We start from the raw sequence: 56,440 nt of genomic DNA, 5'->3' as shown, positions 1-56,440 counted from the left end.
GCCACGCGGTCGCCCATCCGGGTCTGGAAGGTGCGCCGTTTCTCTTCGTCCTCGCGCGTCCCGCCGCTTTCCAGCTCGGCAAAAACGTCCCATTTGCCGTGCTTCTGTGCCCAAGACACGCCCTGCGAATGGGCGAACCCCTTGAACGAGTTCCGGTCGTCCAAGGTGCTGCGCAGCGTGTCGGCGGCAAAGCTGGTGGTCACGCGGATGGGCTCGTCCCGCTCGGTCTTGGCCTCGAGGAACACCAGCTCGTTGCCCTTGCGGTAGACCATCGTGCGCGCGGCCTTCAGGTTGCCGTAGCCGGCCGCGCTGAAGCCGCCGATCATCTTGGTCGAGTCCTTCATCGCCGACATGACCTCGGGGTCGAAGTCGGTGACGCGGTCCTCGCCCATCAGCGCGCTCTGCAACTCGGGCGTCCATTCGCTGCGCACCCAGCCCTCGGGCGCGTCGGGCATGAAGCTAGTGATCGGCCGGGCCAGGAATTCCTTGCGGTCCTTGGCCTGGCGTTCCTCTTCGGCGCGGGCACCGAAGCTGGCCAGGTATTCCCTGGGGCCAAAGGCGCCCTCGGCATCCTTCCACTCCATGAAGAAGTCCGAGGCGACGGCCATCAGCCCCATCAGGGCGACGAAGCCCGCGATTATGAATTTCTGCATGCTGCCCGGTTCCTGACTCGATCCGTTTGCGCGGCAGAAGACCATCGTTTTCAGGCGACAATGGGGCGGGAATGGTGGGAAAGCGGGGTAATCCGGCCCGCCCGCCGGTCGGGAATTCCGGACTGGACGGGTGCAACCACACCGTGTTCCCATGACACGTCAGGATGGGAGAGAGCACATGACCAAGCTGGATCTGATGGAAGCCGCCGAGATGATCCGCGCCAGCTACGCGGGCACCAATGCCGCCGAGGTCGACGTGTCGATCGACATCCGCGGCGTGCAGGCGCACTACCTGAAAAGCGGCGTGCTGGTGATCCCCGGCACCAACGAATTCGCCGACTGGTTCGATTTCAACCTCAACGTCACCAGCGACGGCGCCGAAACTCACGGGTTCGAGGTGGTGCCCGGCGACAGCGGCACGCTGTGGCACGCGGGCTTCCTGGAACACGCGCAGATCGTCTACACCTTTGCCAAGGGGCTGCGGCCCAAGTTCATCGTCGGCCACAGCCTGGGCGCCGCTTCGGCCCAGATCGTCGGCTGTTCGCTGCAGGTGCCGACCGTGGCCTTTGCCTCGCCGCAGGTCTGCCGGTCGCGCAACCGTCTTCCGGGCGAGGGCTGGGTCATGAACCTCTGCCGCGCAGACGACACGGTCTGCCACGTCCCGCCCCGTTTCCTTGGCTTTCGCACCATCGGCAGCCGTTACTGGCTCAGCCCGGACGAGGTGAACGTCGGCGGCGATCACAAGGTCGAGAATTACATGGACATGCTCAAGCTCAAGAAGGTCAAGGACCGCGTTCCGATGGCCTGGCCGGCCTGATCGACCGCCCGTCGGGGCGCGAAACTCCGCTCCGGGCGGCACTGGGCGGTTTCGCGCTGATTTGTCCTGCCACCACCCTTTCGCACGCGCAGCGCACTTCGTATAAGTCGCGCGGCCCGCCTCGACAGAGTCGCGGGCCTTCTGACTTTTGTGGCAGCAAATCGGGGCGGGCGACGTATGTTTGGACTTGGAAACCTCACCGGTCTCTTTTCGGCCGACATGGCCATCGACCTGGGGACGGCGAATACGCTGGTCTACGTGAAGGGTCGCGGCATCGTGCTGAGCGAACCTTCGGTGGTCGCCTACCACATCAAGGACGGCGTCAAGAAGGTGCTGGCCGTGGGCGAGGATGCCAAGCTCATGCTTGGCCGCACCCCCGGCAGCATCGAGGCGATTCGCCCGATGCGCGAAGGCGTGATCGCCGACTTCGACACCGCCGAAGAGATGATCAAGCACTTCATCCGCAAGGTGCACAAGCGTTCGACATTCTCGAAGCCCAAGATCATCGTCTGCGTCCCGCACGGGGCGACCCCCGTCGAAAAACGCGCCATCCGCCAGTCGGTGCTGAGCGCGGGCGCGCGCAAGGCGGGCCTGATCGCCGAGCCGATCGCGGCCGCCATCGGCGCCGGCATGCCGATCACCGACCCGACCGGCAACATGGTCGTCGACATCGGCGGCGGCACCACCGAGGTGGCCGTGCTGTCGCTGGGAGATATTGTCTATGCCCGTTCGATCCGCGTCGGCGGCGACCGGATGGACGAGGCGATCATTTCCTACCTGCGCCGCCAGCAGAACCTGCTGATCGGCGAATCGACGGCCGAGCGGATCAAGACCAGCATCGGCACGGCGCGGATGCCCGACGACGGGCGCGGCTCTTCCATGCAGATCCGGGGCCGGGACCTTCTGAACGGCATCCCCAAGGAAACCGAAGTCAGCCAGGCCCAGGTGGCCGAGGCGCTGTCCGAGCCGGTGCAGGCGATCTGCGAGGCCGTCATGACCGCGCTGGAATCGACGCCGCCGGATCTGGCGGCCGACATCGTGGACCGCGGCGTCATGCTCACGGGGGGCGGTGCGCTGCTGGGCGACCTGGACCTCGCGCTGCGCGAACAGACCGGGCTGGCCGTTTCCATCGCGGATGAAAGCCTGAACTGCGTGGCCCTCGGCACCGGCAAGGCGCTCGAGTTCGAAAAGCAGCTGCGCCACGCGATCGACTACGACAGCTGACGCTTTTTTCATTGGCCCGAAGGGCCTATCTTGGCGTAAGCGAGGCGGAACCGCAGGGGCGGCGACCGGAGGCACATGGCCAGGGATCGGAACCAGTCGGAGGAATACACCGGCCCGCTCAAGCGGTTGCTTGTGGCGGTGGTTGTGCTGTGCCTGCTGGCGCTGTTCCTGGTCTGGCGCATCGACAGCCCGCGCGTCGAACGCTTCCGCGCCGCCGTCATCGACCGGGTCGTGCCGCAGTTCGACTGGGCCATGGCACCGGTCACGGGCGCCATCAGCCTGCTGCGGGATTTCCAGTCGTATCAAAGCCTTGCCCAGCAGAACCAGGAACTGCGCCGCGAGTTGCAGCAGATGAAGTCCTGGAAGGAAGCCGCCGTCCAGCTGGAACAGGAGAACGCCCGGCTGCGCGATCTGAACAACGTGCAGCTCGACCCCAAGCTGACCTACATCACGGGCGTGGTGTTGGCCGACAGCGGGTCGCCCTTCCGCCAGTCCGTGCTGCTGAACATCGGCGCCCATGACGGAATCGTCGACGGCTGGGCCGCGATGGACGGGCTGGGCGTGGTCGGGCGCGTCTCGGGTGTGGGCGAGAACACCTCGCGCGTGCTGCTGCTGACCGACACATCAAGCCGCATTCCCGCCGTCATCCAGCCCTCGGGGCAGCGGGTGCTGATCGTCGGCGACAACACCGCCGCGCCGCCCATCGACTTCATCGAGGACCAGGACCTGGTGCGGCCCGGCGACCAGGTGCTGACCTCGGGCGATGGCGGGGTGTTCCCGCCAGGGCTTGTGATCGGCCAGGTCGCGATGGACCCGGGCGGGCGGTTCCGCGTGCGCATGGCCGCCGATTACGAGCGGCTGGAATTCCTGCGCGTGCTCAGGAACTACGAGCTGCGGGGCATCGGTGGCACCGGCTCGCTGATCGCGCCGATGGCCCTGCCCGCGCTGCCCGAAGCGGCGCCGCTGCAACAGGCGGAGGGGCAGGCCGATGGCTGAACAGACCGCCGCCCGTCTCTGGGCCACCCGGGGCCTTTACGTCGCCATCTCGCTGGTGATCTTGTTCTTTTCCATCCTGCCACTGCACACGCTGCCGCGCTACTGGGCCGGGCCTGATCTCTTGCTGGCGCTGACGCTGACCTGGTCGCTGCGCAAGCGCCGGGCGGTGCCGATCCTGGTGGTCGCCGCCGTCGCCCTGCTGGCCGACCTGATGCTGGGGCGCCCGCCTGGGCTTTGGGCCGCGATCCTGGTGATCGGCAGCGAATGGCTGAAAAGCCACGCCCGCCAGCTGCGTGATCAGTCCTTCGCGACCGAGTGGCTGACCGTCGCGACGCTGATCGTGCTGATGGCGCTGGCCTACCGGATCACCCTGGCGATGACCGTGACGCAGATGCCGCCGATGGGCCTCTACGTCATGCAGGTCGTCGCGACCATCGCGATCTATCCGCTGGTCGTCGGCGTGTCGCATGTCGTCTTCGGCATCCGCAAGGCGCAGCCCGGGGACCTTGAAAGCATGGGGAGGCAACGCGCATGAGACGATCGCCCCGCGAAAGCCAGCAGGCCGCGCGCCTGATCGGCCGCCGCGCCCTGCTGGTCGGCGGCCTTCAGGCCGGCATGATCGGCGTACTTGGCCTGCGGATGCGCTACATGCAGGTCGACCAGGCGCAGGAATACCGCCTGCTGGCCGAGGACAACCGCATCCGGCTTGACCTGATCGCCCCGGCGCGCGGGCGGATCTTCGACCGCAACGGCGTGGTGGTGGCCGAGAACGAGCCGACCTACCGCATCATGATCAAGCGCGAGGACGTGGAGGACATGGACGCCGTCCTCGCCGCGCTGTCGCAACTGACCACGCTGGACGAGACCGCACTGGCCGACGCGATCGAAGAGATGCGCCGCACCCCGGCCCACCGCAACGTGATCCTCGCCGACCGCGTCAGCTGGGAAGAGATCAGCCGCGTCGCCGTCAACGCCCCCGCCCTGCCCGGCGTCACACCCGAGGTCGGCCTTGCCCGCGCCTACCCGCTGCGAGAGGATTATTCCCATGTCATCGGCTATGTCGGCCCGGTCAGCCAGCGCGACCTCGACCGGATCGAGGACCCGGACCCGCTGCTGATGCAGCCGCGGTTCCAGATCGGCAAGGTCGGGATCGAACGCAACCTCGAGGACAGCCTGCGCGGCAAGGCCGGCGTGCAGCGGGTCGAGGTCAACGCCGCCGGCCGCGTCATGCGCGAACTGGGCCGGACCGAGGGCACATCGGGCAAGGACGTGCAGCTGACCATCGACTCGCGCCTGCAGAACTACGTGCAGGCGCGGCTGGGGTCCGAAAGCGCCTCGGTCGTGGTGATGGATTGCGACACCGGCGACCTCCGCGCCATCGTCTCGGCCCCCAGCTATGACCCGAACAAGTTCGTGCGCGGGATCTCGAGCGCGGATTACTCGGTGCTGCGCGAAAACGACCACCGGCCGCTGGCCTCGAAGACGGTGCAGGACGCCTATCCGCCCGGCTCGACCTTCAAGATGGTGACGGCGCTGGCCGCGCTGGATGCCGGGCTGATGGGCCCCGAGGAAACCGTCTGGTGCCCCGGCCATCTCGAGGTCGGGGGGCGGCGCTTTCATTGCTGGAAGCGGTCGGGCCACGGCCATGTCGGCCTGGAACAGGCGATCCGCGAAAGCTGCGACGTCTATTTCTACGACCTGGCCCTGAAGACCGGGATCGAGAACATCGCCGGCATGGCCCGCAAGATGGGGCTGGGCGAGGCGCATGACATCCCGATGAGCGCGGTGACCTCGGGCCTTGTGCCCGACAAGGAATGGAAGCGCGCCAACCGCGGCGCCGACTGGGTGATCGGCGATTCGGTCAACGCCTCGATCGGGCAGGGTTTCGTGCTGACCTCGCCACTGCAACTGGCGGTCATGACGGCGCGCATCGCCACCGGCCGGGCCGTTCTGCCGCGCCTGGTCAAGTCCATCGACGGGGTCGAGCAGCCCCTGCGCGAAGGCGTGCCCATGGGGTTGAACGAGAACCACCTGCGCTGGATCCGCAAGGCGATGTACGCGGTCATGAATTCGAACCGGGGCACCGCCTACCGCTCGCGCATCCTGCCCGAAGAGATGCGCATGGCCGGCAAGACCGGCACCAGCCAGGTGCGCAACATCACCGCGGCCGAACGGGCGCGCGGCGTCACCTCGAACAACGACCTGCCGTGGAACCGGCGCGACCACGCGCTGTTCGTCAACTTTGCCCCCTATGACAAGCCGCGCTTTGCGGTGGCGACGGTGGTGGAGCACGGCGGGGGCGGATCGACCGCCGCCGCGCCCATCGCGCGGGACGTGACGCTGCAGGCGCTTTACGACGGCGATCCCCCGCTCGAGGCCTACCCGAGCGAGGTGCGCGGCCGCATCAAGTCGCAGCAGGAAGAGCTGCGCGCCCTGCGTGTCGATTTCGACGCCAAGGACAGCGAACGCGCATGAGTTACCTCGAGTACAACGTCAAGCATGTCCCCGCGGGCTTTCGCAAGGTGATGTACCTGCACTGGCCGCTGGCGCTGCTGCTGGCGGCGGTGGCGGGTGTCGGGTTCCTGATGCTCTACTCGGTCGCGGGCGGGGACGTGTCCCGCTGGGCCGAGCCGCAGATCAAGCGCTTTGCCGTGGGCTTCGTGCTGATGATGGCCGTGGCCATGGTCCCGGCCTGGTTCTGGCGCAACATCTCGGGCGTGGCCTATGGCGTGACGATCCTGCTGCTGCTGGCGGTGGAGTTCTTCGGCGCCATCGGCATGGGGGCGCAGCGCTGGATCGACCTTGGCTTCATGCGGCTGCAGCCGTCCGAGCTGGCCAAGATCACCACGGTGATGATGCTGGCCGCCTATTACGACTGGCTGCCCATGGCGCGGGTGTCGCGCCCGCTTTGGGTCGCGGTGCCAGTGGGGATCATCCTGCTGCCCACCTACCTGACCCTGCGCCAGCCCGACCTTGGCACCGCGCTGCTGCTCATGCTGGGCGGAGCCATCGTGTTGTTCATGGCCGGGGTCCACTGGCTTTATTTTGCCGTCGTGATCGCCGCCGCCGTGGGCACGGTCTGGGCGGTGTTCGAAAGCCGCGGGACCGATTGGCAGCTGCTCAAGGATTACCAGTTCCGCCGCATCGACACCTTCCTCGACCCCAGCCAGGACCCGCTGGGGGCCGGGTATCACATCACCCAGTCCAAGATCGCGCTGGGGTCCGGCGGCTGGACCGGGCGCGGTTTCATGCAAGGCACGCAGAGCCGGCTGAACTTCCTGCCGGAAAAGCACACCGACTTCATCTTCACCACCCTGGCCGAGGAATTCGGCTTTGTCGGCGCGGTCTCGCTCCTGGGCCTCTACGCGCTGATCATCGTGTTCTGCGTGGTGACGGCGGTGCAGAACCGCGACCGGTTCTCGTCGCTGATGACGCTGGGGATCGCCTCGGCCTTCTTCCTCTATTTCGCGATCAACATGTCGATGGTGATGGGCCTTGCGCCCGTGGTGGGCGTGCCGCTGCCGCTGGTCAGCTACGGCGGGTCGGCCATGCTGGTCTTGATGGTGGCCTTCGGGCTGGTACAGTCCGCCCATGTCCATAGACCCCGCTGATCCGCGCCCGCTTCGCGTCCTTTTCGCCGGCCAGTCCGAGCGTTGGGAAGAATATGAGACCCCGCTGAGCGCGGCCTTCGCCAGGCACGGGCTGGAAGTCGAACTGGACACGGAGTTTCCGCCCGAAACTGTCGATTACATCATCACCGCGCCCAATGGCACGGTGCAGGATTTCACGCCCTACACAAAGGCGAAGGCGGTGCTGAACCTCTGGGCCGGGGTCGAGGGAATCATTGGCAACGAGACCCTGACGCAGCCGCTGTGCCGCATGATCGAGACGGGGCTGACCCAGGGCATGGTCGAATGGGTGACGGGCCATGTGCTGCGCCATCACCTCGGTCTGGACCGCGACATCACGCGGGACCAGCCGGTGTGGGATTTCCGCGTGCCCCCGCTGGCGACCGACCGCAAGGTGACCATCCTGGGGATGGGAGAGCTGGGGCAGGCCTGCGCCCTGGCCCTTGCCGGGCTCGGCTTCGACGTGGCGGGCTGGAGCCGGTCGGAAAAGCGCGTGCCGGGGGTGGAATGCCTGTCAGGCGAGGCGGGTCTGACAGCCGCGATGAACCGCGCCGAGATCCTGGTGCTGCTGTTGCCGCTGACCCCGGCGACGCGGCACCTGATCGACGTCGCAACGCTGGCGCGGTTGCCGAAGGGCGCGGTGATCCTGAACCCCGGGCGGGGACTTCTGATCGACGACGACGCGCTGCTGGCGGCGCTGGATGCCGGGCACATCGCCCATGCCACGCTCGACGTCTTCGCGGTCGAACCGCTGCCCGAGGGGCATCCTTACTGGGCGCACCCGTCGGTCACCGTGACGCCGCACATCGCCTCGTCCACGCGGCCCGGGACTTCGTCCGAGAGCATCGCCGAGAACATCCGGCGCTGCGAGGCCGGCGAGCCGCTGATTGGGCTGGTGGATCGCGGGCGGGGGTATTGAGGGGCCCTGTTGGACCCAGCTGGCATTGTCGTTGCTCTCGCTAAAGCACCTGCCCCCTGCTCGCCTCCGACTTCCCCGCCGGTGCCGCGAGGCGCTAAGGGCGGCCCCCGGCCGCGGGTGGGGGTCGGGGGCTGCCCGGACTGCATCCGGGCGGCACACAAAATTCGACGGAGCGAATAGCCTTGGGATGAAATCCATCGCCGGCTTCGATCCGGGCCCGGGATCGCGCAGCCAGCCCCTAACGCAACCACACCTCGACCCGCCGGTTGGTCTGCCGCCCCCAGCTGGTGTCGTCGCAGGCCATGGGCATCGCCTCGCCGAAGGCGTCCGATGACATCTCGAGCCGGCTGAAATCGGCCGTCTCGGCGGCGGTCCGCACCGCCTCCATTACCGCCGCCGCGCGGCGTTCGGCGATGGCCTGGTTGGCCTCGTGCGGCCCCTGCCCGTCGGAAAAGCCGACGAAGACCAGCGTGCGGTTGTCATAGGTCCCCGCCTCGATCTCGCGCGCCAGCTGCTGCACGTTGGACCGGCTCTGCGCATCCAGCCGCGTCGCCCCGCTTTCGAACCGGTACGAGATCGACAGCCGCGCCATGGGGCGCAGCGTGCGCACCAGCCGGTAAAGCTCGGCCTCGGGCGATCCGGCGCCGGCCACCGTGACGGCATTGGCCAGCCGGTCGCCCTGCATGTCCAGCGGGATCTCTTCCGGCGCCTGGTCGACGAAACCGGCGCGGCGGATCACGATCTGCGCCGGATCCGACCGGGTAAAGCGCAGGAATTCCCGCGCCAGCTTGGGCAGGCGCCGCGCCGGCAAGTAAAGGAACATCGGCGCGGTCAACGGGTAGTCTTCCGTCTTGATGGTCCGCCGCTCGGCCCTGAGCGAGAAATCGCAGGCCCCGCCGATGGTCAGCGCCCGGGCATTGCCGATGTCGGAATAGCTCGCCACGCCGAGGGACAGCAGGTCGCCGGCCACCGCCTCGGCCAGCGAGAGGTTGTCGGGATGCCGCTCCACGTCCACCCGCAGCGGCAGGCGCGCGGGCGCCAGCACGCGGTCCTCGACCGCCTGCGCGAGGCCCGAGGCGCTGTCCCGCAGCCGCACCGTGATCGGCGCATCCGGACCGCCCAGCTTTTCCCAGTTGTCGATGCGGCCGGCCAGCACCTGCGCCAGCTGCAACACGGTGATTTCGTGCACCGGGTTCGTGGGCGACACGATCGGCACCATGGCATCCAGCGCCACCACCCGGCTGCGGTTCGCGGATTCGAGATCGCCCAAGCCCGCCTCTGACGCCAGACGCGCCTCGTCCCGGCGGATCTCGCGCAGGGACATGACGATGTCGGCCTCGTCGGCCAGCAGGTCGGCAAAGCCTTCGTCGGTGTTGGTCACGTGAAAATGGAACCGCGCGACATCCTCGCCGCTGCGCCGGTCGGACAGGGAATAGAGCACGTAGCTCTCCTCGACCTGTTCGCGGCGGATGTCGTAGCCCTCGCGCGCGGCGAAGGCCTCGAGCAGGGCGGGCATCAGCACCCGGCCCATGGTGGCCGAGCCCGAGATGCCGACCTCGGCCACGAAGGTGTCGAGGTTCGGGCAGCCCACGCCCTCGCACAGCACGCCCGAGCCGTCCACGGTGATTTCGCCGTAGATCGTCTCGACCCGGTAGAACTCGCCGTCATAGCCCAGAAGCGTGCCGCCGATCTCGATCGTCCCGTCGCGGGAATACAGCGTCACGTCCTGTGCGGCGGCCGGAACTGGCCCGCAGCCCGGCCCGCAGACAAGGAAAAGTGCGGCGCAAAGCGCCGCACGAAAGGCGTTCATGAAACCCCCGGGGGTAGCGGTCAGTTGGCCGCGATCTTCAGGCTTTCCAGCACGTCGTTCAAGACCAGAAAGTCGCCCACGGCGTCGCAGCCGGGCACGAAGAGCTGCAGGTCCTTGACCGCCGGGCTCGTTGCGCGCGCGACCGAGAGCGACTGCGCCGAAAGCTGGGTGCCGCAGGTCGCCTCGGTGACCTCGATCTCGACCGACAGGTCGATCTCGCCCGTGACCTGCGACTGGCCGGCCGGGAAGGTGTAGACCTCGGCCAGGCGCGGCTTGGGCCCGCCCGTGGCGCCAAGCCAGGTCATCGCACCGCCGGTGCCCTGGACCGCGTCCGCAAGGCTGCCGGGTTGCTCCATCCAGACATGGCCCGCCTCACCGAAGCCGGCGCCGAATTCCATGGCGTGCAGTTCCACGCCCGGCGCTCCGGCCCATTGCAGCACGACCCGGTCGTATTGCGCCAGGTCCGGCACCTCGGCGATGGCCACGCCGCCCTCACCGTTCTCGAAGGCCGAGATGAAGACGGACTGCGTGGAGAGCGCCGGCACGCCGATGTCGAGCACGCCGTTTTCGTCTGTCACCTCGGTGAACATGAGGCCGTTGTGATGGATGGTCACCCATTGGTTCGGCGCACAATCGGCGCTGACGCGCAGCTGCACCATGGCGGCCGCCATGGGCGTCGCGCTCATCTCGACCGGGCAGTCGAAGGCGGCGGCGGCCGGCGTCTCGCCGGTGCCGTCCAGCGCGGCCAGCACCGGGCCACCCGTCTCGCCGTCCAGGCGTGGCGCGGCGGGCGCGGTCGGCGCGGCGGTGCGGCGCACGTCGCGGATGTCGACCGTGGTGGTCGCCGGGGCGCCGCCGTCGGGCACGGCCGCCGGCTTGGCCGGCGTCCCGGTGCCCATCGAATTCTGCTGGACCGGGGCGACGGACGGGCCGGCGCCCGGTCCGCCGGATTTCTGCATGACAAAGCCGATGGCGAGCGCCAGCGTCAGCGATGCGCCGATCATCACGTATCGATTCGTTTGAAGCTGCATCACAGCCCTCCTTACCCATTGGCAGGAAGAACTATGGCAGGCGAAAGGGCCGTGGGTTTGGCGCGGCAAGGGAGTCCTTGCGGCCGAAATAAGGCAGCAATGGAACAGGCTGTTTCCGAAACGTTAACGCCGCGGGTGCAGCGTTCGGGTGCCGGACGGGGCCTTAGCGGCCAGGAAAGCGCGCCACCCGGGCCGGACCCGGGCGGCGCGCGTCAGGTCAGGACAGGCGGCCGTGGCAATGCTTGAACTTGTTGCCCGACCCGCAGGGGCAGGGATCGTTCCGGCCGGGGCTGCCCCAGGTTTCCGGGTCGTTCTCGTCAAACCCCGGCGCGGGCGCGACGGCGGCCTCGGGCTCTGCCTCGCCCTCGTAGGGCGCACCGGGATGCGCGGCCGGGGCCGTATCGGCGGCGCGGTTCTGCTGGGCCTGCTGCGCGGCGAACTGCTTCATCAGCGCCTGCTGCTCTTCCTGCGTCATCGGCCGGATCTGCGCCAGCTTCTGCGTCACCTCGAGGCGAAGGCCGTCAAGCATGTTCTCGAACAGCTGGAACGCCTCGTTCTTGTATTCGTTCAGCGGGTCGCGCTGCGCGTAGCCGCGGAAGCCCACGACCGAACGCAGGTGCTCCAGCGTCAGCAGGTGTTCGCGCCACTTGCCGTCGATGGTCTGCAGCAGCATCTGCTTTTCGATCTGGCGCATGGTCTCGGCGCCGAAGGCCTCGGCCTTTTCGGCCATGAACGTGTCGCTCGCCTCGGTCAGGCGTTCCTTGACCACCTCGCCGTCGACGCCATCCTCGTCGCCCCAGGCGATGACCGGCTCGTTCACGCCGAGATAGGTCAGCACGTCGGCATAGAGCCCTTCCATGTTCCACTGGTCGGCATAAGCCTTGGGCGGCATGTGCTGGTCGACAAGGTCGTCGATCACCTGCTCGCGCATGTCCGAGGTGATCTCGGACAGATCCTCGGCCTCCATGATCTCGCGGCGCTGGGAGAAGATCACCTTGCGCTGGTCGTTCATCACGTCGTCGAACTTGAGCAACTGCTTGCGGATGTCGAAGTTGCGCCCCTCGACCTTGGCCTGCGCGCGTTCGAGCGACTTGTTCACCCAAGGGTGTACGATCGCCTCGCCGTCCTTCAGGCCCAGCGTCGACAGCACCTTGTCCAGCCGTTCGGACCCGAAGATCCGCATCAGGTCATCCTCGAGCGACAGGAAGAACGTGGTCCGGCCCGGGTCGCCCTGGCGGCCCGAGCGACCACGCAGCTGGTTGTCGATGCGGCGACTCTCGTGACGCTCCGACGCCAGGACGAAGAGCCCGCCGGCGTCCTTGACCGCCTGCTCCGCGCTCTCATGCTCGGCCTCGATGCGGGCGCGGATCGCGTCGGGATCGCCCTCGGGGTCGGCGGCCAGCGCTTCCATCACCTTGAACTCGACGTTGCCGCCCAGCTTGATGTCGGTACCGCGCCCGGCCATGTTCGTGGCGATTGTGATCGCGCCCAGCTTGCCGGCATCGGCGACGATCTGCGCCTCTTGCTCGTGCTGGCGGGCGTTCAGCACATTGTGCGGCAGGCCGGCCTTGGTCAGCAGCTGGCTCAGCAGCTCGGACTTCTCGATCGAGGTGGTGCCGACCAGCACGGGCTGCTGTTTCTCATGCGCCTCGCGGATCGCATCCGCGATGGCGTCGTATTTCTCCTGCGCGGTGCGGTAGACGCGGTCGTCCTCGTCCACGCGGGCGATGGGGCGGTTGGTCGGCACTTCGACCACGCCAAGACCGTAGATCTCGGCAAATTCCTCGGCCTCGGTCGCAGCGGTGCCGGTCATGCCCGACAGCTTGTCGTAGAGGCGGAAGTAGTTCTGGAAGGTGACCGAGGCCAGCGTCACGTTCTCGGGCTGGATCTGGCAGCCTTCCTTGGCCTCGATCGCCTGGTGAAGGCCATCCGACAGGCGCCGCCCGGCCATCATACGGCCGGTGAATTCGTCGATCAGCACCACCTGGCCGTCGCGGACGATGTAATCCTTGTCACGCTGGAACAGCTTGTAGGCGCGCAGGCCTTGGTTGACGTGGTGCACGATGGTCGTGCTTTCCGGATCATAGAGCGATTGGTCCTCGGGCAGGATGCCTCGCGCCCGGAGGTGCTGCTCGAGCCAGTCGTTGCCTTCGTCGGTAAAGGTGACCTGGCGCGACTTTTCCTCGATCGTGTAATGGCGTTCGTCGAGATCGGGGATCAGGCTGTTGATCGCCACGTAAAGCTCGGACCGGTCCTGCGACGGGCCCGAGATGATCAGCGGCGTCCGCGCCTCGTCGATCAGGATGCTGTCCACCTCGTCCACGATGGCGAAGTAGTGATCGCGCTGGTGGATCTGGCTCAGCTCGGACTTCATGTTGTCACGCAGGTAGTCGAAGCCGAGCTCGTTGTTGGTCGCATAGGTGATGTCGCACTTGTAGGCGGCATCCTTTTCGGCGTCGGGCTGGCGGGGATAGACCACGCCGGTGCTCATGCCCAGGGCGCCGTAGACCTTGCTCATCCAGTCGGCGTCGCGGCGGGCGAGGTAATCGTTCACCGTCACGACATGCACGCCGCGCCCGGTCAGCGCGTTGAGATAGGCGGGGAAGGTGGCGACCAGCGTCTTGCCCTCGCCCGTCTTCATTTCCGAGATGTTGCCCTGGTGCAGGAAGATCCCGCCCATCAGCTGCACGTCGAAGGCGCGCAGACCCAGCGCCCGGCGGGCGGCCTCGCGGCAGTTGGCGAAGGCCTCGGGCAGCAGGTCGTCAAGGCTTTCGCCGCCCTGCACCCGCTTCATGAATTCGGCCGTCTTCTCCATCAGGCCCAGGTCGGTCAGCTTCTCGAACTCGGGCTCGAGCGCGTTGATCTTTTCGACGAGGGGCCAGGTCTGCTTGACCTTGCGGTCGTTGGGCGTGCCAAAGACCTTCTTTGCGAGCGAACCGAGACCGAGCATGTCTTCTCCAGACGATAATGACGCTTTCGTGCGGGCCGCGACGCTTGCCCGCGGGACATGATGCCCATAGGTAGGGCGGCATCAGCGCCTTTTCGGCCCTTGGCGGATGTAAGCGGCGTGTCTGGAAGTGTCAACGCCACGCGGAGACGCGGGCAGGAAAGGAAAGGTTTTCCCATGAATAGTCGCACCAAGAGCCTGCTGGCCGGGGCCGTCATGGCCACCCTCGTCACGCCCGCATGGTCCGAGAACCACGGCGGCGCCAGTGCCGACATGGTGGTCGCGACGGTGAACGGGGCCGAGATCACGCTGGGCCACATGATCCTTGTGCGGGAAACCCTGCCCGACCAGTACCGCAACCTGCCCGACAATGTGCTGTGGGACGGCATCCTGGACCAGCTGGTGCAACAGCAGCTGCTGGCCCAGACCCAGAAGACCGAAAGCCGCCGCGTCGAGGTCGCGCTCGAGAACGAACACCGCGGGCTGCTGGCCGCCCAGGCGGTCGAGGGCGTCGCCAATGCCGCCGTGAACGAAGAGGCGGTGCGCGCTGCCTACGAAGAAATGTATGCCGCCGAGCAGGGGCAGGAATTCAACGCGTCGCATATCCTGGTCGAGACCGAGGAAGAGGCGGCCGCCCTGTTGGCCGAGCTGGACGGCGGCGCCGATTTCGCGGCGCTGGCGCGAGACAAGTCGACCGGCCCCTCGGGCCCCAACGGCGGTGAGCTGGGCTGGTTCGGCGAAGGCATGATGGTCGCCCCCTTCGAGACGGCCGTGCTGCAGATGTCGGTGGGCGAGGTCGCGGGCCCGGTCCAGACCCAGTTCGGCTGGCACGTGATCAAGCTGAACGACAAACGCGAGAAGGCCGCGCCCGAGCTCGACCAGGTGCGCGCCGAGGTCGAAAGCCAGGTGCAGCAGAATGCGATACAGGCTAAACTGGCCGAGCTGACGCAGGCGGCGCAGATCGAGAAGACCGAGGTCGAGGAAGTCGATCCTTCGCTGCTGCGCCGGATCGAGCTCCTGGAGGACTGAGGCTTGGCCAAGAACATTCCCGTCTCGCCGCTCGCACCCGAGCGGTTTCCCGACCTGCCGGTGATCGCCGGGGTCGAATTTGCCACCGTCGCGGCCGGGGTGCGCTACCCGGGCCGCACGGACGTGATGCTGACCCGGCTGGCGCCGGGGTCGGTGGTGGCGGGGGTGTTCACCCGCTCGGCCACGCGGTCGGCCAACGTGCTGGACTGCCAGGCCAAGATCGGCGGCGATGGCGACGCGGGCGCGGCGATCATCGTGAACTCGGGCAATTCCAATGCCTTCACCGGCAAGGCTGGCGAAGAATCGGTGGCGGCGATCTGCGCCGAAGTGGCCAAGCGGCTGGACCTGCCGGCGACCCGCGTCTTCACCAGCTCGACCGGGGTGATCGGCGAACGCCTGCCCCATGACCGCATCACCGCCAAGGTGGACGAACTGGCGGGCGCCCTGTCGGACGGCGGGGCCGAGGCGGCGGCGCGGGCGATCATGACCACCGACACCTTCCCCAAGGGCTGCGCCCGCGAGATCGAGCTCGGCGGCCAGACGGTCAAGGTGATGGGCTTTGCCAAGGGTTCGGGCATGATCGCGCCCGACATGGCGACGATGCTTGTCTACATGTTCACCGACGTGAAGATTTCCCGAAGCGCGTTGCAGGCCATCACGTCTGAGGCGAGCGACGCGACCTTCAACCGGATCACGGTGGACAGCGACACCTCGACCAGCGACACGCTGCTCTTCGGCGCGACGGGCGCTTCGGGTGTGGAGTACGATGCCCTCGACCCAGTCGGCCGGGCGGCTTTCGGGAAAGCCGTGCATGAGGTCATGCAGGACCTCGCATTCCAGGTGGTGCGTGACGGCGAAGGGGCGACCAAGTTCGTCGCCGTCTCCGTGACCGGGGCCAAGACGGATGCCGACGCGGACCTCGTGGCCAAGGCGATCGCCAACTCTCCGCTGATCAAGACCGCCATCGCGGGCGAGGATCCGAACTGGGGCCGCGTCGTCATGGCGGTGGGCAAGTCGGGCGCCGTGGCCGACCGCGACACCCTGTCGATCCGCTTCGGGGATATCCTCGTGGCGGAAAACGGCTGGGTCGCGCCGAGTTACAAGGAAGACGACGGCGCCGCCTACATGAAACGCGAAGAGATCGAGATCAACGTCGACCTCGGTATCGGGACCGGCGCGGGCCAGATGTGGACCTGCGACCTGACCCATGGCTACATCTCGATCAACGCGGATTACCGGTCGTGAAATCGGTCCTCGTTTCGGCCGTCGCGCTCATTGATCGCGACGGCCGCGTGCTGCTGGCGCAGCGCCCGGAAGGCAAGTCGATGGCCGGGCTGTGGGAGTTTCCCGGCGGCAAGGTCGAGCCGGGCGAGACGCCCGAAGAGGCGCTGGTGCGCGAGCTGCAGGAAGAACTGGGGATCGACACCTGGGAAAGCTGCCTCGCGCCGCTGACCTTTGCCTCGCATCGCTACGAGGATTTCCACCTGCTGATGCCGCTCTTCGCCTGCCGAAAGTGGAACGGCATCGTCGCGCCGCAGGAAGGGCAGCGAATCGCCTGGGTGAAACCGGCGAATCTGCGCGATTACCCGATGCCGGCCGCTGATCTGCCCCTGATCCCCATTCTGCGCGATTGGCTATAGCTTGGGCATGCCGCATTGCGGCGTTCCAAGAAACGGGCGAATCATCCCGATTCGGGCGGGGTAATCAACATATTTGTGTGGTTCACACAAGTATACCTCAGGCATTTGTCATCAAAATGATAAGTTTTCCGCTTCGCGTTAACACTTTTTAAGCTATATTGAGAATACACTCATACGGGCCGCGCATTCCGGGGATGCATCCAAGCGGTCTACACTCAATCGTCGGCTTTTTTGGGGAGGTCGAAGAAATGCTCAGGACTATCAACGTCGGTAACTACATCTCAATCCAGGGTCAGTTCGTGCAGACGCTGTCGGACGGGCGCGTCTCGGTGCGCGTCGGCAACCAAGTCTACACCGGCAAGCCCGTCGGAAGCACCAAGGCCGCCTGACCCTTGGGGCGGGTCCGCACAACCGGATCCGCCGATTCAGGACACGTAAACTCCAGACTGATGGGGTCGCTTCATGCGACCCCTTTTTTGCATCCGGGCGAAGGTTTTTGCCAAGACCCGCCCGGACCTTGGTCGGAGGGGACGCCAGGAACACTGAGTGGCGGTAATTTCCACTGAACCCGGTCCGGGTACCGAACCGGGTCCTCCCCGACGCCGCCCCCTTTCAATGACCTGAGATCAGCCTAGGAAAGATGCGGCCCGCGTTCAGGGGGAAAGCCGCGCCGACCTTCCCCGCCAGGCACAGCCTTGGCGCGAAACGACACGGGCCCGGCTTGCGCCGGGACCGTGTTTCGTTCGAAATCAGACGTGATCAGAGCGACCGCTCGACCTCTTCCCGCTCGAAAATCTCGATGACATCGCCGGGGCGGACGTCGTCGTAATTCTCGAAGGCCATGCCGCATTCCTGGCCCGACTGGACCTCGGCGACCTCGTCCTTGAAGCGCTTGAGCGTCTTCAGCGTGCCCTCGTGGATCACCACGTCGTCGCGCAGCAGGCGCACGCCGGCCGACCGGCGGGCGACGCCCTCGGTGACCAGGCAGCCCGCGACCTTGCCCACGTTGGAGACCTTGAAGACCTCCTTGATGTTGGCATAGCCGATGAAGTTCTCGCGGATCTCGTTCGACAACAGGCCCGACGCCGCCGCCTTCACGTCGTCCACGAGGTCGTAGATCACGCTGTAATAGCGGATCTCGACGCCCTTCTGGTTGGCGCTGTTCCGGGCCGGTGCGTTGGCACGGACGTTGAAGCCCATGATCGGCGCGCCGGACGCTTCGGCCAGGCCGACGTCGGTTTCCGTGATCGCGCCGACACCGTAGTGCAGCACGCGCACGCGCACCTCGTCGTTGCCGATCTTTTCCATCGCCTGGACGATGGCTTCGGCAGACCCCTGCACGTCGGCTTTCACGATGATCGGCATCTCGGAGACGTTCTTGTCGTCCTTGGCCTTCTGCATCAGCTGCTCGAGGGTCGTTGCCGCCCCTGCCGCCGCGCGCTTTTCCTTGGCCGCCTGCTGGCGATACTCGGCGATCTCGCGGGCCTGCGCCTCGGTCTCGACGACGTTCAGAACGTCGCCCGCCTCGGGCGTGCCGTTAAGGCCAAGCACCTCGACCGGAACCGACGGGCCGGCTTCCTTGACGCGTTCACCCTGGTCGTTCTCCATCGCGCGGACCTTGCCCCACTGCTCGCCGACGACAAAGATGTCGCCCTGCTTGAGCGTGCCGTTCTGCACCAGGACGGTGGCGACGGGGCCGCGGCCCACGTCCAGCTGCGCCTCGATCACGGCGCCCTCGGCGGCCCGGTTCGGGTTCGCCCTGAGTTCCAGGATCTCGGCCTGCAGCGCAATGGCCTCGAGCAGTTCGTCCAGGCCCTGGCGGGTATGGGCCGAGACCTCGACGTCCTGCACTTCGCCCGACATCGCCTCGACGACGACCTCGTGCTGCAGCAGGTCCGTGCGCACCTTGGTCGGGTTCGCGGCCGGCTTGTCGATCTTGTTGATCGCGACGATCATCGGCACGCCCGCCGCCTTGGCGTGGGCAATGGCCTCGACCGTCTGCGGCATGACCGCGTCATCCGCGGCCACCACGAGCACGACGATATCCGTCACCTGCGCACCGCGCGAGCGCATCGAGGTGAAGGCCGCGTGACCGGGCGTGTCGAGGAACGACAGCACGGCCCCGTCCTTGGTCGTGACCTGGTAGGCGCCGATGTGCTGCGTGATGCCGCCCGCTTCGCCCCCGGTGACATTGGTCTCGCGGATGGCGTCCAGCAGCGAGGTCTTGCCGTGGTCGACGTGGCCCATGATCGTGATGACGGGAGGACGCGGCTGGAGATCTTCCTCCTTGTCCTCCACGCTGTGGATCACGTCCTCGACGTCGGCATCCGAGACGCGGACGATCTTGTGGCCGAATTCCTCGATGATGAGCTCGGCGGTGTCGGCGTCGATGGTCTGGTTCTGCGTGACCATCATGCCGTTGTTCATCAGCGCCTTGACGACTTCGCCCACGCGCTCGGCCATGCGGTTGGCCAGTTCCGACACCACGATGGTCTCGGGCACCTGGACGTCGCGCACGATTTTCTCGCGGCTCTCGGCACCGCCCATCGCCTTCTGGCGCAGACGCTCCTGCTTGCGCTTCATCGCGGCCATGGACTTCTGACGGCCACCTTCGCCCGACAGGGCCTGGTTCAGCGTCAGCTTGCCCGAGCGGCGACCGGAATCGTCGCGGGTGCGGCGTCCGCCGCGATCCTCTTCGCGTTCCTTCTTGCGCGACGGCGTGGCCGCGGGCGCGGCTGCAGCCGGACCGCGCGCGGGTGCCTGGCGCTGCGCGCGCTGCTCGGCATCGGGTGCCGGAGGCGCGGCCTGGGCGGCGGCCGCACGGACGGCGGCCTCTTCCTCTTCGCGCTTCTTGCGCTCTTCTTCCTCGGCCTTGGCCTTGAGCGCGGCTTCGCGTTCCCGCTCCTCGCGCTCCTTGGCTTCCTGTTCCGCCCGACGACGCTCGCGCTCTTCCTCGCGCGCCTTTTCATCGGCGGCGCGCTGCGCGGTTTCCTCGGCTTCACGCGCTTTCGCGGCCTGCAGCGCCTTCAGCCGACGCTCCATCTCGGAATCCGAGATGCCGGCCGGGCGCTTGCTGCCATCGGTGCGCACGTTGCCACCGGCCGCAGTGCCACCGGCACCGGCCTTGGGGACCACGACGCGCTTGCGCTTGGTTTCCACGACGACGTTCTTGGTCCGTCCATGACTGAAGCTCTGCTTCACGTTCCCGCTCCGGGGACCGCCACGTACGCCCAAGGGTTTTTTTCCGTCGGTATCGCTCATCAACTATCTTTTCCTTTCGGGCGGCCCCTGCCACCGTCGCGTTCGCGGGTCTGCTGGTCCGGATTGACGCGCAGCCCCTTCAGCCTTGCGGCTTCCTCTACAACCTTTCCCCTGAGTCCACCAGAGCCAAGCGCGGCATGGACCACGGATTGTCGCCCGAAGGCCATCCCCAGCTCATCCTGCGTCAGCCAGCCGACCCAGCGGGCCCCTGTCGGGGTCCATAGTTTTCCCTTGCCCCGGTCGGATCCGTCCGACGCCTGGAGCAACACGCGGGCGCGGCCCCGGTCCAGCCATTCCTTGACCTTCTCGAAGCCCGCGATCGCGTCGCCGGATTTCCGCGCCAGGCTGATCAGGTCGATCAGCCGCCGCGCCATCAGCCGGTCGACCTGGGCCACCAGGTCTTCCGGCACCCGGACCTGTGTCTTGGCCGCGCGGGGAAAGAGATTCTTGTTCACCGCCTTCTCAAGCGCCGCACGATCGGCCGAAACCCAGATGCCCCGGCCGGGAAGCTTGCCGCCGATGTCCGGAACGATGCTGTCGTCCGGACTCACGACAAAACGGATCAATTCAGATATAGGGCGCACCTCGCCCGTTGCAATGCACTTGCGCTCGGGGCCCGTCGCCTGATCCGTCATGTCGTCTTGCTTCGCCATCGCGGCTCCTTCGCACCGAAGGCCTGGGATCAGGCCTCCGCCTCCTCGATCTCGTCACCCTCGTCCGGGGTCAGTTCCTCGGGGTCGACCCAGCCCAGCATGACGCGGGCGGTCATGATCAGGTCCTGCGCTTCCTCGAGGCTCATGTCGAAGGGTTCGAGGATACCGTCGTCCTTCACGCGCTCGCCGTTCTGGGTCGTCCAGCCACCGGCCAGTTCCCAGTCCGCGCAGGTCGCGAAATCTTCCAGCGTCTTGACGTCGTCCTTGGCCAGCGCCTCGACCATCTGCGCGGTCAGGCCCTCGAACTGGATCAGGCTGTCTTCGGCCCCCAGTTCGCGTGCCTTTTCCAGCGCCTTGCGGGCCTGTTCCTCGAGATGCTCGCGCGCCCGGGCCTGCAGCTCGTTCGCGGTGTCCTCGTCGACGCCGTCGATGACCAGCAGCTCGTCCAGTTCGACATAGGCCACCTCTTCGAGGTTGGTGAAGCCTTCCGAGACCAGCAGCTGGGCGAAGAATTCGTCAAGGTCCAGCGTGTCCATGAACAGCTTGGTGCGCTCTTCGAATTCCTTCTGACGGCGTGCCGATTCCTCGGCCTCGGTCATGATGTCGATGTCGAGCCCGGTCAGCTGCGAGGCGAGGCGCACGTTCTGACCACGGCGGCCAATGGCCAGGCTCAGCTGCTCCTCGGGCACCACGACCTCGATCCGCTCGGCTTCCTCGTCAAGAACCACCTTGCTGACCTCGGCCGGCTGCAGCGCGTTCACGAGGAAAGTCGGGACGTCCTCGTTCCAGGGGATGATGTCGATCTTCTCGCCCTGCAGCTCGTTCACGACGGCCTGCACGCGGCTGCCGCGCATACCGACGCAGGCGCCGACCGGGTCGATGGACCCGTCATAGGACACCACGGCGATCTTGGCGCGCGAACCGGGGTCGCGGGCCACGGCCTTGATCTCGATGATGCCGTCGTAGATCTCGGGCACTTCCATCTTGAAGAGCTCGGACATGAACTCGGGCGCGGTGCGGCTGAGGAAGATCTGCGGGCCCCGCGTCTCGCGGCGCACATCCTTGATGTAGCAGCGGATGCGGTCGTTCGGGCGATAGGCCTCGCGGCCGATCTTCTCGTTCCGGCGCAGGATGCCTTCGCCCCGACCGATGTCGACGATGACGTTGCCGTATTCCTCGCGCTTGACGACACCGTTGATGATGGTGCCGGCGCGGTCCTTGAATTCCTCGTACTGGCGGTCGCGCTCGGCCTCGCGCACTTTCTGCAGGATCACCTGCTTGGCGCTCTGCGCGGCGATGCGGCCCAGCTCGACGGGCGGAACCTCGTCCACCAGCTCATCGCCGTCCTGCGGGAAGACGCCCTGGTCGACGGTCGGGCTGCCCTTGCCTGTGGTCTTCAGCAAAAAGCGGCGGAAGGTGCGCTTGGTCGGGGTATCCTCGCCTTCCAGCTGCACGGTCTGGCGGGCCTCGACCACGCTGACCGCGGGGCGTTCGCCCTGGACGATCTCCATCGCCTGGCGGGCGGTCAGCTCGGCCTGGAAGTTCTCGATGTCATCCTCGTCCACCACGGTGCGGACGCGGGTAAAGGTCGCCCGGCCGGTCTTGCGGTCGATGCTGACGCGGATGTCCATCTCGGCGCCGTAGCGCGACTTGGCCGCACGGGCGAGCGATTCTTCCATCGCCTCGACCACGAGACCGGGGTCGATCATCTTCTCGCGCGCCACCGCCTCGGCGGTCTGCAACAGTTCCAGCTGGTTGGCAGAGGTGATAGCCATCTTCACTCCTCCTCGTCCGAGGTCTCGGCCTCGATGTCATCAAACTTGGACTCGTCGAAACCCGCGTCCTTGCGGGCCCTGAGCATTTCCGCGATCAGCTCGTCCGTCAGGACCAGCTTGGCATCCGATAGCCAGTCGAACTGCAACCCCACGGTCACGGTCTCGCCGGCTTCCTCGATATTGATCAGCACTTCGCCGTCCTCGACGCCGGCCAGCTCGCCCTTGAAGCGCTTGCGCCCGCCCTGCATCTCGGCGGTCTCGAGCCGGGCCTCGTAGCCCTCGAAGGTCTCGAAATCCTTGAGCCGGGTCAGCGGCCGGTCGATGCCGGGGCTCGACACCTCGAGCGTGTAGGGGTCGGTAATCGGATCCTCGACGTCCAGCACGGCGCTGACGGCGGTCGAGATCCGGGCGCATTCGTCCACCTCGATGCCGCCGGTCGGGCGCTCGGCCATGATCTGCAGCGTCTTGGTCTTGCCGCCCATCAGCCGGATGCGGACCAGCTCGAAGCCCATGTCCTCGATGACAGGGCCCACGATCTCGGCCAACCGGCGGTCGATGGCAGCCTTGGCGATCAGGTCGTTGGACATGGGATCCTTTCGCTCTTCGGTCGGGGTGCGTTCAAGCACAAAAAAACGGGCGCGCGGCCCGTCACAACTGTCCGGTGGAGCTTCGGGGGTGGAGGCCGAAGCGCCGCTGTTGAGGCGCGTATACGCCCCCCGCCTCGAATCTGCAAGGACAATCGCGAGAGGTGCGTTGGGCGCGCCGGTCCCCCTTCATCTTGCCAATAAACTCCCGCCGGAGGCATCCGCCAGACACCACAAGAGGCGACGCCCGCATGTGGCGTCGCCTCTCTGTTTGATGAATGAAAGCGCGCGGAAGCGCTCATTTTGATCGGGTCCGCGGAACGGCAGGCCCCTGGGGTTCCGCCAATGGTCTGAGACCGGGGCACCGCCCGTGATCTGACCGAAAGGTCCACTGGCCCTTTCGCCCGCGCCGCAGGCGGCACGGGTTCGTCAGATCACCCCTTCATCGAATCCCAGAAGGTCTTCACCGAGGAGAAGAAGCTCTTGCTCTCGGGGTTGTTCTCCTCCGACAGCTCGGCAAATTCCCGCAGCAGCTCCTTCTGGCGCGAGGTCAGGTTGACCGGGGTCTCGACCGCCAGCTCGATGAACATGTCGCCATGCAACCCGCCGCGCAGGGCCGGCATGCCCTTGCCGCGCAGGCGCATCTGGCGCCCCGACTGGCTGCCCGCCGGGATCTTCACCCGGCTGCGGCCGCCGTCGATGGTCGGCACCTCGATGTCGCCGCCCAGCGCAGCCGTGGCCATGGCCACCGGCACCCGGCAGTGCAGGTCATTGGCATCGCGCTCGAACAGGTCGTGGGTCCGCACCTCGATAAAGATGTACAGATCCCCCGACGGCCCGCCGCGCATCCCCGCCTCGCCCTCTCCGGCAAGTCGGATGCGCGTGCCCGTCTCCACCCCCGCGGGGATGTTGACCGACAGCGACCGATCCTTCTGCACCCGGCCCTGGCCGTGACAGGTCTTGCAGGGGTTCTTGATGATCTGGCCCAGGCCCGAACAGGTCGGGCAGGTCCGCTCAACGGTAAAGAATCCCTGCTGCGCCCGCACCTTGCCCATGCCCGAACAGGTCGGACAGGTGGTCGGCTCGGCCCCGCCCTCGGCGCCCGAGCCCTCGCAGGACCCGCAGGCGACCGAAGTCGGCACGTTGATCGTCTTTTGCAGGCCAGAATAGGCCTCTTCCAGCGTCACGCGCAGGTTGTAGCGCAGGTCGGCGCCGCGGGCCGCGCGCTGCCGGCCACCCGGCCCGCCGCGCCCGCCCATGAAATCGCCGAACAGGTCGTCGAACACGTCCGAAAAGGCCGAGGCGAAATCGCCCTGCCCACCGGCGCCACCGGGCCGACGACCACCGCCGCCGCCCATGCCACCTTCAAAGGCCGCATGGCCGAACCGGTCATAGGCCGCCTTCTTGTCGGCGTCCTTCAGGACCTCGTAGGCCTCGTTGATTTCCTTGAACTGCGCCTCCGCGTTCGGGTTGTCCGAGTTGCGGTCCGGGTGCAGTTCCTTGGCCTTCTTGCGATAGGCCTTCTTCAGCTCTTCGGCCGAGGCGCCCTTGGCGACGCCCAGCGTCTCGTAATAATCTCTTTTCGCCATGGATTATCCCCTTCAGGGAACAAGAAGGGCCGGCCCGGTGATCGGACCGGCCCTCCGGGTTCCATCGCGCCGCTTACGAGCGCTTGTTGTCGCCGAGGTCCTCGAAGTCCGCATCGACGATGTCATCGTCATCCGCCGGCCCCGAAGCCGTACCCGAATCCGGCGCATCCGACTGGCCACCCTCGTCCTGGCTGGCCTTGTAGATCGCCTCGCCCAGGCGCATCGCCGCCTCGGTCACGTTCTGGATGCCCGACTTGATCTTGTCGGCATTCTCGTTCTCGAGCTCGTCCTTGAGCGCGGCCACGGCCAGTTCGATCGCCTCGATGGTCGACGGGTCGACCTTGTCGCCATGCTCCTCGATCGATTTCTCGGTCGAGTGGATCAGGCTCTCGGCCTGGTTCTTGGCCTCGACCAGCTCGCGACGGGCCTTGTCCGCATCGGCGTTGGCCTCTGCATCCGCGACCATCTTCTCGATGTCCTCGTCCGACAGGCCACCCGACGCCTGGATGGTGATCTTCTGCTCCTTGCCGGTGCCCTTGTCCTTGGCCTGGACCGACACGATGCCGTTGGCGTCGATGTCGAAGGTCACCTCGATCTGCGGCATGCCGCGCGGTGCCGGCGGGATGTTTTCCAGGTTGAACTGGCCAAGCATCTTGTTGTCGGCAGCCATCTCGCGTTCGCCCTGGAACACCCGGATCGTCACGGCGTTCTGGTTGTCCTCGGCGGTCGAGAAGATCTGGCTCTTCTTCGTCGGGATGGTCGTGTTGCGGTCGATCAGGCGGGTGAACACACCGCCCAGCGTCTCGATGCCAAGGCTCAGCGGGGTCACGTCCAGCAGGACCACGTCTTTCACGTCACCCTGCAGCACGCCGGCCTGGATCGCGGCGCCCATGGCCACGACTTCATCCGGGTTCACGCCCTTGTGCGGCTCTTTGCCGAAGAACTTGGTCACCTCTTCGATGACCTTCGGCATCCGGGTCATGCCGCCGACCAACACGACTTCGTCGATGTCCGAGGTCGAGAGGCCCGCATCCTTCAGCGCGGCCTGGCAGGGCTTCAGCGAGCCCTTGATCAGGTCGCCGACCAGGCTTTCCAGCTTGGCGCGGGTCAGCTTCATGACCATGTGCAGCGGCTGACCGTTCGAGCCCATCGAGATGAACGGCTGGTTGATCTCGGTCTGGCTCGAGCTCGACAGCTCGATCTTGGCCTTCTCGGCCGCTTCCTTGAGACGTTGCAGCGCCATCTTGTCGGCCCGCAGGTCGACCGAGTGCTCTTTCTTGAACTCGTCCGCCAGGTAGTTGACGATCCGCATGTCGAAGTCTTCACCGCCGAGGAACGTGTCCCCGTTGGTCGATTTCACCTCGAACAGGCCATCGTCGATCTCGAGGATCGTGACGTCGAAGGTACCGCCGCCAAGGTCATAGACCGCGATGGTGCGGGTCTCTTTCTTGTCAAGGCCATAGGCCAGCGCGGCGGCCGTCGGTTCGTTGATGATCCGCAGCACCTCGAGACCGGCGATCTTGCCGGCGTCCTTGGTGGCCTGACGCTGGGCGTCGTTGAAATACGCGGGCACGGTGATGACGGCCTGCGTGACTTCCTCGCCCAGGTAGGATTCCGCGGTTTCCTTCATCTTCTGCAGGATGAAGGCCGAGATCTGGCTGGGGCTGTACTTTTCACCGCGGGCTTCGACCCATGCGTCGCCGTTGCCGCCGTCGATGACGTTGAACGGCATGTTCTTCTTGTCCTTGGCAAGATCCGCGTCGTCGTTGCGACGGCCGATCAGGCGTTTGACGCCAAAGACGGTGTTTTCCGGGTTGGTGACGGCCTGGCGCTTGGCGCTTTGGCCGACGAGGCGTTCGTCTTCGGCGAACGCGACGATCGAGGGGGTGGTGCGTGCCCCTTCGGCGTTTTCGATCACGCGGGGTTGCGACCCGTCCATGATGGCAACGCAGGAGTTGGTGGTGCCGAGGTCGATACCGATCACTTTGGCCATGTTTCGATCCCTTCTGTCTTAAAGGCGATGTCCCGAGACGCGGACCCGTTATGGCATCCCCGCCCCGATTGTGAGGTGACCGGGTCACACCCGATCACGGTTCGGAGGGTATATAAGGAGGCGAATTTGAGCCTGCAACCACCGGCATGATGGTTCTGGCGGGATTCTGGTGCAATTTGACACACGGACCACAAGCTGTGCACGAAAGCGAAACATGCGGCATGAAACACCTTTGACGGTAAGAGGTTGCACGCTCCATCCGGGGCTGCTCGAGCCGGCCGAACAGGCCGCGCTGGTCGAAGCCGTGCGCGAGGTGGTGCGCGCGGCGCCGCTGTTCCATCCCGAGACGCGGCGCGGCCAGCAGATGAGCGTGCGCATGACCTCGGCCGGGTCGGTCGGCTGGATCAGCGACCGGCGCGGCTATCGCTACGATGCGCGGCACCCCGGCGGCATGGCCTGGCCGCCGATCCCGCCCGAGGTGCTGGCGGTCTGGGACGCGGTCGCGGGGGTGGACCGGCAGCCCGACAGCTGCCTCGTCAACTTCTACGGGCCCGAGGCCAGGATGGGGATGCACCAGGACCGGGACGAGGCGGATTTTTCGATGCCGGTGGTGTCGATCTCGCTGGGCGACGACGCGCTGTTCCGCGTCGGCAATGTCGAACGGGGCGGCAAGACCGAATCCGTCTGGCTGCAGTCCGGCGACGTGGTGGTGATCGGCGGCGATGCGCGGCTGGCCCACCATGGGGTGGACCGCATCCGCCCCGGCACCAGCACGCTGTTGCGCGAAGGCGGGCGGCTAAACCTGACGCTGCGGGTGGCGCTCTAGTCGGCCTGCAACGAACAACAGCCCATGTAGTGGCCCGAGTTGTCGCCCGCCCCCTCGACCAGGAGGCCCAGCGAGATTCCGTAGACCCGGTCGGACATGCCGTCGGAACAGTCCCGCGCCTCGATCATGCCGGTCATCCGGGCGGCGCCTGACGTGGCGGTGAAGGCCATGCCGATCGGCGTGCCATAGGCGCGTTGCAGCCCGCTGGCCGCATGGACCGGCCCCTTGTCGCCGAAGAGGTCGAACTGCGCCGTCTCGCCGGGCACGAGGTCGAGATCCCAGAACGGTTCGGTCCCGCCGCAGCTCAGGCGCGGCGCCAGCAGCGCGGGGCCTATGTCATGCAGGGCGAGATAGCGCAGGGATGTCCAGCCCGCGCCCTCGCCCGTGTTGACAAGGCCCCAGCCGTTTTCTTCCGCGATCACCTCGACCCCGCGCGCATCCGGGGCCAGCGTGCCGAGGATCGGCGCCCCTGCGTCCGGCTCGGCCCGGATGTTCAACACGTCGTCCGCGGCGACCCCGGTCACGTCGTAAAGCTGCGGCCAGACCTCGGCCGCAGCCGGTGCGGCGCACAGCAGCAGAAGGGCCAGCACCCGGATCATCGCTTGGCCGCCCAGGAGGCGCTGGCATGTTTGCGGGTGTAGAATTCGCCCATCAAGCCGATCATCAGGAAGGCAATGCCGAACCAGATCGGGTAGGTCAGGTTGGAATTGTGCGGAAAGTAGTTCTTGAACGCATAGCCGCGCGACTGGTCGATGGTGTGGAACAGCGGGTTCCAGTTGAACATGGCGATCATGTAGCCGGGCAGCTGGTTGGCCACGAACATCTTGCCCGAGGCGATCATGTTGGCCCGCTGGTAGACGGTCGAGAAGATCGACACGAAGGTCGGCGCCCAGGGTTTGACCGCCAGCAGCACCAGCCCGATGGCCCCGCCGGTGAACCAGGCCAGCAGGATCATGCCCATGCAGCCGATGGGATCGTAGATCTCGATCGGGCCCCAGCCCACGTCGTAGGCAAACAGGATCACGAAGACCGACAGCACCTGGATGTATAGCGTCGACAGCATGGCCGCGCAGACCGAGATGATCGGGTTCATCGGCGCATGCTGCATCATCGGAGAGGTCGGCCCATCGGCCCCCGACACGGCCCCCATCGCCTTGATGTGGGTCATGTAGAGGAAGATCCCGGTCATGATGTAGACCATGAAATCGCCCCGGATGGCCGAGCCGCGCAGGCCCAGCATGACGAACATCACGTAGAAGGCGAGCACGAAGATCACCGCCTGCAGCATGTTCACGGCCAGAGCGACAAGCGCATTGCCATGGGTCTTTCGGACCTGCCGGACCGCGACGTGATACGTCACCTCGGCCATCGCCAGGGCGGACGAGAGACGCGACCGGGGGCGCGTTTGCTGGAACATCGTGCGGTCTGCCTCGCGCATCTGTGCCGCTGACGGGCTTTTTGGCACGGAATTCTTGCCGATCCGTTGCCATCCCATCATAAGGACTTCGGCCCCGAAATCAACAATTCCGCCGCCCCGGCCCGGCGGGCACGTCTGGAGAAGCAATTTGGATTACGCGAAACTGACCGAAGTCATTCGTCGCCTCGCGCTGGAAGCCGGCGACAAGATCATGGACATCTACGACGCCGACGATTTCGACGTGAAGGTGAAATCGGACGAAAGCCCGGTGACCGAGGCCGACGAGGCCGCCGATGCGCTGATCAGCGCCGGCCTGCGCGCCGCCTTCCCCGACGTGGCCCTGGTGACCGAAGAGCAATCGGCCAGCCATTCCGAGACCGCGAACACCTTTCTCATCGTCGACCCGCTGGACGGCACCAAGGAATTCATCAAGCGCCGCGGCGATTTCACCGTGAACATCGCCTATGTCGTCGACGGCAAGCCGCAGCGCGGCGTGGTCTACGCGCCCGCCAAGGGCCGCCTGTTCTACACCCAGGCCGATGGCACCACGGTCGAAGAGACCGGCGATTTCGCCAAGGACAGTGTGGGCGCCACCACCCCGCTCAAGGTCCGCACCCCGGACAATGACGCGCTTTATGTCGTGGCGTCGAAGTCGCACCGCGACCAGGCGACCGACGATTACATCGCCAAGTACAAGACCGCCGACATGAAAAGCGCGGGCTCGAGCCTCAAGTTCTGCCTTGTCGCCACGGGCGAGGCCGACATCTACCCCCGCGTCGGACGCACGATGGAATGGGACACCGCCGCCGGCCATGCCGTGCTGCTGGGCGCCGGGGGCGACGTGATCCGCTTTGACGATCACACGCCGCTCACCTATGGGAAGGAGGATTTCGCAAACCCCTTCTTCATCGCCTATGCCCCGGGCGTGGAGCTCAAGAAAGCCTGACGCCATGTCCACGCTGATCGTCATCCCCGCCCGCTACGCCTCGACCCGCTACCCGGGCAAGCCGCTCGCGACCCTCACCGGCGCCGGCGGCGAGGCACGCACCCTGATCGAACGGTCCTGGCGCGCCGCGACCGAGGTCAAGGGCGCCGACCGCGTGGTCGTGGCGACGGATGACGATCGCATCCGCAAGGCCGCCGAAGGGTTCGGCGCCGAGGTCGTGATGACCTCGGAGGCCTGCGAGAACGGGACCGAGCGCTGCGCCGAGGCCCATGCCAACCTCGGGAGCGGCTACGACATCGTCGTCAACCTGCAGGGCGACGCGCCGCTGACCCCCGCCTGGTTCGTCGAGGACCTGGTCACCGCGCTGCAACGTGACGACAGCGCCGATATGGCCACCCCGGTGCTGCGCTGCGACGGCGCGGCGCTGGCCGGTTTCCTCGAGGATCGCAAGGCGGGCCGCGTCGGCGGCACCACGGCGGTCTTCGACCGGAACCGGCACGCGCTCTATTTCTCCAAGGAGGTCATCCCCTACACCGGCCGCACCGACTGGGCCGGCGCGGCGGAGACCCCCGTCTACCACCACGTGGGCGCCTATGCCTACCGGCCGGCGGCCCTGTCGCTTTACCCTGGGTGGACACCGGGACCGCTGGAAAAGCTCGAAGGGCTCGAGCAGCTGCGGTTCCTCGAGAACGGGCACAAGATTCTCTGTGTCGAGGTCCAGGCCCGCGGCCGCCAGTTCTGGGAGCTGAACAATCCCGAGGATGTTCCCCGCATTGAGGCCATGATGCAGGCAATGGGGATGAACTGACCAAAAATTGGGCAGGCCGGGAAAGGTAAGGGATTCCGGCCATTTCCGAAATTTACGTTACGTCCTATAGTAACAGTTGACCGATGTTATACTTCGCATTGTAGATGAGTCGTGACAGCGGCCGCCAGAACGACCGAATACGGTTTTTTAAGGGACCGGCGTGCGATATCAGTTATGCGAGTTGCACGGACTTGCAGCCGCCGTCCGTCCGGGACGGCCCAAGAATAGAAGATAGCGAGGATTTCTCATGCGCACCAAAGTTACCAAGGCGATCTTTCCGGTTGCTGGCCTGGGCACCCGGTTCCTGCCGGCGACCAAGTCGGTCCCGAAGGAGATCATGACCCTGGTTGACCGCCCGCTCATCCAATACGCCATCGACGAGGCACGCGCAGCCGGAATCAAGGAATTCATCTTCGTGACCTCGCGCGGGAAATCCGCGCTCGAGGATTACTTCGACCACAACCCGGTGATCGAGAACGAGCTGAAGCGCAAGAACAAGACCAAGCTGCTCGAGGTTCTCAAGGAAACCGACATGGACAGCGGCGCCATCGCCTACATCCGCCAGCACAAGGCCCTGGGCCTTGGCCACGCGGTCTGGTGCGCCCGCCGGCTGATCGCGAACGAACCCTTCGCCGTGATCCTGCCCGATGACGTGATCGCCGCCGACAAGCCCTGCCTGCAGCAGATGGTCGAAGCCTATCAAGAAACCGGCGGCAACATGGTCGCCGCGATGGAAGTGTCCCCGGAAAAGGCCAGTTCCTATGGCGTGCTGGACGTCAAGGACGACATGGGCTCGCTTGTCTCGGTCCAGGGCATGGTCGAAAAACCCGAACCCGGCACCGCGCCGTCGAACCTGGCGGTGATCGGCCGCTACATCCTGACCCCGCAGATCCTGCGCAACATCAACGGCCTCGACAAGGGCGCCGGCGGTGAGCTGCAACTGACCGATGCGATCGCTCAGGAAATCCCCAAGAACAACGTCTACGGTTACCGGTTCCGCGGGCAGCGGTTCGACTGCGGCTCCAAGGCGGGCTTCCTGCAGGCAACCGTGTCCTTCGGCCTTGCCCGCGACGACCTGAAAGACGACCTGCAGGCCTACCTGCACGAGATCATGTCGGTGGAGAAGGCTGCGCAGTAAGCGCGGCCTCTCGCCCCCCTACCCTGACAGAAGATCGACAGGAGCACCCACGTGGCAACCGTTCTCGTCACAGGCGGCGCCGGCTATATCGGCTCGCATGCCTGCAAGGCATTGAAAGCGGCGGGCCATCTGCCCGTCACCTATGACAACCTCGTCACCGGCTGGGAAGACGCGGTCAAGTTCGGCCCGTTCGAAAAGGGCTCCCTTCTGGACCGCGCGCGGCTGGACGAGGTCTTCGCCAAGTACCAGCCCGAGGCAGTCATGCATTTCGCCGCCCTCAGCCAGGTCGGCGAGGCGATGAAGGAGCCGGGCAAGTACTGGCGCAACAACGTCGAAGGCAGCCTGACGCTGATCGAGGCGACGGTGGCCGCGGGCGTGAAGCATTTCGTCTTCAGCTCGACCTGCGCCACCTACGGCGAACATGACAACGTCGTGCTGGACGAACACACCCCGCAAGAGCCGCTGAACGCCTACGGCGCCTCCAAGCGCGCGGTCGAGGATATCCTGCGCGATTTCGGCGCCTCGGACGGGCTCGAGGCGGTGATCTTCCGCTACTTCAACGTGGCCGGTGCCGACCCCGAGGGCGAGATCGGCGAGCATCATCGCCCCGAGACGCACCTGATCCCCGTCATGCTTGAAGCCGTGGCGGGCCAGCGCCCGGCGCTGACGATCCATGGCACCGATTACGACACGCCCGATGGCACCTGCATCCGCGACTACGTCCATGTCTGCGACCTTGTGGACGCGCATGTGCTGGGCATGAACTGGCTGCGCGACGGCAAGGGCAGCACGGTCTTCAACCTCGGCACCGGCTCGGGCTTTTCCGTGCGCGAGGTGATCGACCATTCCGCCGCCGTGACCAATGCCGAGGTGCCCTTTTCCGAGGGACCCCGCCGCGCCGGTGACGCGACCAAGCTGGTCAGCGGCTCGACCCGCGCGGAAAAGGAGTTGGGTTGGACCCCGGGCCGGTCTAACCTGACCCAGATGATCACGGATGCGTGGCGCTGGCACAACAACGGGCATTACGACAAGTAACCCCCTGCCCGCGCTACCGAAAACGCGCGGGACCGCATGACACGGCAAGAGCTGATCGACGCCTATAGGCTGCGCTGGAAACGGCGCCGCCACCTGTGGCGCTCGGTCCGCAAGCGGCGGCAGTTGCGCAACCTGACCGACCGCACGGGCGCGATCAAACCCGGCGCGATCCTGTGCTTTTCCACCGTCCGGAACGAGGCGGTGCGCCTGCCTTATTTCCTCGCCCATCACCGGCGGCTGGGGGTGGATCATTTCCTGATGGTCGTGAACGGCAGCGACGACGGCACCCGAGAGCTGCTAGAGGCACAGCCCGATGTCTCGCTTTGGGAAACGGACGCCTCCTACCGCCTGTCGCGCTTTGGCGTCGACTGGCTGACCTGGCTGATGATCCGCCACGGTCACGGCCATTGGTGCCTGACGCTCGATGCGGACGAGATCCTGATCTATCCCTACTGGGAATCCCGCCCCCTGCCTGCGCTGACCGGCTGGCTGGACCAGATCGGCGAGCCGTCGATGGGCGCGATGATGCTGGACATGTACCCCAAGGGCCCGGTGGACGGGTCCAACTATGCCCCCGGCCAGGACCCGACCGAGGTGCTGGGCTGGTTCGACGCGGGCAATTACCGCATCACCCGGCAGATGCCGGCCGAGAACCTCTGGATCCAGGGCGGCCCCCGCGCCCGGATGTTCTTTGCCGCCGAGCCCGAGCGCGCGCCGACCCTGAACAAGATCCCGCTGGTTCGCTGGCACCGGCGCTATGCCTACGTGAATTCCACTCATTCGCTGCTGCCGAAGCGGCTGAACCAGATCTACGACTGGGAGGGCGGGGAAAAGCCCTCGGGCCTTCTCCTGCACACCAAGTTCCTGAACACCATCGTTGCCCGGTCGGCCGAGGAACAGGCCCGCGCCGAGCATTTCAACAACTCGGCGCTTTACGACGACTACTACGATGCGTTGCAGCAGGCGCCCGACCTCTGGACTCCGTTCTCCACCCGTTATCGCGGATGGCGGCACCTCGAGGCGTTGGGGCTGATGTCGCGGGGCGGCTGGCCGTGACGGATTTACTTGGGCCCGGCAAAACCTTATCATCCTCGCCAATATGGCGGAGGCAGAGCAGAATTCCGCGACATCCAAGCCACGGGTTATTCCCCGTTAAGGTAAGCACGGTATTGACGAGTGATCGGGCGCCCGAGGCGCCGTCACGGGCAGGGGCCAGGAAATGAGTCTGTGGGACTCCTACAAGATGCGCGTGCGGCGCCGGCGCTACCGGATCCGGGCCTACCGGAAGCGGCGCGAACTGACCGCGATCGCCGACCGGACGCGGCAGATCAAGCCCGGCGATGTCCTGCTGTTTTCGACCCTGCGCAACGAACATGTGCGCCTGCCGCATTTCCTCAAGTACTACCGCGACATCGGCGTGCAGCACTTCCTGATGGTCGACAACGACAGCACCGACGGCGGCGGCCATTACCTGGCCGAGCAGAAGGACGTGTCGGTCTGGCACACCAAGGGTAGTTACAAGCGGTCGCGCTTTGGCGTCGACTGGCTGAACTGGCTGCAATATCGCTACGCCGACGGCCACTGGACCCTGACCGTCGATCCCGATGAGCTGTTCCTTTACCCGTTCTGCGACACGCGGCCGATCCGGGCGCTGACCGACTGGCTCGACACCTCGTCGATCCGCAGCTTCAGCGCGATGCTGCTGGACATGTACCCGAAGGGCCGGCTCAACAACGTGACCTACGAGGCCGGTCAGGACCCGCTGGACATCGCAAGCTGGTTCGATCCGGGCAATTACTTCATCCGCAAGAACCCGTTGATGTGGAACCTCTGGATCCAGGGCGGCCCGCGCGCCCGCGTGTTCTTTCCCGACGCGCCGGAAAAGGCGCCGGCGCTGAACAAGATCCCGCTGGTCAAGTGGGACCGCCGCTATGTCTACGCCAGTTCGACCCATGCGCTGCTGCCGCGCGGGCTGAACCTGGCCTATGACGAATGGGGCGGAGAGAAGGCCAGCGGCGTGCTGCTGCACACCAAGTTCCTGAACACCTTCGAAGCGAAGGCCGAAGAGGAACTGACGCGCGGCCAGCATTACAACGGCTCGGTCGAGTACAAGGCCTATGCCGACACGATCCGCCAGAACCCCGACCTGTGGTGCAAGTGGTCGGAAAAGTTCATCAACTGGCGGCAGCTGGAGATCCTCGGCCTGATGTCCAAGGGGAACTGGGCATGAGCTCGACCGTCGGCATCGTCATGTTGGTCCACACCGCGCTCGGCCGGGCCGAGCAGGTGGCGCGGCACTGGGCGGCGGCCGGTTGCCCGGTCGTCATCCACGTCGACAAGAACGTGTCGCACAAGGTCTATTCCGCCTTTACCCACCGGCTGGGCGATGTCGATAACGTGCTTTTCTCGCGCCGCCACCGCTGCGAATGGGGCATGTGGGGCATCGTCGCCGCCAGCCAGGACGCGGCCGAGCTGATGCTGCGCCGTTTTCCCGACGTGCGGCATGTCTACCTTGCCTCCGGCTCCTGCCTGCCGCTGCGCCCGGTGCAGGAGCTGGTCGAGTACCTCGCCGACCGTCCCCGCACCGATTTCATCGAAAGCGCGACAACGGCCGACGTGCCCTGGACCGTCGGCGGGTTCGACGAGGAACGGTTCACCCTGCGCTTTCCCTTCAGCTGGAAGAAACGGCGCAAGGCCTTCGATGGCTACGTGGCGCTGCAACGGGCGCTGCGGCTGAAACGGCGCATCCCCAAGGGGATCGTGCCGCACATGGGCAGCCAGTGGTGGTGCCTGACGCGCCAGACCCTGTCGGCCATCCTCGAGGACCCGGACCGCGCCGAATTCGACGGCTATTTCAAGCGCGTGTGGATCCCGGACGAAAGCTATTTCCAGACCCTCGCGCGGCTTTATTCGTCGAACATCGAAAGCCGGTCGCTGACGCTGAGCAAGTTCGATTTCCAAGGCAAGCCGCATATCTTCTACGACGACCATTTGCAGCTGCTGCGCCGCTCGGATTGCTTCGTCGCGCGCAAGATCTGGCCCCATGCGGATCGCCTCTATGATGCCTTCCTGACCGACCCGGCCATCGCGATGAAGCAGACCGAACCCAATCCCGGCAAGATCGACCGCATCTTTGCCAAGGCGGTGGACCGCCGGGTCAAGGGGCGGCCGGGGCTTTACATGCAGTCGCGCTTTCCGCGCACCGACTGGGAAAACGGCGTCACCTCAGGCGATTACTCGGTCTTCGAAGGCTTCGCCGAGCTCTTCGAGGATTGGGACGACTGGCTCAGCCGCGCCACCGGCGCGCGGGTGCACGGGCATCTTTACGCGCCCGAACGGGCGGAGTTCGCGGGCGGCGCCAGCATCATCTCGGGCGCGCTACCCGACAGCGCGGCGCTGCGCGATGCCAACCCCAAGGCGTTCCTGACGAACCTGATCTGGAACACGCGCGGCGAGCGGCAGATCTTTCAATACGGGCCCGGCGACAACCCGGACCTGGGTTGGACGCTGGCCAAGGACCCCAATGCGCAGATCAGCGTGATCTCGGGCGCCTGGGCGGTGCCGCTGTTCAAGTCGAACCGCAATTTCGGCGACCTGCGCAAGGAAGCGGCCGAGTTGCAGCGCATCGAAAGCGAGCATCTCAAGCAGCTGCAATCGCCCTGGACCAAGGCCCGCGTGCGCATCTGGACCATGGCCGAATTCGTCGAAAGCCCGATGGAGCCCTTGCAGACCGTCATCGACGAGATCGGCCAGAAGGGCCTGCGCCGCCTTGGCGAAGCGCCCAAGATGGCCGACCTTGCGGGCTTTGGGCAGTTCCTGCAGAACCTCAAGAACCAGGGGATGCATCCGTATCTGATGGGCGATTTCCCGGTCGATCGCGGGCTGAACAAGCAGCCGCCCAAGCCACGCCGCCCCTACTTGGTGAAATAGATGCAACGACCCTTCGACAGCTTCGTCCTGCTTGCGGAAATGCGGACGGGGTCGAATTTCCTCGAAACCAACCTCAACGCCTTTCCCGACATCCAGTGCCACGGCGAGGCGTTCAACCCCGCCTTCATCGGCTATCCGAATGCGACCGAGATCCTGGGCGTGACGCAGTCGATGCGGGACGCCGACCCCGACCGGCTGGTCGACATGATCCGCGAGAAAAGCGAAGGGATCGGCGGGTTTCGCTACTTCCACGACCACGATCCGCGCGTGCTGGACCGCGTGCTGGACGATGTGCGCTGCGCCAAGGTGATCCTGACCCGCAACCCGCTGGACAGCTATGTCAGCTGGAAGATCGCCCAGGCCACGGGCCAGTGGAAGCTGACCAACGTCAAGTCGCGCAAGGACGGGCGGGCCCGCTTTGACGCGGAGGAGTTCGACGCCCATGTCGCCGCGCTGCAGGCCTTCCAGGTGCAGCTGCTGAACCGGCTGCAGACCTCCGGTCAGGCCGCGTTCTATATCCCTTACGAAGATATCCAGGACCTGTCGGTGGTGAACGGGCTGGCCAAGTTCCTTGGCTCGGCGCATGAGCTGGAAAGCCTGAACAAGAACCTCAAGCCGCAGAACCCGGCCGGGCTGGACGAGAAGGTGTCGAATTTCGACGAGATGACCGAGGCGCTGTCGAAATACGACCGCTTCAACCTGACCCGAACGCCCAGTTTCGAGCCGCGGCGCGGGCCGGTCATCCCGGGCTATACCGCCGCGCCCAAGTCGGGGCTGTTGTTCATGCCGATGCGCGGCGCCCCGGATGAAGAGATCCTCGACTGGCTGGCCGCCGTCGATGGCGCCACAAGGGCCGAGCTGCAGGGCTCGTTCAACCAGAAGAGCCTGCGCGCCTGGATGCGGACCCACCCCGGGTTTCGCAGTTTCACCGTGCTGCGGCATCCGCTGGCGCGGGCGCATCACGCCTTCTGCCGCAAGATCCTGCCGGGCGATGGCAGTTACACGCAGATCCGCAAGACACTGGGCCGGGTCCATGGGATCGAGCTGCCGGATACGCTGCCCAACCCAGACTACGACCGGCAGGCGCATCGGCTGGCCTTTGCGGGGTTCCTTGATTTCATCAAGGCGAACCTGAACGGCCAGACCGGGGTGCGGGTCGATGGCTGGTGGGCCAGCCAAGCCATGACGCTGCAGGGCCAGGCGGATTTCGCCCAGCCCTCGGTCGTGATCCCCGAGTCCGAGTTGCAGGAGACGCTGGATCGCCTTGGCGAGACGGTCGGCTCCCCGAAAACGGCGCCGGTGCAGGTTACCGGGGACGGGCCGTTCGAGCTGGCCGAAATCTACGACGAGGAACTCGAACAGCTCGCGCGGGAGGCCTACCCGCGCGACTACCTCGTGTTCGGTTTCGAAGACTGGAAGGCCTGACCGCTCACGCCGCCTGGACGGAGGGCGCCTCGGTCAGGATGGTGTAGAGCGTCGCGCTGTCCGGGTTGGCCCGGATCTTGGCCAGGATCGAGCTGTCGCGCAGGGTGCGCGAGACCAGCGCCAGCGCCTTGAGGTGCTCGACCCCCGCATCCTCGGGGGCGAACAGGCCAAAGACCACGTCGACCGGCTGGCGGTCGACGGATTCGTAATCCACGGGCCGCTCGAGCAGCAGGAAGGCGCCCAGCATGTCCTCGGTTCCCGAGATCCGGGCATGGGGCAGGGCCACGCCCTGCCCGACGCCCGTGGGGCCAAGGCTTTCCCGCTCCATCAGCGCGTGCAACACGCTGTCGGGTTCCAGCCCGTAGGCGGCCCCGCTCAGGTCGGCAAGATCGGCCAGAAGGCGCTTCTTGCTCGACGTGGCGGTCAATACCTTGACCGCCTCGGGCTTCAAAACGTCCAGAAGCTTCATCGCCTGTATCCCTCTGCTCGCGGTGACCGCTCTTGTCGGGGCGTTCAGCCCTCCTGCGGGTCTATCCAGCCGATGTTGCCATCGTCGCGCCGGTAGACCACGTTCACACCGCTTTTGCCCTCGTTGCGGAACACCAGAACCGGGGCTCCTGCCAATTCCATTTGCATCACTGCCTCGCCAACGGACAACGAAGGAATCGTCGATTCCATCTCGGCCACGATGATCGGCTGCAGCGTTTCGGGTTCGGACGCTTCGTCTTCCCCCGATTCAGAGGCGAGGATATACGAGGAGGCGCCGAAGACTTCAACCGGCTCGGACCGCCTGACGTGGTGGTCCTTGAGACGGCGCTTGTAGCGGCGCAGCTGCTTGTCCAGCTTTTCGGCGCAGGCGTCGAAGGCGGCGTAGATCTCGGTCTCGTGCGCCTTGGCCTGGGCGGTCAGCCCGCTCGACAGGTGGACAGTCGCCTCGCAGACAAATTCATGCGCCGACTTGGAAAAGACCACGTTCGCATCCGTCGGTCGGCCCGCGTACTTTTCGACCACGGTGCCGAGTTCGTCCCGGACATGTGTCTGCAAAGCTTCGCCGATATCGATATGCTTGCCAGTGATCTGATAGAGCATGTGTGCGTCCTTTCCTTATGTCGACCGTTCCGGCACGCCTTCGCGCCATCGCCCGATTCGGGCGAAGCGTGAGGTTATGCGAAGACGGTGAAGATGGACTTGCCGCGGGGAATGCCGACCCCCGCCATGACCGTGGCGGCCCTGATCGAGGAAGGGGAAACCCAGAGGTTCGTCATGCAGGTATTAGAGCGCCAGAGCAGGCCCCAAGTCAATGGATCACCGCGTCACGAGATACGGAAGCTGTCGCCGAGGTAAACCCGGCGAACATTCTCGTTTTGCACGACCTCGTCCGGGGTGCCCGACATCAGCACCTGCCCGTCGTGCAGGATATAGGCGCGGTCCACGATCTCGAGCGTTTCGCGGACGTTGTGATCGGTGATCAGCACGCCAAGGCCGCGTTTCTTGAGGTCGGCCACGAGGTGGCGGATGTCGCCCACGCTGATCGGGTCGACCCCGGCAAAGGGTTCGTCCAGCAGCAGGTACTTGGGATTGGCGGCAAGGCAGCGCGCGATCTCGACCCGGCGGCGCTCGCCGCCCGACAGGGCCAGCGCCGGGGCGCGGCGCAGGTGCTCGACCGAAAATTCGCTCAGCAGCTCCTCGAGCCGTTCGCGGCGGCGGTGCGGGTCCTTCTCGGATATGTCGAGGATGGCCGAGATGTTGTCCTCGACGCTCAGCCCGCGGAAGATCGACATTTCCTGCGGCAGGTAGCCGATGCCCAGCCGTGCGCGGCGGTACATCGGTAGGGCCGTGGCGTCGCGCCCGTCGATGGTGACGCTGCCGGCCTCGGGATAGACCAGCCCGGCGATGGCGTAGAAGGACGTGGTCTTGCCCGACCCGTTCGGGCCCAGCAGGGCCACGACCTCGCCGCGTTCCACATCCATGGTCACGTCGCGGATGACGGTGCGCTTCTTGTAGCTCTTGCGCAGGTTGCGGATGCGCAGCCCGGCATCGCCTTCGGTCACGGTCAGGTCAGGTGTCGCCATAGATCACTCGGACCCGATGACCGTGCGCACGCGGCCCAGCATCTCGGCCGTGCCGGTCTCGAGATCGATGCGCATGCGTTCGCCGGCCAGTGCGTTGGGCCCCTGGGTCAGCAGCACGTTGCCGCTCATCATGATCGACTTGGCGGTGACGTCGTACTCGGCCCGGTCGCCCTCGGCCGCCTCGTCGCCGCGCGACATGGTCACGCCACCGGTGGCCTCGACAAAGGTCACGTCATTGCCGTCCCCGGAATAGCGCACCAGCACCTTGGGCGCCCAGAGCTTCATGTCGCCCTGCGAGATGAAGACATCGCCCTCGAAGGTCGCGGTGCCGGTCTCGCGGTTCAGCTGCAGCGAATTGGCCGTGACCTCGACGGGCCCGGAGGTGTCGGCAGGGGCGCCGTCGCCGAAACCGACGGTGGTGCCCTGCGCCAGCGTATGGGTCGGCAGGGTGGTGGCCAGCGTGAGCAGGGCGGCCAGGGCAGCGCGGCGAAGCATATCAGTTTTCCCCTTTTGGCGGCTGGTATACCAGCTTCACGCCCCCTGTGAAATATGCGACTTCGGCGGTGCCGTCCCGGTTGATCCGCATCGCCCCCGCCTCGAGCCGCAGCGACGGGCCGGTCAGCAGCACGGCGGGTGCGGACATATCCAGCCGGTCGAGCGCGCTGGCGATGCGCGCGGTCTCGACCCGGTAGCCGTCCGAGGTCACGATGACCACGTCGCCGATCAGCTCGGCCGAGCTTTGCGGGTCGTTCAGCCGCGCCTCGGCGGCCGAGACGTTGACGGTGATCCCGCTGACCAGCCGCAGCTCGGTCGTGACGGTCTCGGCCCGCGCGCCGCCCTCGGTCTCGAGGTCGGGCATCGCGGTCTCGGCCCGCACGATCACGGAATCGCCGCCCTCGGTGGTGCCGGCATAGACCGGTTCGGTCATGCGCTGGCTGCGCAGCCGGTCCGCGAGGTCGCCCTCGGCGAAGGGCAACGTGGCCTCGCTGTCCTCGGTGCGCGACAACAGGAACACGGTCGACAACAGCGCCAGCGCCGTGAGGGGCAGGATGACCTTGAGCCAGGCGACGACGCGGGAATAGGTCGTGCCGCCGGGCATCTCAGCCCAGCCCCGCCCGCAGGCAGTCGTGGATATGCAGAAGGCCCCTCAGCGCCCCGTCATCGACCACGAACAGCACGGTGATCTTGCGGTCGTTCATGACCTGCAGCCCCTCTTCGGCCAGCGCGTCCGAGCGGATGGTCTTGGGGCCCTTGGTCATGACCTCGGCCGCGGTATGGGTCAGCAACCCGTCCATGTGGCGCCGCAGGTCGCCATCGGTGATGATCCCGGCCAGGCCGCCGGTGCCATCGGTCACGCCGACCACGCCGAACCCCTTGTTGGTCATGGCCAGCAGCACCTCGGACATCGGCATGTCGCCGGTCACCGTGGGCATCGCCTCGCCCGCATGCATCAGGTCGGCCACCTTGGACAGCCGCGCGCCCAGCTTGCCGCCGGGGTGGAAGTCGCGGAAATGCTCGGGGCCAAAGCGGCGATGCTCCATCAGCGCGACCGCCAGGGCATCGCCCAGCGCCAGCGTCATGGTGGTCGAGGTGGTGGGCACCACGCCGGTCCCGCAGGCCTCGTCCGCGCGGGGCAGCAGGATCGCCACGTCCGATTGCCGGATCAGGTTCGACTCGGGGCGCGAGGCAACGCCGATCATCGGGATGCCGAAGCGGCGGGTATGGGCGATGATGTCCGCAAGTTCCGGCGTCTCGCCCGAGTTCGACAGCACCAGCGCCACGTCGTCGCGCGTGACCATGCCAAGATCGCCATGGCTCGCCTCGGCCGGGTGGACGAATTGCGCGGGCGTGCCGGTGCTGGCGAGCGTCGCCGCGATCTTGCGCGCGATGTGCCCCGACTTGCCCATGCCGCAGACGATCACGCGGTTGCGGACGTTCAGCATCAGTTCGACCGCTTCGACAAAGCCGTCGCCCAGCCCGTCCAGCAGCTGCTGCATCCCGGCGATTTCCGTCTCGAGCACGCGGCGCCCCGCGGCGAGGAAGGTGTCAGCCTGGGTCATGCGTGCGCGAAGATGTCGATTTCGGGCCAGCCCTCGAGGTCGAGCAGCGCGCGGCTGGGCAGGAAGTCGAAACAGGCCTGCGCCAGCTCGGTCCGCCCCTCACGGGCGAGGCGTTCGTTCAACTTCTGCATCAGCGCGTGCAGGTGCAGCACGTCCGACGCGGCATAGGTCATCTGCGCCTCGGTCAGCTCTTCGGCGCCCCAGTCGCTCATCTGTTGCAGTTTCGAGATGTCGATGTTCAGCATCTCTTGCAGCAAGTTCTTGAGACCGTGCCGGTCCGTATAGGTCCGCACGAGGCGCGAGGCGATCTTGGTGCAATAGACCGGCGCCGTGACCGTGCCGAAGGCATGGTAAAGCGCGGCGATGTCGAACCGGCCGAAGTGGAAGATCTTGAGCACATTGGGATCGGCCAGCATCTTGCAGAGGTTCGGCGCGGACTCCTGCCCCTTGCCGACCTGCACCATGTGGCAATTGCCGTCGCCGCCCGACATCTGCACCAGGCACAGCCGGTCGCGATGCGGGTTCAGGCCCATGGTTTCGCAGTCGATGGCGACGACCGGCCCGAGGTCGAGCCCGTCAGGCAGATCGCCCTTGTAGAGATGATTGGCCAATACCTTTACCCCGCAATCCTCGGAATGACGTTGCAGATAGAGCCTGCGGGGCCGGGTTGCAACAAGGCGGCCACCAGGATGCGATGCGAAACCGCGCGGCTCGGCCAAGCGGCGCCGATGGCGACGTGACGTCATATTCCGCTTTGCAGAACGCCCTTTCGCAATGCTTGATTGGCGCGGGAATCCGTGCCAGCGTCGCCTCCGGGAGGAGAGGACCAGATGACCGAGAGGCATTTCGCGCATTGGCCGCAGGGCGTACCGCGTCACATGACGCTGCCTCAGCGCAGCATGTTCGACAACCTGGCCCTGACGGCCGCGCAGCAGGGGGACCGCCCGGCAATCCGCTATTTCGGGCGGGTGCTGACGTATTCCGACCTGCTGGAGAAGGTCGAAGCGTTGGCCGGCTGGCTGCAGGCCCACGGCGTGGCCAAGGGCGACCGGGTGCTGCTGGCCATGCAGAACGCGCCGCAATTCGTCATTTCCTACTATGCCATTATGCGCGCAGACGCGGTCGTGGTGCCGGTGAACCCGATGTCCCGGGGAGGAGAGATCGACTGGCTGGTCCGCGACACCGGCGCAAAGCTGGCAATCATCGGCACCGAACTTGCCCCGCACTGGGCCGAGGCTGGCCTGCCCCTCTTGGGCGCCACCTATGCCACCATGGCCGATCCCGACTATGACCTGCCCTTGCCCAAGGGCCTCGAGGGGCTGACCGAACCCGCCCCCGGCACCACCGGCTTCAACGCCGCGCTGGCCGAAGGGCATGTGCCCGGCCCGCATACCGCCGGGCCGGACGACCTGGCGTTGATCCCCTATTCCTCGGGCACCACGGGCCAGCCCAAGGGCTGCATGCACACCCATCGGTCGGTCATGGCGACGGCCTGGGGCGGCATCCTCTGGACGCAGTCCGAACCGACCGACGTGGTGCTGGCGACCCTGCCGCTGTTCCATGTGACCGGCATGCAGAACTCGATGAACGGCCCGATCATCACCGGCGGGCAGGTCGTCCTGATGACCCGCTGGGACCGGCGCATCGCCGCCGCGCTGATCCCCCGCTACAAGGTGAACCGCTGGCGGTCGATCACCACCATGGCCATCGACCTCGTCAACGATCCCGACCTCGACCCCAAGGCGCTCTCCAGCCTCGAAGCAATCGGCGGCGGCGGCGCGGCCATGCCGGCGGCCATCGCGGCACGGCTCAAGACCCTGACCGGGCTCGACTACCTCGAGGGCTACGGGCTGAGCGAGACGATGGCCGCGACCCATATCAACCCGCCCGACGCGCCGCGCGCGCAATGCCTTGGCATCCCCGTGATGGACGTGGACTCCGAGGTGATCGACCCCGAGACCCTGCGCCCCCTCGGCCCGGACGAGGTGGGCGAGATCGTGATGCGAGGGCCTCAGGTCTTTCAAGGCTATTGGCGGAACCCCGAGGCGACGAAAGCGGCGTTCGTTGACATTGACGGAAAAACCTTCTTCCGCTCGGGCGACATCGGGCGCTGCGACGCGGATGGCTTCTTCTACATGGTCGACCGGCTCAAGCGCATGGTCAACGCCTCGGGCTTCAAGGTCTGGCCGGCCGAGGTCGAGGCGCTGATGCATGGCCATCCCGGCATCGCCGAGGTCTGCGTGATCGGCGCCCCCGACCCGCGCCGGGGCGAGACGGTCAAGGCGGTGATCGTGCGGCGTGATCCGGCGCTGGACGCGGAGGGGGTGATACGCTGGTGCCACGCCAACATGGCCGCCTACAAATGCCCCACCCTCGTGGACTTCGTGGACGCCCTGCCGAAAAGCGGCACGGGCAAGGTGCTCTGGCGGGAGCTGACGGAAAAGGAGCGCGCAGCGTCATGAGAAAGCGCAAATCGGATGCGGCCGAGGATGACCGGCAGTTCATCACCTCGCTGGCGCGGGGGCTCGACGTGCTGCGCGCCTTTCGGCCCACTGACAGCGCGGGCCTGTCGAACCGCGAGCTGGGCGACCGCACCGGCCTGCCCAATTCGACCGTCTCGCGGCTGACTTATACGCTGCTGCAATTGGGCTACCTGGTCTATGACGAGGGCACGGGGCGCTACCGCCTTGGCGCGCCGGTGCTGGGGCTAGGCTATGCCTGCCTGGGGGGCATGAAGATCGTCGAGACCGCGCAGGTCTACATGCAGCGGCTGGCGGACGAATGCGGCGAAGGGGTCACCGTGGCGCTGGGGGGCCGCGACGACCGGGCCATGACCTACGTGGCCGCCGCCCGCTCGCCCGGGCTTGTCGCGCTGACGTTGAACGTGGGCAGCCGCATCTCGCTGGCCCGGTCGTCCATGGGCCGCGCCTATCTGGCCGCGATGGAACCCGAGCGGCGCGAGACCGTGCTCAAGATGCTGGCCGAGCATTACGGCCCCGAGAAATGGGCCGAGGTCCTGCCGGGGATCGAGGATGCGCAGCGGCAGATCCGCACGCGGGGCTTCTATCTCAATGCCGGGGACTGGCACGCGGGGGTGAACTCGGTCGGCGTGCCCTTCCGCTCGCCCCGCCCCGACACGCCGCTGCTGGCGTTCAACATCGGCGCACCGTCCTATTTCCTGCCCCGCGACGAGCTGGAGCGGAAATGGGGCCCGCGCCTGATGGACATGGTGCGCATGATCGGGCGGGTCGGATGAAGACGATCACGCTCGAGACGCTGCGCGGCAAGGTGGGGCAGGAAATCGGCCTGTCGGACTGGACCAATGTCACCCAGGCCCGCATCGACGCCTTTGCCGAGGTCACGAACGATCACCAGTTCATCCACGTTGACCCCGTGCGCGCGGCCGAAACGCCCTTTGGCAGCACAATCGCCCATGGCTTCCTGACACTGTCGCTGCTGACCGAAATGTACGAGAACGCCATCCCGCCGATCGAGGGCACGCTGCACGCGGTCAATTACGGGCTCGACCGGATCCGGTTCCTGAGCCCGGTGAAAAGCGGCGCGCGCATCCGGGGCCGTTTCGTGCTGAAAGAGCTGCGCGAGGGGAAACCGGGCGAGATCACCACTGTCATGTCGGTCAAAGTCGAGATCGAGGGCGAACCCCGCCCCGCCCTTGCCGCCGACTGGATCGGGCGCCGCTACCTGGCGCAAAGCTGAACACCTTGAGGGAGGAACACATATGAGAGACGCGGTTATCGTCAGTACCGCCCGGACGCCCATCGGACGGGCCTTCCGGGGCGCCTTCAACGACACCCAGCCACAGGCGCTGATCGGCCACGCGGTCAAACACGCCGTGGAACGCGCCGGCCTTGGCGGCGGCGAGATCGAGGATTGCGTGATCGGCGCGGCCCTGCAGGAAGCCTCTCAGGGCGGCAACATCGGCCGCCAGGCGGCGATCCGGGCCGGGCTGCCGGTGACGGTGGCGGGCATGTCGCTGGACCGGCAGTGCGCATCGGGCATGATGGCGATTGCCACGGCGGCCAAGCAGGTGATCCACGACGGCCAGCAGATCGCCATCGGCGGCGGCGTCGAATCCGTGAGCCTCGTGCAGAACAAGAACATGCGCATGGACAAGCGCCGCGACCCCTGGATCATGGCCGAGAAACCCGCGCTGTACATGTCGATGCTGGAAACGGCCGAAACCGTCGCCGCCCGCTACGGCATCAGCCGCGAGGCGCAGGACGAATACGCGCTGCGCAGCCAGCAGCGCACCGCCACGGCGCAGGCGCAGGGCGCCTTCGACGACGAGATCGTGCCGCTGCCCTCGACCATGCTGGTGCAGGACCGCGAGACCAAGGAAATCAGCGCCCGCGACGTGGTGCTGGAAAAGGACGAGGGCAACCGCCCCGAGACGACGCTGGACGGGCTCGCCAGCCTCAAGCCGGTCCACAAGGACGGGCTGACGATTGCCGAAGGGGGCTACATCACCGCCGGCAACGCCAGCCAGCTGTCGGACGGCGCCAGCGCCGCCGTGGTGATGGAAGCCGCCGAGGCCGAACGCCGGGGCCTCAATCCGCTGGGCCGCTATGTCGGCATGGCCGTCGCCGGCTGCGAGCCGGACGAGATGGGCATCGGCCCGATCTGGGCGGTGCCGAAACTGCTGGAAGCCAACAAGCTCAAGATGGACGACATCGGCCTGTGGGAGCTGAACGAAGCCTTCGCCGTGCAGGTCCTGCATTGTCGCAACGTTCTGGGCATTCCCGACGAATTACTTAACGTCAATGGAGGTGCCATCTCGATCGGGCACCCCTATGGTATGTCGGGCGCGCGCATGGTCGGCCATGCGCTGATCGAGGGAAAACGCCGCGGGGCCAAATACGTCGTCTGCACCATGTGCGTCGGCGGAGGGATGGGCGCCGCGGGACTATTCGAGGTTCTGTGAATGGGACATCTGCCCGCACAATTGCAGGGTCTGCGGCTTCCGGTCGTGGGCTCTCCGCTCTTCATCATTTCCAACCCGGACCTGGTGATCGCCCAGTGCAAGGCCGGCATCGTCGGGTCCTTCCCGGCGCTGAACGCGCGCGAAAAGGACGGCGACCCGATCCTGCTCGAGGCCTGGCTGAAGCGGATCACCGAAGAGCTGGACGCCTGGAACCAGGCCAACCCGGACACGCCCGCGGCGCCCTTTGCCGTCAACCAGATCGTGCACCGGTCGAATGCCCGGCTCGAGCGGGATATCGAGATCTGCCACAAGTGGAAGGTGCCGATCTGGATCACCTCGCTGGGCGCGCGCAAGGAAGTGAACGACGCCGCGCATGATTGCGGCGGGATCACCCTGCACGACATCATCAACAACCGCTTTGCCAAAAAGGCCATCGAGAAAGGCGCCGACGGGCTGATCGCCGTCGCCGCCGGCGCGGGCGGCCATGCCGGGGCGCAGTCGCCCTTCGCGCTGATATCCGAGATCCGTGAATGGTTCGACGGGCCGGTGCTGCTGTCGGGCGCCATCGCCACCGGGCAGAACATCCTGGCCGCGCAGGCCATCGGCGCGGACCTCGCCTATATCGGCTCGCCCTTCATCGCCACCGAAGAGGCGAACGCGGCCCAGGGCTACAAGCAGATGATCGTCGACTCGGGCGCCGAGGACATCGTCTATTCCTCTCTCTTCACCGGGGTGCATGGCAATTACCTCAAGCCTTCGGTGGCGAATGCCGGGATGGATCCGGACAACCTGGAACATTCCGACCCCTCCAAGATGGATTTCGGCAGCGAAAAGCCGAAAAGCTGGAAGGAGATCTGGGGTTCGGGCCAGGGCATCGGCGCGGTAAAGTCCGTTCTGCCGGCGGCCGAGCTCATCGCGCGGCTGTCGTCGGAATACGACGCCGCCAAGGCGCGCATGGCCGGGATCATCAGTGCCTGAGCTGCTGCTGATCCGTCACGGGCAGGCGAGTTTCGGCAAGGCCGATTACGACGTGCTGTCCGACCTCGGCTGGGACCAGGCGCGGGAACTGGGCCGGGCGCTGCGGCGCCTTGGCCTGGTGCCCGACCGGCTGTTCATCGGCGCCCAGCGCCGCCACCGCGAGACGCTGGAAGGCATCGTCGAGGGGCTGGGCTTCGGCCCCGGCGACGCCACCGTGCATCCGGGTCTGAACGAATTCGACTTCAAGGCGCTGCTGGATGCGCGGTTTGCCGGAGGCGATGCGCCCGAGGGGCTGCACGACGACCGAAAGACCCATTTCCGCATGCTGCGCGACACCGTGCTGGACTGGGAACGTGGCCAGATTCCGAACGCCCCCGAAAGCTGGGAGGCGTTCAGCGCCCGTGTCGAGGACGCGCGGCAGGCGATCACCCAAAGCGGCGGCCAGCGGGTGCTGGCGGTCAGCTCGGGCGGGGCCATCGGCCGCATGGTCTCGGCCGCGATGGGCGCGGGCGAAGGATCGCAGATCAAGCTGCAATTGCAGACCAAGAACTGCGCCATGGCCAGGTTCGTCTTCGGCCCCCGCGCCTTCTACCTGCATTCGTTCAACGAGGTCCCGCATATCGACGGCGAGAACGAAGCGCGCCTTTTGACCTACAGCTGACCTTTCGGGGAGGAGAGGATGAGCGACACCCAGACACTCGACACCGGCGCCGTGTCGGCCTGGCTCGAGGCCAACATGGAGGGCTTCGAAGGCCCCCTGACGGCGGAGAAATTCGCCCAGGGCCAGTCGAACCCGACCTTCCGGCTGACCGCGCCCTCGGGGTCCTACGTGCTGCGCCGCAAGCCGCCGGGGCAGCTGCTGAAATCCGCCCATGCGGTCGACCGCGAATTCCGCGTGCAGCGCGCGCTTTGGGACACCGACGTGCCGGTGGCCAGGATGCATGTGCTCTGCGAGGACGAAAGCGTCATCGGCTCCATGTTCTACGTGATGGGGGAAGTGCGGGGCCGCAATTTCGACGATCCCTCCCTGCCCGAACTGGACAAGGCCGAACGCGCGCCCGTGCAGACCGAGATGGCCCGCGTGCTGGCCGCGATCCACGAGGTGGACATCGACGCGGTGGGCCTGTCGGATTACGGCCCGGACGGCAATTACTACGAACGCCAGATCGCCCGCTGGACCAAGCAGTACCGCGCCTCCGAAACCGAACACCTGCCCGAGATGGAGCAGCTGATCGACTGGCTTGCCAACAACATGCCCGCCGAGGACGGCCAGCGCACGCTGGTGCACGGCGATTACCGCATCGACAACATGCTGTTTGCGCCCGACACCCCCCGCTGCGCCGCCGTGCTGGACTGGGAGCTGTCGACCATCGGCCACCCCTATGCCGACCTCGCCGCCGTGATCATGCAGTGGCAGATGCCGCCGGGCGACAAGGGTCGCGGGCTTGCTGGGCTGGACCGGGATACGCTGGGCCTCATGTCCGATGCCGATTTCGTCAGCGAATATTGCCGGCTGCGCGGCCGCGACCCGATCCCGAACTTCGGCTTTTATCTCGCCTTCTGCTTCTTCCGCATGGCGGCGATCCTGCAGGGGGTCAAGAAACGCGGGCTCGACGGCAATGCCTCGAACCCGGAACGGGCGGCGCAGCTCGGCTCCTACGTGGTGCTCTATGCGCGTGGCGGGCTCAAGGCGACCGGCGCATGATGGTCGAAGATCCGTATCCGTTCCAGCGCCACCTCGGCTTTTCGATCACCGATTGGGCCGAAGACACCTGCACGCTGGAACAGCCGATGCTGGAGCATCTTGGCAACCGCAACGGCATCCTGCACGGCGGTGCGATCGCGACGCTTCTGGATACGTCGATGGGCTATGCGGGGTGCTGGACGGGAACCGAACAGGTCCGCAAGACCGTCACCCTGTCGCTGAACGTCAACTACATCGCCCAGGCGCGCGGCACGATCGTGCGCGCGACGGGCCGCAAGACCGGGGGCGGCCGCAAGACCTTCTTTGCCGAAAGTCGCCTGACCGACGAAGACGGCACGCTGGTCGCCAGTGCGACCGGTGTTTTTCGCTACATTTCCTGACGGAGGATCCCAATGACCGACCAGATGCAACGCATCGTACTGGCCAAGCGCCCGCAAGGCGAACCCGGCGACGACTGCTTCCGGCTCGAGACGCTCGATGTGCCCTCCCCCGGCGACGGCGAGGTGCTGGTGCGGGCCGAGTACATGTCGCTCGACCCCTACATGCGCGGCCGGATGGACGACGCCAAAAGCTACTCGGCCCCGGTCGAGATCGGCGAAACCATGGGCGGCGGCGCCGTGGGCGAGGTGCTGGTGTCGCACCACGCCGGGTTCAAGCCGGGCGACAAGGTCATGGGCATGACCGGCTGGGCGACCCATGGCGTGCTGCCGGGCAGCCAGCTGCGCAAGCTCGACCCGTCGCTGCCGATCACCCCCGCGCTCGGCGTGCTGGGCATGCCCGGGTTCACCGGCTGGTACGGGCTGACCCAGATCGGCCAGCCGAAGGAAGGCGAAACGCTGGTCGTGGCGGCGGCCACCGGCGGCGTCGGGTCGGTCGTCGGCCAGGTCGCCAGGGCGCGCGGGTTGCGCACCATCGGCATCGCCGGCGGGCCGGAGAAATGCCGCATCGCGACCGAGACCTTCGGCTTCGACGCCTGCCTCGACCACCGCGCCCATAACGACGCCCGGTCCCTGCGCGCCGCGCTGAAAGAGGTCTGCCCGGACGGCATCGACATCTACTTCGAAAACGTCGGCGGCAAGGTGCAGGAGGCGGTGATGCCGCTGATGAACACCTTCGGCCGCATCCCGCTCTGCGGCATGATCGCGGGCTACAATTCCGGCGCGCTCGGCGGGGTCGAGGCGCAGGGCCCCGACCGCAGCCCGGTGCTCTGGCGCTCGCTTCTGGTGAAACGGATGCGGCTCGAGGGCTTCATCATCTCGGATCATTTCGACCGCTTCCCGGCCTTCCTCAAGGAAGTCGCGCCGATGGTGGCCGACGGCCGGGTCACGTACCTCGAAGACGTGGCCGAAGGTCTGGAAAACGCGCCCGAGACCTTCCGGGGCCTGCTCAAGGGCCGCAACATGGGCAAGCAGCTGGTCAAGCTGACCTGAGTGCGGCGCTTTCTTGCCTGAAAAAGCCGCGCCCGGGGCGCGGCTGCCTCCGGCGGGAGTTTATTCGGCACAATGAAGCAGGGGATCGGGTCCGCTCTTCATCTTGCCCCTAAACTCCGGGGAGTGTGAGGGGCTGGCCCCTCACGCCGCCCTCTCAGCCGGCGCGCAGCCGGGCCTCGTCGCGCAGCGCTTCCATCAGCGCTGTCAGGGTCTTGACGTAAAGCTCGCTCTTGAGCCGGCCGTCCGCGTCGAACTGGTTCGACGAATCCGCGACGCAAACCGCATTGCCGACCAAGACGCGGGCGCCGTGCTGAACAAGGCAGTGTCGCAGCATGAATTGCGCCACCTCTCCGCCCGCGCGGCCGTCGGCGGCGGACATGACGGCGACGGGCTTGCCCTTCAGCGGCATCTTCATCCGGCTGATCCAGTCCAGCGCGTTCTTCATGACGCCCGAAATCCCGCGGTTGTATTCCGGCGACGCGATCACCACCGCGTCGGCGGACCGGATCAGTTCGACCAGCCGCACGACCTTCTCGGGCATCCCCGCATCCTCCACGTCGCCGTTGTAAAGCGGCAGGTCCGTGTCGCCGATGTCGAACGGGTCGGCGCCAGAGACGCGGGCCGCCTCGTGCAGCAGCTTGAGGTTGGTGCTGTCGGCGCGCAGGGCGCCGCAGAGGCCGACGAGGCGGTAGGTCATGCGAATCTCCAGCGTTGTTGTCCCGCACAGTCTAGCCCGGGCGGGGCGGGCGACAATGCGCACGCAAAAAGGGGCGCCGAAGCGCCCCTTTGAACCCGGTACCGAAAGCGATCAGGCCGCGTTCGGCAGGATCACGATCTCGACGCGCCGGTTCTGGGCCTTGCCCTCGGCGGTCAGGTTGGTCGCCACCGGCTGGTCCTCGCCCCGGCCGAAGGCCTGGATGCGCGAGGGCGACACGCCGTTGCCGATCAGCACAGAGCTGACGGCCTGGGCGCGGCGCTGCGACAGGTCCTGATTGTAGGCGGCCGAGCCGTCGCTGTCGGTATGGCCGATCACCTGCACCGTGGTGTTCGGGTATTCGTTCAGGTTCCCGGCCAAGGCGCGCAGGTCCGACTGCAGGTCGGCGCGCACGGTGGTGCTGTCGGTGGCGAACAGGATGTCCTGCGGCAGGGTCACGATCAGCCGGTCGCCGGTGTTGACGATGGTGACGTTGTCATTGCCGAGATCCTGGCGCAGCGCGGCTTCCTGCTTGTCGAGCTGGGAGCCGATGACACCGCCCACGCCCGCGCCGACGATTGCGCCGACAGCCGCGTTGCGGCGGCGTTCCTCGGGGTCGTTGCCGGCGATGGCGCCGGCCAGGCCGCCGATCAGGCCGCCGATGACCGCGCCGTCACGGGTCTTGGGGGTTTCGGACGCGGTGGTGCAGGCGGTGGCCAGCACCAGCGACGCCAGCGCGATGGCCGAGAAGGGTTTCACTGCGAACATGTCTTGCCTCTTGGTCTGGGTGCCCCGGTCCCGGGGGTTCGCCCGTAATTAGCGCAGATGCGGCGCGTCACCAATCCGTCATCGCGGAATATCGGCGATTTGCCGCCTGCCCGCGCGGGCTCAGGCCTCGGCCCGCGCGCTTTCCCAGGCCAGGATCGTGCGTTTGACCGGCAGGCCCCAGTGGTAGCCGCCAAGCCCCCCGGACTTGCGCAGTGCCCGGTGGCAGGGGATCAGGTAGCTGATCGGGTTGCGCCCCACCGCCGTGCCCACGGCGCGCACCGCCTTGGGGTGGCCGATCGCCTGCGCGATCTCGGAATAGGTGGTGACATGGCCGGATGGGATCTGCATCAGCGCCTCCCACACCTTGATCTGGAACGGCGCGCCGATGAGGTAGAGCGGGGTCTGGCTGACCTCCCCCTCGCTGCCGAAGGCCGAGAGCACCCAGGGGCGCAGGCGCATCGGGTCCTCGACGTAAGCCGCGTTGGGCCAGCGCGCGGTGAGGTCCTCCATTGCGTGGGTCTCGGAGCATTCGGCGGCGAAGCCGATGCCGCAGATGCCCTTGTCGGTGCCCATGACCAGCGCCGGGCCGAAGGGGCTGTCGAACCAGCCCCAGAAGATCGTGAGGCCTTCGCCCGCGCGGGCGTAATCGCCGGGGCTCATCGCCTCCCACCGCACGAACAGGTCATGCAGCCGCCCGGTGCCCGACAGGCCCGCGCCATGGGCCGCCGCCAGCGTGGTGAAGCGGTCGCGCAGCAGCGCCTTGGCATGGCCGAGGGCAAGGTATTGCTGGTAGCGCTTGGGGCTGACCCCGACCCATTGGCTGAAGAGGCGCTGGAAATGCGCGGGGCTCATGTTCATCGCGCTGGCGAGCGCGTCGAGGGTCAGCGGCTCTTCGGCCGCGTCGATCAAGTCGAGCGCGCGGCGCATGACGTGGAAATGGTAGCCGTCCTCGGGCGTGGTGATCTGCTGGGCTGCGGTCATGGCAGGTCCTCCTTGGGCATGACCATATTCCCTGCCCTGCCCCCTCGCGACCCGGAAGTTGCGATTTCCTTTGACAGGGCGCGCGGGCGTGCGTTGACTTTTGGCAAAGGGAGGGGCGCCATGACCGAGGTTTTCGGCTCTGCCGGGCAGCAACAGCTGGAATACCGGGCCCATGCCCTGTTCGAGCTGCTGAAAGACGATCCGCTTTACGCTTGCCACGGGCGGGCGGTCGCAGTGAACGGACGGCGCGGAGAGACCGTGCAGCGGCAGATCCGGCTGGCGCGGGTGCAGGGGGTCGGCCCCGGCGATTGCGTGCCCGAGGACGAGGTCGCCGAACGGGTGGCGACGCTCGAGGCCGCCGGGCTGGCCATCGACCGCTACGCCCATTGGCGCGGCGAGGCCGAGGCCATCGCCGCCGCCCGCGCCGTGTTGCGGGATCGCAGCCTGCCGGGTGACCTGACGGTGACACGGGTGACGCCTGACACTCCCGTGGAAGATTTGCGCGATCTCGACCAGTTCGCACAGGATTGCGAGGTGCTGCTGCCCTCCGGGCCCTTCCTGCGCGGCGTGGCGCGGCCCGCCTCGGTGCTGTTCGCCCGCGACGGGGCGGGGCAGATCGTGACCATGGCGGCCTCGGTCGCGCAGTTCCATCCCGACAGCCCCGAAGGTCGGACGGTCTGGTGGGGGATGCTGGCGACCCGGCCCGACCGGCGGGGCGAAGGGCTGTCGCTGTGGCTGGGCGCGCAGGCGCTGGTGGACATGGCGGACCGGGGATACACTGGGTTCCAGACCGGCATCCGGGCGGGCAATACGCCGTCGGAGCGGCTGTGCACGAGGCTGGGCCTTGGGCCGCTCAATGCACAGGACATCATCGCCATCGACCCGGCCAGCTTTGGCGAGGGCAGGCTGACCAAGTAACGCAGCCTCTCCCTCTTGCGGCGCCGGGCGCTTGCCCCGATAAACCCGCCATGGCCAGGCAACTCGACTATCACACCATGCGCGAGGTCTTCACGCGCTTTCAGGCAGCAGAGCCCGAACCCAAGGGCGAGCTGGAGCATGTGAACGCCTATACGCTGGTGGTCGCCGTGGCGCTGTCGGCCCAGGCGACGGATGCGGGAGTGAACAAGGCGACGCGCGGCCTGTTCGCCGTGGCGGACACGCCGCAGAAGATGCTCGACCTCGGCGAAGATGGCGTGATCGAGCACATCAAGACCATCGGCCTTTTCCGCAACAAGGCCAAGAACGTGATCAAGCTGTCGCGGATCCTGGTGGATCAGTACGGCGGCGAGGTTCCCAATTCCCGCGCCGCGTTGGAGAGCCTGCCGGGCGTGGGGCGCAAGACCGCCAACGTGGTGCTGAACATGTGGTGGGGCTATCCCGCGCAGGCCGTCGACACGCATATCTTTCGCATCGGCAACCGCACCGGCATCTGTCCGGGCAAGGACGTGGTCGCGGTGGAACGCGCGATCGAGGACAACGTGCCCGTCGATTTCCAGCGCCATGCGCATCACTGGCTGATCCTGCATGGCCGCTACATCTGCGTGGCAAGAAAACCGAAATGCGGGGCGTGTATCATCCGCGACCTGTGCCAATTCGAGGACAAGACCGAATGAGCAAATCCTACGAGGTCGTCGGGATCGGCAATGCCGTCGTCGACGTGATCACCCATGCCGATGACAGTTTCCTGGACCTGATGGGCATCCAGAAGGGCATCATGCAGCTGGTCGAGCGAGAGCGGGGCGAGATGCTGTATGGCGCGATGAAGGAGCGGGTGCAGGCCGCCGGCGGGTCGGTCGGGAACACGATCTCGGGGCTGGGAAGCCTCGGGCTGTCGACCGCATTCGTGGGCCGTGTGAACGACGACACGCTGGGGCGGTTCTATGCCAGCTCGCTCGAGGACGAGGGCACGGCCTTTGTCAATCCGCCGGTGGCGGGGGGGGACCTGCCGACGTCGCGGTCGATGATCTTCGTCAGCCCGGACGGCGAGCGGTCGATGAACACCTACCTCGGGATTTCGTCAGAGGTGGGGCCCGAGGACGTGCCGGACGCGGTGATGAGCGCGGCGAAGATCCTGTTCCTCGAGGGGTATCTTTACGACAAGGACAAGGGCAAGGCGGCCTTCGAGACCGCTGCCAAGCTCTGCCGGGACGGCGGCGGCATGGCCGGGATCGCCCTGTCGGACCCGTTCTGCGTCGACCGCCACCGGGGCGATTTCCGCCGGCTGGTCAAGGAGCTCGACTACGTGATCGGCAACGAGCAGGAATGGTGTTCGCTTTACGAGACCGACGATCTGGGCGCGGCGCTCGAGCAGGCGGCGGCGGATAGCGGGCTGATCGTCTGCACCCGGTCGGGCCATGACGTGGTGATCGTGCGCGGCGACGAAGAGGCCGTGGTGCCGGTCCGCATGGTGACGCCGGTGGACGCCACCGGCGCGGGCGACCAGTTCGCCGCCGGGTTCCTGTACGGCATCGCCACCGGCAAGCCGCTGGCGGTCGCGGGGCGCATGGGCTGCATCGCGGCGGCCGAGGTGATCGGGCACGTGGGCCCGCGCCCGGCAGCTGACGTCAAGGCGCTGTTTGCGGCCGAGGGCCTGGTCTGAGGCTGGTTTCGGATCGCGTGGCGATCCGACCGGGGCGGGGGGGGGGGGGGGGGCGGGGGGGGGGGGGGGGGGGGGGGGGGGCGGGGCGGGGGGGGGGGGGCCCCGGCCCGCGCGCGCCCCCCCGCCCGCGGCGCGG

General features: G+C 66.6%; 54 protein-coding genes (1 of these 54 cut by a window edge). 32 read left to right on the top strand and 22 right to left on the bottom strand.

Going from position 1 to position 56,440, the window contains the following annotated elements; translation table 11 throughout:
* Nucleotides 1-653: the 5' end (the start) of a hypothetical protein gene (locus tag MF270_RS20150; RefSeq protein ID WP_238367585.1), read on the bottom strand. Its footprint begins 964 nt before the window's first position; 653 of the gene's 1,617 nt are visible here — the first part of the coding sequence; the start codon lies at nt 651-653; its stop codon lies beyond the left edge, outside the window.
* 178 nt (nt 654-831) lie between these two features.
* Between MF270_RS20150 and MF270_RS20145 the strand changes: the two genes are divergently transcribed.
* The 7 genes from MF270_RS20145 (at nt 832) to MF270_RS20115 (ending at nt 8,238) form a co-directional block, all read left to right on the top strand.
* Nucleotides 832-1,470, top strand: a complete 639-nt coding sequence (locus MF270_RS20145; RefSeq protein WP_238367584.1) for an alpha/beta hydrolase family protein — start codon at nt 832-834, stop codon at nt 1,468-1,470.
* A gap of 177 nt (nt 1,471-1,647) precedes the next feature.
* Entirely contained in the window at nt 1,648-2,694 is a 1,047-nt protein-coding gene (locus MF270_RS20140) for a rod shape-determining protein (protein WP_238367583.1), read from the top strand.
* A 75-nt stretch (nt 2,695-2,769) separates the two neighbouring features.
* Nucleotides 2,770-3,690, top strand: a complete 921-nt coding sequence (mreC, locus tag MF270_RS20135) for a rod shape-determining protein MreC (protein ID WP_238367582.1) — start codon at nt 2,770-2,772, stop codon at nt 3,688-3,690.
* Nucleotides 3,683-4,225, top strand: a complete 543-nt coding sequence (locus MF270_RS20130) for a rod shape-determining protein MreD (RefSeq protein WP_238367581.1) — start codon at nt 3,683-3,685, stop codon at nt 4,223-4,225. Before mreC ends, MF270_RS20130 begins: the two co-directional genes overlap by 8 nt.
* Entirely contained in the window at nt 4,222-6,165 is a 1,944-nt protein-coding gene (gene mrdA, locus MF270_RS20125) for a penicillin-binding protein 2 (RefSeq protein WP_238367580.1), read from the top strand. Before MF270_RS20130 ends, mrdA begins: the two co-directional genes overlap by 4 nt.
* The gene (gene rodA, locus MF270_RS20120; protein WP_238367579.1) at nt 6,162-7,301 is read left to right on the top strand and encodes a rod shape-determining protein RodA; all 1,140 of its coding nucleotides are present in this window, start codon (nt 6,162-6,164) and stop codon (nt 7,299-7,301) included. Before mrdA ends, rodA begins: the two co-directional genes overlap by 4 nt.
* Complete coding sequence (locus MF270_RS20115) at nt 7,282-8,238, top strand: 2-hydroxyacid dehydrogenase (protein ID WP_238367578.1); 957 nt, start codon at nt 7,282-7,284, stop codon at nt 8,236-8,238. Before rodA ends, MF270_RS20115 begins: the two co-directional genes overlap by 20 nt.
* 238 nt (nt 8,239-8,476) lie before the next feature.
* Here the strand turns inward: MF270_RS20115 and MF270_RS20110 are convergent, their stop codons facing one another.
* The 3 genes from MF270_RS20110 to secA form a co-directional block, all read right to left on the bottom strand.
* Entirely contained in the window at nt 8,477-10,048 is a 1,572-nt protein-coding gene (locus tag MF270_RS20110) for a phosphate ABC transporter substrate-binding/OmpA family protein (RefSeq protein ID WP_238367577.1), read from the bottom strand.
* Between the two features lie 20 nt (nt 10,049-10,068).
* A complete protein-coding gene (locus tag MF270_RS20105; protein WP_238367576.1) occupies nt 10,069-11,079 on the bottom strand; it encodes a hypothetical protein in 1,011 nt (336 codons plus the stop codon).
* Between the two features lie 217 nt (nt 11,080-11,296).
* On the bottom strand, nt 11,297-14,029 hold the full coding sequence (gene secA / locus MF270_RS20100) for a preprotein translocase subunit SecA (RefSeq protein ID WP_238367575.1): 2,733 nt from the start codon (nt 14,027-14,029) through the stop codon (nt 11,297-11,299).
* Between the two features lie 174 nt (nt 14,030-14,203).
* Here secA and MF270_RS20095 point away from each other — a divergent pair, with 174 nt between their 5' ends.
* The 4 genes from MF270_RS20095 to MF270_RS20080 all read left to right on the top strand — a co-directional run bounded on the left by MF270_RS20095 (nt 14,204) and on the right by MF270_RS20080 (nt 17,084).
* Nucleotides 14,204-15,055 carry a peptidylprolyl isomerase gene (locus MF270_RS20095; RefSeq protein WP_238367574.1) on the top strand — a complete coding sequence of 284 codons (852 nt, stop codon included), beginning with the start codon at nt 14,204-14,206 and terminating at the stop codon, nt 15,053-15,055.
* A 3-nt stretch (nt 15,056-15,058) separates the two neighbouring features.
* Nucleotides 15,059-16,300, top strand: coding sequence for a bifunctional glutamate N-acetyltransferase/amino-acid acetyltransferase ArgJ (gene argJ / locus MF270_RS20090; protein ID WP_238367573.1), 1,242 nt, complete (start codon nt 15,059-15,061; stop codon nt 16,298-16,300).
* Complete coding sequence (locus tag MF270_RS20085; protein WP_238367572.1) at nt 16,297-16,695, top strand: (deoxy)nucleoside triphosphate pyrophosphohydrolase; 399 nt, start codon at nt 16,297-16,299, stop codon at nt 16,693-16,695. Before argJ ends, MF270_RS20085 begins: the two co-directional genes overlap by 4 nt.
* A 248-nt stretch (nt 16,696-16,943) precedes the next feature.
* The gene (locus MF270_RS20080; protein WP_238367571.1) at nt 16,944-17,084 is read left to right on the top strand and encodes a hypothetical protein; all 141 of its coding nucleotides are present in this window, start codon (nt 16,944-16,946) and stop codon (nt 17,082-17,084) included.
* A 370-nt stretch (nt 17,085-17,454) separates the two neighbouring features.
* Here MF270_RS20080 and infB read toward each other — a convergent pair whose 3' ends face one another.
* The 6 genes from infB to dnaK form a co-directional block, all read right to left on the bottom strand.
* Nucleotides 17,455-19,956 (bottom strand): translation initiation factor IF-2, encoded by a 2,502-nt coding sequence (infB, locus tag MF270_RS20075; protein WP_238367570.1) that lies wholly within the window; start codon nt 19,954-19,956, stop codon nt 17,455-17,457.
* Nucleotides 19,956-20,609, bottom strand: coding sequence for an RNA-binding protein (locus tag MF270_RS20070; RefSeq protein WP_238367569.1), 654 nt, complete (start codon nt 20,607-20,609; stop codon nt 19,956-19,958). The genes infB and MF270_RS20070 overlap by 1 nt, the downstream gene beginning before the upstream one ends.
* Nucleotides 20,610-20,638: 29 nt before the next feature.
* Entirely contained in the window at nt 20,639-22,384 is a 1,746-nt protein-coding gene (gene nusA / locus MF270_RS20065; RefSeq protein ID WP_238367568.1) for a transcription termination factor NusA, read from the bottom strand.
* Nucleotides 22,385-22,386: 2 nt separating this feature from the next.
* Nucleotides 22,387-22,971, bottom strand: a complete 585-nt coding sequence (gene rimP / locus MF270_RS20060) for a ribosome maturation factor RimP (protein ID WP_238367567.1) — start codon at nt 22,969-22,971, stop codon at nt 22,387-22,389.
* Between the two features lie 431 nt (nt 22,972-23,402).
* On the bottom strand, nt 23,403-24,557 hold the full coding sequence (gene dnaJ / locus MF270_RS20055; RefSeq protein WP_238367566.1) for a molecular chaperone DnaJ: 1,155 nt from the start codon (nt 24,555-24,557) through the stop codon (nt 23,403-23,405).
* A gap of 73 nt (nt 24,558-24,630) precedes the next feature.
* Nucleotides 24,631-26,550 carry a molecular chaperone DnaK gene (dnaK, locus tag MF270_RS20050; protein WP_238367565.1) on the bottom strand — a complete coding sequence of 640 codons (1,920 nt, stop codon included), beginning with the start codon at nt 26,548-26,550 and terminating at the stop codon, nt 24,631-24,633.
* Nucleotides 26,551-26,764: 214 nt separating this feature from the next.
* On the opposite strand from dnaK, the gene MF270_RS20045 reads away from it, so the two are divergent.
* Entirely contained in the window at nt 26,765-27,376 is a 612-nt protein-coding gene (locus tag MF270_RS20045; RefSeq protein ID WP_238367564.1) for an alpha-ketoglutarate-dependent dioxygenase AlkB family protein, read from the top strand.
* Here MF270_RS20045 and MF270_RS20040 read toward each other — a convergent pair.
* Both MF270_RS20040 and MF270_RS20035 read right to left on the bottom strand, forming a co-directional pair.
* Nucleotides 27,373-27,975 (bottom strand): SH3 domain-containing protein, encoded by a 603-nt coding sequence (locus MF270_RS20040; protein WP_238367563.1) that lies wholly within the window; start codon nt 27,973-27,975, stop codon nt 27,373-27,375. The two genes, MF270_RS20045 and MF270_RS20040, sit on opposite strands and share 4 nt — an antisense overlap.
* The gene (locus tag MF270_RS20035; RefSeq protein WP_238367665.1) at nt 27,972-28,793 is read right to left on the bottom strand and encodes an ABC transporter permease; all 822 of its coding nucleotides are present in this window, start codon (nt 28,791-28,793) and stop codon (nt 27,972-27,974) included. Before MF270_RS20035 ends, MF270_RS20040 begins: the two co-directional genes overlap by 4 nt.
* A 148-nt stretch (nt 28,794-28,941) precedes the next feature.
* Between MF270_RS20035 and cysQ the strand changes: the two genes are divergently transcribed.
* The 8 genes from cysQ to MF270_RS19995 all read left to right on the top strand — a co-directional run bounded on the left by cysQ (nt 28,942) and on the right by MF270_RS19995 (nt 38,075).
* Nucleotides 28,942-29,739, top strand: coding sequence for a 3'(2'),5'-bisphosphate nucleotidase CysQ (cysQ, locus tag MF270_RS20030; protein ID WP_238367562.1), 798 nt, complete (start codon nt 28,942-28,944; stop codon nt 29,737-29,739).
* 4 nt (nt 29,740-29,743) lie between these two features.
* Entirely contained in the window at nt 29,744-30,547 is an 804-nt protein-coding gene (locus MF270_RS20025) for a 3-deoxy-manno-octulosonate cytidylyltransferase (protein WP_238367561.1), read from the top strand.
* 247 nt (nt 30,548-30,794) lie between these two features.
* Entirely contained in the window at nt 30,795-31,685 is an 891-nt protein-coding gene (gene galU, locus MF270_RS20020) for a UTP--glucose-1-phosphate uridylyltransferase GalU (protein ID WP_238367560.1), read from the top strand.
* A gap of 51 nt (nt 31,686-31,736) precedes the next feature.
* Nucleotides 31,737-32,720 (top strand): UDP-glucose 4-epimerase GalE, encoded by a 984-nt coding sequence (galE, locus tag MF270_RS20015; RefSeq protein WP_238367559.1) that lies wholly within the window; start codon nt 31,737-31,739, stop codon nt 32,718-32,720.
* A gap of 36 nt (nt 32,721-32,756) precedes the next feature.
* Nucleotides 32,757-33,776 carry a glycosyltransferase family 2 protein gene (locus MF270_RS20010; RefSeq protein WP_238367558.1) on the top strand — a complete coding sequence of 340 codons (1,020 nt, stop codon included), beginning with the start codon at nt 32,757-32,759 and terminating at the stop codon, nt 33,774-33,776.
* Nucleotides 33,777-33,939: 163 nt separating this feature from the next.
* Complete coding sequence (locus MF270_RS20005; RefSeq protein ID WP_238367557.1) at nt 33,940-34,950, top strand: glycosyltransferase family 2 protein; 1,011 nt, start codon at nt 33,940-33,942, stop codon at nt 34,948-34,950.
* On the top strand, nt 34,947-36,650 hold the full coding sequence (locus MF270_RS20000) for a beta-1,6-N-acetylglucosaminyltransferase (RefSeq protein ID WP_238367556.1): 1,704 nt from the start codon (nt 34,947-34,949) through the stop codon (nt 36,648-36,650). The genes MF270_RS20005 and MF270_RS20000 overlap by 4 nt, the downstream gene beginning before the upstream one ends.
* Nucleotides 36,651-38,075, top strand: coding sequence for a nodulation protein NodH (locus MF270_RS19995; RefSeq protein WP_238367555.1), 1,425 nt, complete (start codon nt 36,651-36,653; stop codon nt 38,073-38,075).
* Between the two features lie 4 nt (nt 38,076-38,079).
* Here the strand turns inward: MF270_RS19995 and MF270_RS19990 are convergent, their stop codons facing one another.
* The 7 genes from MF270_RS19990 to MF270_RS19960 form a co-directional block, all read right to left on the bottom strand.
* Nucleotides 38,080-38,544 carry a PTS sugar transporter subunit IIA gene (locus MF270_RS19990; RefSeq protein WP_238367554.1) on the bottom strand — a complete coding sequence of 155 codons (465 nt, stop codon included), beginning with the start codon at nt 38,542-38,544 and terminating at the stop codon, nt 38,080-38,082.
* A 44-nt stretch (nt 38,545-38,588) separates the two neighbouring features.
* Complete coding sequence (gene hpf / locus MF270_RS19985; protein WP_238367553.1) at nt 38,589-39,164, bottom strand: ribosome hibernation-promoting factor, HPF/YfiA family; 576 nt, start codon at nt 39,162-39,164, stop codon at nt 38,589-38,591.
* Nucleotides 39,165-39,388: 224 nt separating this feature from the next.
* Nucleotides 39,389-40,147, bottom strand: a complete 759-nt coding sequence (gene lptB, locus MF270_RS19980; RefSeq protein ID WP_238367552.1) for an LPS export ABC transporter ATP-binding protein — start codon at nt 40,145-40,147, stop codon at nt 39,389-39,391.
* Nucleotides 40,148-40,150: 3 nt separating this feature from the next.
* The gene (gene lptA, locus MF270_RS19975) at nt 40,151-40,642 is read right to left on the bottom strand and encodes a lipopolysaccharide transport periplasmic protein LptA (RefSeq protein ID WP_238367551.1); all 492 of its coding nucleotides are present in this window, start codon (nt 40,640-40,642) and stop codon (nt 40,151-40,153) included.
* A gap of 1 nt (nt 40,643) precedes the next feature.
* Nucleotides 40,644-41,246, bottom strand: coding sequence for a hypothetical protein (locus MF270_RS19970; protein ID WP_238367550.1), 603 nt, complete (start codon nt 41,244-41,246; stop codon nt 40,644-40,646).
* Nucleotide 41,247: 1 nt separating this feature from the next.
* The gene (locus MF270_RS19965) at nt 41,248-42,207 is read right to left on the bottom strand and encodes a KpsF/GutQ family sugar-phosphate isomerase (protein ID WP_238367549.1); all 960 of its coding nucleotides are present in this window, start codon (nt 42,205-42,207) and stop codon (nt 41,248-41,250) included.
* Nucleotides 42,204-42,818 (bottom strand): ribonuclease D, encoded by a 615-nt coding sequence (locus tag MF270_RS19960; RefSeq protein ID WP_238367548.1) that lies wholly within the window; start codon nt 42,816-42,818, stop codon nt 42,204-42,206. Before MF270_RS19960 ends, MF270_RS19965 begins: the two co-directional genes overlap by 4 nt.
* Before the next feature lie 219 nt (nt 42,819-43,037).
* Here MF270_RS19960 and MF270_RS19955 point away from each other — a divergent pair, with 219 nt between their 5' ends.
* From MF270_RS19955 to MF270_RS19915, 9 genes are read left to right on the top strand one after another with little or no spacing between them, the layout of a single operon-like run.
* On the top strand, nt 43,038-44,669 hold the full coding sequence (locus MF270_RS19955; protein ID WP_238367547.1) for a long-chain-fatty-acid--CoA ligase: 1,632 nt from the start codon (nt 43,038-43,040) through the stop codon (nt 44,667-44,669).
* Complete coding sequence (locus MF270_RS19950) at nt 44,666-45,463, top strand: IclR family transcriptional regulator (protein ID WP_238367546.1); 798 nt, start codon at nt 44,666-44,668, stop codon at nt 45,461-45,463. The genes MF270_RS19955 and MF270_RS19950 overlap by 4 nt, the downstream gene beginning before the upstream one ends.
* Nucleotides 45,460-45,924, top strand: coding sequence for a MaoC family dehydratase (locus MF270_RS19945; protein ID WP_238367545.1), 465 nt, complete (start codon nt 45,460-45,462; stop codon nt 45,922-45,924). The genes MF270_RS19950 and MF270_RS19945 overlap by 4 nt, the downstream gene beginning before the upstream one ends.
* 22 nt (nt 45,925-45,946) lie before the next feature.
* On the top strand, nt 45,947-47,149 hold the full coding sequence (locus tag MF270_RS19940; RefSeq protein ID WP_238367544.1) for an acetyl-CoA C-acyltransferase: 1,203 nt from the start codon (nt 45,947-45,949) through the stop codon (nt 47,147-47,149).
* Nucleotides 47,150-48,127, top strand: a complete 978-nt coding sequence (locus tag MF270_RS19935) for an NAD(P)H-dependent flavin oxidoreductase (protein ID WP_238367543.1) — start codon at nt 47,150-47,152, stop codon at nt 48,125-48,127.
* A complete protein-coding gene (locus MF270_RS19930; RefSeq protein ID WP_238367542.1) occupies nt 48,120-48,788 on the top strand; it encodes a histidine phosphatase family protein in 669 nt (222 codons plus the stop codon). The genes MF270_RS19935 and MF270_RS19930 overlap by 8 nt, the downstream gene beginning before the upstream one ends.
* Nucleotides 48,789-48,806: 18 nt before the next feature.
* The gene (locus MF270_RS19925) at nt 48,807-49,832 is read left to right on the top strand and encodes a phosphotransferase family protein (protein WP_238367541.1); all 1,026 of its coding nucleotides are present in this window, start codon (nt 48,807-48,809) and stop codon (nt 49,830-49,832) included.
* Nucleotides 49,829-50,212, top strand: a complete 384-nt coding sequence (locus tag MF270_RS19920; RefSeq protein ID WP_238367540.1) for a PaaI family thioesterase — start codon at nt 49,829-49,831, stop codon at nt 50,210-50,212. The genes MF270_RS19925 and MF270_RS19920 overlap by 4 nt, the downstream gene beginning before the upstream one ends.
* A gap of 12 nt (nt 50,213-50,224) precedes the next feature.
* A complete protein-coding gene (locus MF270_RS19915; protein ID WP_238367539.1) occupies nt 50,225-51,262 on the top strand; it encodes an NADP-dependent oxidoreductase in 1,038 nt (345 codons plus the stop codon).
* Between the two features lie 154 nt (nt 51,263-51,416).
* On the opposite strand, the gene MF270_RS19910 is transcribed toward MF270_RS19915, so the two are convergent.
* From MF270_RS19910 to MF270_RS19900, 3 genes are all read right to left on the bottom strand, one after another.
* Nucleotides 51,417-51,959 (bottom strand): NADPH-dependent FMN reductase, encoded by a 543-nt coding sequence (locus MF270_RS19910; RefSeq protein WP_238367538.1) that lies wholly within the window; start codon nt 51,957-51,959, stop codon nt 51,417-51,419.
* 111 nt (nt 51,960-52,070) lie between these two features.
* On the bottom strand, nt 52,071-52,724 hold the full coding sequence (locus MF270_RS19905) for a YiaD family glycine zipper/OmpA-like lipoprotein (protein ID WP_238367537.1): 654 nt from the start codon (nt 52,722-52,724) through the stop codon (nt 52,071-52,073).
* Nucleotides 52,725-52,844: 120 nt separating this feature from the next.
* The gene (locus tag MF270_RS19900) at nt 52,845-53,705 is read right to left on the bottom strand and encodes a methylated-DNA--[protein]-cysteine S-methyltransferase (protein ID WP_238367536.1); all 861 of its coding nucleotides are present in this window, start codon (nt 53,703-53,705) and stop codon (nt 52,845-52,847) included.
* 120 nt (nt 53,706-53,825) lie between these two features.
* On the opposite strand from MF270_RS19900, the gene MF270_RS19895 reads away from it, so the two are divergent.
* The 3 genes from MF270_RS19895 to MF270_RS19885 are packed head-to-tail and all read left to right on the top strand — an operon-like array spanning nt 53,826 to nt 56,304.
* Complete coding sequence (locus MF270_RS19895; RefSeq protein WP_238367535.1) at nt 53,826-54,623, top strand: GNAT family N-acetyltransferase; 798 nt, start codon at nt 53,826-53,828, stop codon at nt 54,621-54,623.
* A 50-nt stretch (nt 54,624-54,673) separates the two neighbouring features.
* Nucleotides 54,674-55,318: an endonuclease III gene (nth, locus tag MF270_RS19890; protein WP_238367534.1), complete on the top strand. Its 645-nt coding sequence runs from the start codon at nt 54,674-54,676 to the stop codon at nt 55,316-55,318.
* Complete coding sequence (locus MF270_RS19885) at nt 55,315-56,304, top strand: adenosine kinase (RefSeq protein ID WP_238367533.1); 990 nt, start codon at nt 55,315-55,317, stop codon at nt 56,302-56,304. Before nth ends, MF270_RS19885 begins: the two co-directional genes overlap by 4 nt.
* Nucleotides 56,305-56,440 lie beyond the last annotated feature (136 nt).

The sequence above is a fragment of the Mesobacterium pallidum genome (assembly GCF_019966535.1).
Taxonomy (GTDB): domain Bacteria; phylum Pseudomonadota; class Alphaproteobacteria; order Rhodobacterales; family Rhodobacteraceae; genus Mesobacterium; species Mesobacterium pallidum.
The sequence above is the reverse complement of the archived record's forward strand: the minus strand, read 5'-3'. Positions and strand labels throughout refer to the sequence as shown.

Excerpts from the sequence above, each read along its gene's own strand:
- MF270_RS20145 (WP_238367584.1), top strand. The coding sequence starts at position 832 with ATGACCAAGCTGGATCTGATGGAAGCCGCCGAGATGATCCGCGCCAGC.
- MF270_RS20140 (WP_238367583.1), top strand. The coding sequence starts at position 1,648 with ATGTTTGGACTTGGAAACCTCACCGGTCTCTTTTCGGCCGACATGGCC.
- mreC (WP_238367582.1), top strand. The coding sequence starts at position 2,770 with ATGGCCAGGGATCGGAACCAGTCGGAGGAATACACCGGCCCGCTCAAG.
- MF270_RS20130 (WP_238367581.1), top strand. The coding sequence starts at position 3,683 with ATGGCTGAACAGACCGCCGCCCGTCTCTGGGCCACCCGGGGCCTTTAC.
- mrdA (WP_238367580.1), top strand. The coding sequence starts at position 4,222 with ATGAGACGATCGCCCCGCGAAAGCCAGCAGGCCGCGCGCCTGATCGGC.
- rodA (WP_238367579.1), top strand. The coding sequence starts at position 6,162 with ATGAGTTACCTCGAGTACAACGTCAAGCATGTCCCCGCGGGCTTTCGC.
- MF270_RS20115 (WP_238367578.1), top strand. The coding sequence starts at position 7,282 with ATGTCCATAGACCCCGCTGATCCGCGCCCGCTTCGCGTCCTTTTCGCC.
- MF270_RS20110 (WP_238367577.1), bottom strand. The coding sequence starts at position 10,048 with ATGAACGCCTTTCGTGCGGCGCTTTGCGCCGCACTTTTCCTTGTCTGC.
- MF270_RS20105 (WP_238367576.1), bottom strand. The coding sequence starts at position 11,079 with ATGCAGCTTCAAACGAATCGATACGTGATGATCGGCGCATCGCTGACG.
- secA (WP_238367575.1), bottom strand. The coding sequence starts at position 14,029 with ATGCTCGGTCTCGGTTCGCTCGCAAAGAAGGTCTTTGGCACGCCCAAC.
- MF270_RS20095 (WP_238367574.1), top strand. The coding sequence starts at position 14,204 with ATGAATAGTCGCACCAAGAGCCTGCTGGCCGGGGCCGTCATGGCCACC.
- MF270_RS20080 (WP_238367571.1), top strand. The coding sequence starts at position 16,944 with ATGCTCAGGACTATCAACGTCGGTAACTACATCTCAATCCAGGGTCAG.
- infB (WP_238367570.1), bottom strand. The coding sequence starts at position 19,956 with ATGAGCGATACCGACGGAAAAAAACCCTTGGGCGTACGTGGCGGTCCC.
- MF270_RS20070 (WP_238367569.1), bottom strand. The coding sequence starts at position 20,609 with ATGGCGAAGCAAGACGACATGACGGATCAGGCGACGGGCCCCGAGCGC.
- nusA (WP_238367568.1), bottom strand. The coding sequence starts at position 22,384 with ATGGCTATCACCTCTGCCAACCAGCTGGAACTGTTGCAGACCGCCGAG.
- rimP (WP_238367567.1), bottom strand. The coding sequence starts at position 22,971 with ATGTCCAACGACCTGATCGCCAAGGCTGCCATCGACCGCCGGTTGGCC.
- dnaJ (WP_238367566.1), bottom strand. The coding sequence starts at position 24,557 with ATGGCGAAAAGAGATTATTACGAGACGCTGGGCGTCGCCAAGGGCGCC.
- dnaK (WP_238367565.1), bottom strand. The coding sequence starts at position 26,550 with ATGGCCAAAGTGATCGGTATCGACCTCGGCACCACCAACTCCTGCGTT.
- MF270_RS20045 (WP_238367564.1), top strand. The coding sequence starts at position 26,765 with ATGCGGCATGAAACACCTTTGACGGTAAGAGGTTGCACGCTCCATCCG.
- MF270_RS20040 (WP_238367563.1), bottom strand. The coding sequence starts at position 27,975 with ATGATCCGGGTGCTGGCCCTTCTGCTGCTGTGCGCCGCACCGGCTGCG.
- MF270_RS20035 (WP_238367665.1), bottom strand. The coding sequence starts at position 28,793 with ATGTTCCAGCAAACGCGCCCCCGGTCGCGTCTCTCGTCCGCCCTGGCG.
- MF270_RS20025 (WP_238367561.1), top strand. The coding sequence starts at position 29,744 with ATGTCCACGCTGATCGTCATCCCCGCCCGCTACGCCTCGACCCGCTAC.
- galU (WP_238367560.1), top strand. The coding sequence starts at position 30,795 with ATGCGCACCAAAGTTACCAAGGCGATCTTTCCGGTTGCTGGCCTGGGC.
- MF270_RS20010 (WP_238367558.1), top strand. The coding sequence starts at position 32,757 with ATGACACGGCAAGAGCTGATCGACGCCTATAGGCTGCGCTGGAAACGG.
- MF270_RS20005 (WP_238367557.1), top strand. The coding sequence starts at position 33,940 with ATGAGTCTGTGGGACTCCTACAAGATGCGCGTGCGGCGCCGGCGCTAC.
- MF270_RS20000 (WP_238367556.1), top strand. The coding sequence starts at position 34,947 with ATGAGCTCGACCGTCGGCATCGTCATGTTGGTCCACACCGCGCTCGGC.
- MF270_RS19995 (WP_238367555.1), top strand. The coding sequence starts at position 36,651 with ATGCAACGACCCTTCGACAGCTTCGTCCTGCTTGCGGAAATGCGGACG.
- MF270_RS19990 (WP_238367554.1), bottom strand. The coding sequence starts at position 38,544 with ATGAAGCTTCTGGACGTTTTGAAGCCCGAGGCGGTCAAGGTATTGACC.
- hpf (WP_238367553.1), bottom strand. The coding sequence starts at position 39,164 with ATGCTCTATCAGATCACTGGCAAGCATATCGATATCGGCGAAGCTTTG.
- lptB (WP_238367552.1), bottom strand. The coding sequence starts at position 40,147 with ATGGCGACACCTGACCTGACCGTGACCGAAGGCGATGCCGGGCTGCGC.
- lptA (WP_238367551.1), bottom strand. The coding sequence starts at position 40,642 with ATGCTTCGCCGCGCTGCCCTGGCCGCCCTGCTCACGCTGGCCACCACC.
- MF270_RS19970 (WP_238367550.1), bottom strand. The coding sequence starts at position 41,246 with ATGCCCGGCGGCACGACCTATTCCCGCGTCGTCGCCTGGCTCAAGGTC.
- MF270_RS19965 (WP_238367549.1), bottom strand. The coding sequence starts at position 42,207 with ATGACCCAGGCTGACACCTTCCTCGCCGCGGGGCGCCGCGTGCTCGAG.
- MF270_RS19955 (WP_238367547.1), top strand. The coding sequence starts at position 43,038 with ATGACCGAGAGGCATTTCGCGCATTGGCCGCAGGGCGTACCGCGTCAC.
- MF270_RS19950 (WP_238367546.1), top strand. The coding sequence starts at position 44,666 with ATGAGAAAGCGCAAATCGGATGCGGCCGAGGATGACCGGCAGTTCATC.
- MF270_RS19945 (WP_238367545.1), top strand. The coding sequence starts at position 45,460 with ATGAAGACGATCACGCTCGAGACGCTGCGCGGCAAGGTGGGGCAGGAA.
- MF270_RS19940 (WP_238367544.1), top strand. The coding sequence starts at position 45,947 with ATGAGAGACGCGGTTATCGTCAGTACCGCCCGGACGCCCATCGGACGG.
- MF270_RS19935 (WP_238367543.1), top strand. The coding sequence starts at position 47,150 with ATGGGACATCTGCCCGCACAATTGCAGGGTCTGCGGCTTCCGGTCGTG.
- MF270_RS19925 (WP_238367541.1), top strand. The coding sequence starts at position 48,807 with ATGAGCGACACCCAGACACTCGACACCGGCGCCGTGTCGGCCTGGCTC.
- MF270_RS19920 (WP_238367540.1), top strand. The coding sequence starts at position 49,829 with ATGATGGTCGAAGATCCGTATCCGTTCCAGCGCCACCTCGGCTTTTCG.
- MF270_RS19915 (WP_238367539.1), top strand. The coding sequence starts at position 50,225 with ATGACCGACCAGATGCAACGCATCGTACTGGCCAAGCGCCCGCAAGGC.
- MF270_RS19910 (WP_238367538.1), bottom strand. The coding sequence starts at position 51,959 with ATGACCTACCGCCTCGTCGGCCTCTGCGGCGCCCTGCGCGCCGACAGC.
- MF270_RS19905 (WP_238367537.1), bottom strand. The coding sequence starts at position 52,724 with ATGTTCGCAGTGAAACCCTTCTCGGCCATCGCGCTGGCGTCGCTGGTG.
- MF270_RS19900 (WP_238367536.1), bottom strand. The coding sequence starts at position 53,705 with ATGACCGCAGCCCAGCAGATCACCACGCCCGAGGACGGCTACCATTTC.
- MF270_RS19895 (WP_238367535.1), top strand. The coding sequence starts at position 53,826 with ATGACCGAGGTTTTCGGCTCTGCCGGGCAGCAACAGCTGGAATACCGG.
- nth (WP_238367534.1), top strand. The coding sequence starts at position 54,674 with ATGGCCAGGCAACTCGACTATCACACCATGCGCGAGGTCTTCACGCGC.
- MF270_RS19885 (WP_238367533.1), top strand. The coding sequence starts at position 55,315 with ATGAGCAAATCCTACGAGGTCGTCGGGATCGGCAATGCCGTCGTCGAC.